This window comes from Kandleria sp., assembly GCF_017934775.1.
GTDB lineage: Bacteria > Bacillota_I > Bacilli_A > Erysipelotrichales > Coprobacillaceae > Kandleria > Kandleria vitulina.
On record NZ_JAGBIX010000001.1, the window covers coordinates 1 to 45717 of the forward strand.

Genomic DNA, 45717 nt, shown 5'->3' on the forward strand with positions numbered 1-45717 from the left:
CCTATATGACAAGGTGAACATACAGTGCGAATGCGCGGGGTGCAGGGATTGCCCGTTCAAGAGCAGATGCACAAAGTCTGCAGGCAACAGGACCATGACATTATGCAGAAAGCTTGAGGATTTTCATGAACACGTCGATGCATCACTTGACACGCCGGTAGGCAGAGAGCTTATGACCGCAAGACAGGTGTTCAGCGAGGGAGCATTCGGAATCATCAAGCAGGACTACGGATATGACAGATTACGACGAAGAGGCAATTCCAATGTATCTTTTGAGATATTCATGGTCGCAATCGGATTCAATATCAGGAAATATCACAATATGATTCGTAAAAGAAAGCCGAGCGAAGAAAGCATGAAGTGCTGCTAGAACAGTTGTTCACATACTGAAAAACGTTATTCACAGCTATATAGGGATATTGCGCCCAAAAATGGGGGCTTTTTTATGTCTAAATGCCCGTAAACAGATTTTATCTGGCTGTAGGGAGTCAAAAAAAGAAAAAAAGAGCTGGTCCAGCTCAGTGATTATCCATAAATCTCTTTACTGGGTCAGCCCCTTTTAAAAAAAACTAGAGGTAGAACGCTGTTCCACCTCTCCCAAAAAACAAAAATGTTTTTCAATTGTATAATTATAGTACTTTTTTGAAGAAAGATTGTCAATAATATCTATAAAAAAATAATCTTTGAGTCTGATTACAGGATTATGGATGAACTCAGATATTCTTCATTGCTTTTTTCTTTGCATTAAGCGGTACATAGTGATTGAATAAAAAGAAGTGATATATATTAGAAAAGTATTTAATTATTTTTTGTAATGTTGAAATAGGGATTTCTTTTATTCATGAATTATTACTTTCTATGTATGTATTCAATAATAAGTAGAAAATAGTTGAACTTAATTTTTAATCATTAAAACTATAAAAACTCCAATAACCATTGACCATAACGTAACGTCATGGTTTACTTTTTATATAGTTCAATATAAAGGAGAGACTATTATGAAAGGTATTATTCTCGCAGGGGGGAGTGGAACTAGACTCTACCCATTAACAATGGTTACTAGTAAGCAGTTATTGCCTATCTATGATAAACCAATGATTTATTATCCATTAAGCATTATGATGCAGGCAGGTATTAAGGATATCCTTATTATTTCAACTCCAAATGATACACCTCGTTTTGAAGAGTTATTAGGAGATGGGCATCAGTTTGGTATCTCATTACAGTATAAAGTACAGCCTAGTCCTGATGGATTGGCTCAAGCATTCTTGCTTGGAGAAGACTTCATTGACGGAGATTCATGTGCCATGATTTTAGGAGATAATATCTTCCATGGACATGGTCTAGTAAAAAGATTAAAAGCAGCTGCTTCTAGAGAAGAAGGAGCTACAGTCTTTGGTTATTATGTAGATGATCCTGAACGTTTTGGTATTGTAGAATTCAACGATGAAGGTAAAGCTGTTTCTATTGAAGAAAAACCAGCTCAGCCTAAATCAAACTATGCGGTTACTGGGTTATACTTCTATGACAAGAATGTCGTAGAATACGCTAAAACTATTAAACCAAGTGCTAGAGGTGAATTAGAAATCACTGACTTGAATAAGATTTATCTTGAAAAAGGTAAGCTTAATGTAGAACTATTAGGACAAGGATTCACTTGGTTAGATACAGGTACACATGAATCACTAGTTGATGCAACTAACTTTGTAAAGACTGTTGAAACACACCAGCATAGAAAGATTGCTTGTCTTGAAGAGATTGCTTATAATAATGGCTGGATCTCTAAAGATGAATTAATTGAGAGATATGAACTTTTAAAGAAGAACCAGTATGGTGCTTACTTAAAAGATGTTATTGATGGAAAATACATGGATTAAAAGGAGATTAAAATGAATATTATCGTTACTGGCGGAGCTGGGTTTATTGGCTCAAACTTTGTTTTTCATATGTTAAAGAAGTATCCAGATTATAGAATTATCTGTGTTGATGCATTAACATATGCAGGAAACTTATCAACTTTGGAACCTGTTATGGATAATCCAAACTTTAGATTTGTAAAGCTTGATATTACTGATAGAGAAGGTGTCTATAAGTTATTTGAAGAAGAACATCCTGATGTAGTAGTTAACTTTGCGGCTGAATCTCATGTAGATAGATCAATTGAAAATCCAGAGATTTTCTTACAGACAAATATTATTGGTACATCTACATTAATGGATGCATGTAGAAAATATGGTATTAAGAGATATCATCAGGTTTCTACTGATGAAGTTTATGGTGATCTTCCATTAGATAGACCAGATCTATTCTTTACTGAAGAAACACCTATTCATACTTCATCACCTTATTCATCATCTAAGGCTGGTGCTGATTTATTGGTTTTAGCTTATCATAGAACTTATGGTTTACCTGTTACTATTTCTAGATGTAGTAATAACTATGGACCATATCATTTCCCTGAAAAGCTTATCCCATTAATGATTGCCAATGCTTTAAATGATAAGCCATTACCTGTATATGGAGAAGGATTAAACGTAAGAGATTGGCTTTATGTAGAAGATCATTGTAAAGCAATCGATTTAATCATTCACAAAGGTAAAGTTGGAGAAGTCTACAACGTAGGTGGTCATAATGAAAAGAGCAATATTGAAATTGTTAAGATCATCTGTAAAGAATTAGGTAAACCTGAATCATTAATTACTCATGTAGAAGATAGAAAAGGTCACGACATGAGATACGCAATTGATCCTACTAAGATTCATAATGAATTAGGATGGCTTCCTGAAACTAAGTTTGAAGATGGTATCAAGAAGACAATCAAATGGTATCTAGAAAACAAGAAATGGTGGGAAGACATTATTTCAGGTGACTACCAGAACTATTACGATAAAATGTACGGCGATAGAAAAGAGGTTAAGTAATGAAAGTATTCGTTACAGGCGTAGCTGGACAGCTCGGACATGATGTCATGAACGAACTCGCTAAAAGAGGCTACGAAGGAATCGGTACGGATCTAAAGGAAACATACAGTGGTGTACAGGACGGGAGCCCTGTAACCACTATGCCGTATGTTTCTTTAGATATTACTGACGCTAAAGCGGTAGAAGAAACAATCACAAAGGTTAACCCTGATGTGATTGTTCACTGTGCAGCATGGACAGCTGTCGATGCGGCAGAGGATGAGGATAAGAAGGATCTTGTACATAAGATCAATGTGGAAGGGACACAGAATATTGCAAATGTCGCAAAGAAGATTGATGCAAAAATGGTGTACATTTCTACAGATTATGTATTCAATGGACAAGGTGAAACACCTTGGGATCCTGATTGTAAAGATTATGCACCATTATCAGTATATGGTGAAACAAAGCTTGGTGGTGAACAGGCTGTCTCTAATACGTTAGATAAATACTTTATCGTGCGTATTGCATGGGTCTTTGGATTAAATGGAAACAACTTCATTAAGACAATGTTAAGAGTAGGAAAAACACATGATCAGGTTACTGTCGTAAGTGATCAGATTGGTACACCTACATACACATTGGATCTATCAAGATTACTAGTAGATATGATTGAAACTGATAAGTATGGTTACTATCACGCTACAAATGAAGGTGGATTCATTTCATGGTATGAATTTACAAAAGAAATCTATAGACAGGCAGGATACTCAACTAAAGTTCTACCTGTGACAACAGAAGAATATGGTATCTCTAAAGCAGCAAGACCATTCAATTCTAGATTAGATAAATCTAAACTAGTAAAGAATGGATTTACTCCATTGCCAACATGGCAGGATGCTTTATCAAGATACCTTAAAGAACTAAACATGGAGGAACTATAAGATGGGACAGATTCAAGTAGAAAAGAATGTTGGTGGCATTGAAGGTTTACATATTATCACACCAGCAGTACATGGAGATAACAGAGGATATTTCACTGAAACATATAATCAGAGAGATATGCATGAAGCAGGATTAGATATGGTCTTTGTACAGGATAATGAATCATCAAGTACAAAAGGTGTACTAAGAGGGTTACATTTCCAGAAACAGTTCCCACAGGGTAAACTAGTAAGAGTCATCAAAGGTGCTGTTTATGATGTAGCAGTAGACTTAAGAGCAGATTCTAAGACATATGGTAAATGGTATGGTGTAGAATTAACTGAAGACAATCATAAACAGTTCTATATCTCAGAAGGATTTGCACATGGATTCTTAGTATTATCTGATGAAGCTAAGTTCTGTTACAAGGTAACTGACTTCTATCATCCAGGTGATGAAGGTGGACTTGCATGGAATGATCCTGAAATCGGTATTGAATGGCCTCATCTTAAAGGAGAATATAAGGGAACAGCTGATCCTGAAGGTTATACTTTAGAAGACGGTACACCACTTAACTTCTCTGACAAAGATAAGCTTTGGTTACCTTTAAAAGAAACATTTAAGTTTTAATTACTGACATAAATTTATAATTACACGTAAAAATTAATATCGTTTTGTAAGAGCCGTGCGAATAACATGGCTCTAATTTTTATAAAATATTTAACATTATTTAGGGGATTTAAGTATATGAAATTTTTTTCCAGCGATCGGTTCCTTGTTCGATTGTTTCAAGTAGTTTTTTTCTTGTTTTTTTGTTGGGTTTTTGTAATTGTGCTTGAATCGTTTTTTAAGCAACAATTAACGCCATTTATTTTTGTGCTGCCACTTATGTTGTTTCTCTTTTGTCTATATTATTGCATTAATAAGTATTTTGATGAAAATGAAAAGAAACTAAAGTATTTAACAGCTATAATAATTGGATTTTGCATACTTGTTTATTTCTTTCTTGCCAACAAGATGAAATTTTATGCGAATGCCGATTTAGAATGTATTTATAAAATTGCTTTACGTTATGCGAAAACTCACGATTTTACAACTGCATATAAAGCTGTTACTCTTTATGATTACTTAGCAACTTATCCAAATAATCATATGGTATTTTTTATGTTATCGATATTTTATAGAATATTGAATAGTTTAAATCTACTGAAGTATTATCTTACTGCAAGTGTGAATTTATCAGCATTATTTATGAGTCTCTCGCTGATTTTTACATGGCTTTCCTGTAAAGAAATATTTGGATATAAAAAATCTTTGTTCATTGTAATTTTAACGGGGATGTTCTTACCGTTAACTTTGTATGTATCCTATTTTTATACAGATGTACTTGCCTTGCCTTTTTTCACGGGTGCTTTATATTTGTATTTTAAAGCAATCAAAATTGAGAAAACGAAAAAAAGATTATTATTATTTGCACTCTCTACATTAGTTTTCTCTATTGGATATAAAATGAAGGGGAGCCTTGGTATACCATTTTTAGTATGCGTTATATATCTTCTTTTAAAATGGAATTGGCGAAAATCTATTCCTGCTGTGTTGTGTTTGATACTAATATTTACTGTAAATATTAGTATTATTAAAACAGGATTTAATCTATTGGGAATAGTAAATGAAGAAAGATTATATAAACATGAGTTCCCTTCTGAACATTGGATTGCAATGGGATTGTTAGATCCAGGTGGATTTTATTTGCCAGACTTTCAGCATACATTAAGTTTAAAGAACTCAACGATAAAGAAGAAGGAATGTAGGAAAATTATTAGCCAAAGATTAAATGAAATGATTGATAAAGGCAAAGTATATAGTCATTTAAAAAATAAAACAGATTTTATTTGGTCTGAGGCAGATTATCATGTTTCTCTTCAGGTATGGGAATATCCATCAGATCCATATAGATATGGTCTAGAAAATTTTAATCGTTTAGTACATCCAAATTCTAAAATATATAATCTTTTCAAAAAAGGTGAGCCTGCAAATGATTTTTTCATGATATATACAAAATGTTTTCATTTATTATTTTTTGTGATGTTATTTATTGGCACTTTTAAAATGTTTATTAGACCTACAATAAACGCAAGACTTATTTATCAGGGAATTACTTTAGGCATTGCATTATTCTTGCTAATTTGGGAAGCACGTTCTAGATATTTATTATCATTAACTCCAGCAATGTTGATGCTTATGTTCTATGGCTTTGATGATTTGTATTTATTATCTCAAAGAATAGTAGATAGAGTGAAAAATAATAACTGATAGGTTTAAAATGTTTTCGCACTCCGTTAGGGAGTGCGTTTTATTATCTTATAAATTTATGTTGTAATGAATTTATATATTCAACAGGTAGAGTGAGTTTTGGGCATAAAAGATATGACTTTATAAATTATCATTGTTTAAGATTGTCTATCATATGATTGAATTCTATTTAAAATAAATATCTCGTAAAACTTGTGGCATAGAGGTAAACATCATTTCAACTATTGTTTTGGCCGGTGTTATGTTGTCATGGAGCAGCCATTCTTTCGTCATGCCTACACAGCCATAACAATAGAGTTTGATGCTAAACTGGATTTGTGGATCAAGTGTATTAGTATTAAGGATCCTTTTAGCTTCTTGGGTATATCTATTTGTATAATATTCTACGATGTATTTCCAAAGAGCATTTTGAGAAGAATCCTCAAATGCTCTTTTATAAAATAAGAAATCATTTCTCATTTTATTCATATGATGAGCTGCGGATTCGCTAGAGATGATATTGGTATCTATTGCAGAATCATAAAAGATCCATGCAACTAAATCATATTTATCTTTAAAATGATAATAAAAAACAGGTCTACCTATTTGTGCCTCATTACAAATCTCTGTGACTCTTATTTTCTCAATTGACTTTTTATTCATTAGTCTTTTCATAGCTTCAGCTATCCATAGTTTTGTACGATTAGTCATGTCTTATCTCCTTTTATACAAAAATGCGAATCTGTATTAATTCTTAACATTATTATAATTGTGTATATTTCTTTTTCCAATAGAGTTCATAAAATAGAATTAAAGGTATCGTAATGAGGAGGAAGACTATGTCAAAAAGAGTATGTAACATCTTAGAAATTGAAAAACCAATCATTCAAGGACCACTTAACTGGTTGACAGATGCAAAATATGTCGCAGCAGTGAGTAATGCTGGTGGATTAGGAGTTATTGGCTTTAATGCAGGAATAAAAGAGCCAGTGTTCACAATTGAAGAAACAATGGAAAACATAAGAAATGAAATAAGACGTGTAAAAGAATTAACAGATAAGCCATTTGGACTCAATATTGCACCTACTTCTGATGATCCAGAAGTAGATAGATTTACAGGACCGACATTAGAAGTCATGAAAGAAGAAAAAGTTTCAGTTGCAGTAATGGTTGGAGAACTTATGCCAGGATGGATCAAAAAATTCCATGATAATCATATTAAAGTTGTATTCAGAGCTGCTAATCCGAATATAGAAAACACTAAAGAAGCAATCAAGGCGGGGGTTGATATTCTAGTAGCAACTGGGTTTGATGAAGGAGGAACTGTTCCAACAAAAGCAATAGGAACATTTTCAATTGTTCCTATGATTGTTGATGCAACAGAAGGAAAAGTACCTGTTATGGCTGCCGGAGGCATTAGTGATGAAAGAACCGCAAAAGCTGCTTTTGCATTAGGAGCAGAAGGACTCTATGTAGGAACAGCTTTCATGATGGCAGAAGAATCCCCATTGGCAAAAAATATTAAAGAAGAAGGTACTAAGATTAATGCAACTGATTTAATCATGTATAGAACAGTTCCAGCTTATTATCGTTCATTAAAAGGAGAACTTCCTAATAAATTATTAAAAATGAGTAGAGAAGGTGCAAGTGAAGAAGAAATCTATAAAGCACAAAACGCCTACATAGGAATGAGAGATGGAATGTTAATGGGAGATCTTACAAAAGGATATGCCTCATTTGGATTAGGTATATCCATGATCAATAAGATTGAACCCGTTTCAGTTATTATGAACAGATTAATGAAAGGAATAGAAGAATGAAATTTTAGAACTTAGCTATAAAAAATATTCTATCTTATTTGAAGTAATGAGAGATTATCTCAATTAAAAAAGTAATACCATTTATGATTTAGGTTTATTACGACTCAAGAGAGTCTATAAGATTCATATTAACAAAAATACAATTTAGAAGAACATCTGTTACCACAATGATGTACGAAGATTCTATTGAGATAATAAGTTTTGATTCATTGGAAGTAGTAGAAACATTCATTCTGTCTTAATATATTGTACTTGTTATGATGCTAGGTCGTAGTGACCTTAATGATATTAAATGACATTATTAAATAATTATAAGGAGGGTATTATGCATTTTACAGAAACAGTATATAGAAATCCGTATTGGCCAACATTTCCCCTTCTTCAAATTACACAGGGGTGCACACACAATAAATGTAAGTTCTGTAGCATGTATAAGGATGTTGATTTTAGATTACAACCACTTGAATGGGTAGAAGAAGATCTAAAAGAAATAGCAGAAATCTCACCTGATCAACGACAATACAGTTATTATCAGCTAATCCATTAGTGATGAGTTTTGAAAAACTAAAACATATACTAGAACTCATTAATAAGTATCTACCTAATATAGAATATATCTATACTCAAGGAAGAGTTTCAGATTTAAAAAATAAAACTGTAGCACAATTAAAAGAATCAAGAGCATTAGGAATGAAAGAAATCTCACTTGGAATAGAAAGTGGGGATGATTGGACACTTGAAAGAATTAATAAAGGATATACATCAGAAGATATTCTTACACAATGTCATAAACTAGAAGAAGCAGGAATTGATTATTGGATGACATTCTTAAATGGTGTAGCAGGTGCGCAACACAGTCGAGAACACGCTATTGAATCCGCACATATCTTTAGTCAATGTAAACCAAAGGTTGTCGGAACAGGAGGGTTAACGCTATTTCCAGACACACCACTTCTACAAGAAGTACAAAAAGGGGAATTTACTTCTCTTTCAGAGTCTCAAATGTTAGAAGAACTTTTATTATTTGTAGAAAACCTTACATGTGATGCCACATTTATTACGCATCATACAATATCAGGAATAAATCTTACAGGACCTGATTTCTTAAAAAGAAAAGATCAAATCATTTCTTCACTACGACATGAAATAAAATACGGTAATCATGATCAGATGGCAATGATCAGAAACACTAAACAAACACTTTAAATACTTTTAAATAATTAAAGAGCTGATTATCATTAACATGGTTTTACAAAGATTTGAGGGAAGAAATCTATATGAATTGGCTATTGATGCTAAGTCTACTATATGAAATAAAGTGGAAAGCTTAGGTATGATACCTTTGCTTTCCACTTTTTATATGAGCAGTTTAGTAGGAATTACTTACAAATTTTGTTATTGTGTGAATATAGGCAAATATTATTTATAATAATCTTTTACAGCTTTAATGAACTCTTTAGTAAGAGATAAATCTGCCCCATTAAAATAGTAAATACCAAAATCATTTCTTGGTGTTTCCAGCCAAGGAAGAGTTAAGATTCCTTCATCTTCAGCGACTTGAAATTCAGGAACAAGGGCAAAGCCAAATCCCGCTTTGACAAGTCCATATGCCTCATTGACATTTTCACAGATGATATTATTTAACTTATTGTTAACGGGCAATAAAGTCCTTCCTCTAGAAAAATAAGATTTCAGTAGATAAGGTGGAAGAGCGATAACTTGTTCAATAGGAAATAAATCAGATGTATGTACTGCCTTTAAATCTTTAAAAGTATGATAAGCATCATGCTCTTTTGAAATGATAAAAACAAATCCATCATGATGAATAGGTTCAAAACTAATATGAGAATCTTTGAATAATGCATCTTTCATGCATACTACAACATCTAAAAAATGATTGCTTAAGGCCTGTAAATTCGTATTGGTCTGATTATAGACAAGCTTAGGAGAAAGAGTAGCATCTCCAATATACATATCTGAAAGAGCTTGAGTAATCATCTTTATAGACTGGGGATCAGTATATCCAATCTTGAATGAATGATATTCATTGATCTTATAATTATTGATCCATTCTTTAGAATGGTAATAAGTATCAAGCATACTTTTTGCTTCAGGAAGAAATTGATTACCTATTTCACTAAGTTTTACAGAACGCGTTGTTCTATAGAATAGCTCACAGCCAAGCTCTTTTTCAAGAGATTTAATCTGCTTAGAAACTGCAGGTTGAGTAAGATGTAATTCTTCCGCACATCTTGCGTAGTTTAATGTAGAAGATAGAGTGATAAAACATTCCAGTTGATTTGTATTCATTTTATTTATTCCTTTCTGTTATTAAAGATAACATATATTCATTTCTCAATGAAGGTAAATTGAAATATCATGTAAATGAAAGAGAGAAAGAATATGGATAAATTAAAAAGAACAGTTCAGATGTTAAAGAAATATCCTATGCAGTACTTGGGTGTTATTGGACTAGATGGAAAACCAAAAGTAAAGGCTTTTGAATTTAAGTTTGAAGAAAATGGAAAGCTTTATTTTGATGTTATCAGGGGAAGTGAAACCTATAAGGAATTAAGTGTTAATCCCTATTGTGAAATAACTGTCGCATCAAGAAAAGATCTAGAATGGATTCGAATAAGCGGCAAGGTGAGATTTGTGAATGAAGTGTATTTAAGGGATAAATTATTTGATCATAGTGAAATATTATCGCAGAAGTATGGTTATATACGAGAACTTGTGATGCCATTTACTTTAGATGATGTTCATGTCAGTATTAGCAATCTCAATGATCAAAATAATGTAAGTTTTGATTTATAACAGGAGGATAGGTATGAAAGCAGCAGTCATCTATGAAGCAGGGGGACCTGAGAAGTTGTCGATTCAGGAAGTAGCCCGTCCTGATGTAAAAGAAGGGTGGTCACTTATTAAAGTAATAGGACGTGGCATCAATCATTCAGAAATCTTTACAAGAAAAGGAGAATCACCAAGTGTAAAGTTTCCAAGAATATTAGGTATTGAGTGTGTAGGCGTTGTAGAGGAATCTACATCACCTACACTTGTGAAAGGACAAAAAGTTGTATCACTTATGGGCGAAATGGGAAGAGCATTTGATGGCAGCTATGCTGAATACTGTCTTCTTCCTAATGAACAGATTTATCCTATTGAAAGCAATCTTTCCTGGGAAGAGATTGCTGCTGTACCTGAAACGTACTATACGGCTTACCTTTCTTTGATGAATTTGAAAATCAATGAAGTAGATAGTGTACTTGTGAGAGCCGCAACAAGCGGTGTAGGTTTTGCATTTCTCAAGTTGCTTAAAGGGAAGTATCCGCACATTCATGTAACTGGAACAACCAGAAATATTGAGAAGATGGAATTATTGCTTGAATCAGGATTTGATGAGGTTATCATCGATTATCAAAATAAACTTCAGACAAGCAAGAAATATGATAAGATTCTTGATCTTGTCGGACCAGCTGCACTTAAGAATACATTCAAGCATATAAATAAATCAGGAATTATCTGTGTAACTGGATTGCTTGGAAATCAATGGTCATTTGATTTTGAACCATTGGTAGATATGCCCGGATCAGTATATCTTACGACCGCATTAAGTGCTGATCGTAATGAGAAAGAGATGAATGATCTATTTGCTTATATTGAAAACAATCATATCAATGTGAAGCCAGAAAAGATCTTTACACTTGATACGATTGTAGAAGCACATAGGTATTTAGAATCATCAAATAGTTTTGGAAAAGTTGTGGTCATGGGAGGAAATGAATATGAAAATAATTAAGACATTAATGCTTACAGTTTTATCAATAACGTTACTGGTAGGATGTTCTTCATCTAATAAGCCAGTCATCAGAGTTGGCAGTAAGAACTTTACAGAAAATGAAGTATTGGCAGAAATCTATTCTTTAGCATTGGAAGATGCTGGATTTAAGGTGAATCGTCAATTTGATATTTCATCAAGTGCTGTACACACATCTATTGTCAATAATAAGATTGATCTTTATCCTGGATATACAGGAACCGCATATATTTCAATATTGGGGTATACCGAAACAGTATCTGGGGATGAAATTTACAAGATTGTAAAAGAAGAATATAAGAAAAAATATAAATTAGAATGGCTAGAAAAATCCCCGGCACAAGACAGCAATGGTTTAGCTGTATCTAGTAGAGTAAGTAAGAAATATGGTATTAAGACAATTAGTGATTTACAGAAACATGCATCAAAACTAAGAGTTATTTCTCAAGGAGAATTTGATAAAAGAGCAGATGGAATTCCTGGATTAACTAAGGTGTATGGAGAATTTAAATTTAAATCAATCAAGGTTTATGACAATGCATTAAAGTATTCTCTTCTTGATGAAGATAAAGGTGATGTCATTCCAGCATATACATCAGAAGGACAGCTTACAAGTTCTAAATATGTACTACTAGAAGATGATAAGCATTTCTGGCCAGATTATAATGTTGCACCGATTGTAAGAAGTGATATCTTAAAAAAATATCCTAAGATTGCGTCTATATTAGATCCTATCAATAAGAAATTAACGACAAAGGATCTACAGACTCTCAATAAAAAAGTTGATATTGATAAACAGGATTATCAGGATGTCGCAAAAGAATATTATGAATCATTAAAATAGGAGATGGTACTATGGAATATTTTACGCAGTATGGAGGTGAATATATTCGTTTAGTGATTGAGCATCTTCAAATTAGTCTTCTTGCGATTATCGTATCTATTATTATTGGAATCGTACTTGGCATTGTTGCGACAAGATTTAATAAAACTGAAAAAACATTGCTTTTTCTTGCTTCCAATTTACGAATTATTCCCTCATTGGCTGTGCTTATTTTCTTGGTTCCCTACCTTGGAACGGGGCTAATGCCAACTCTTGTTGCACTGGTATTATTAGGAATACCACCGGTGCTTCTTAATACAATCAAAGGGATCAATAATGTTCCAGAATATGTTGTGGAGGCGGCTTTAGGTATGGGATATGATAAGCGTACGTTATTTAGAAAGATTGTTTTTCCTTTGGCTTTACCAGTAATCTTTAATGGGATACAGATTACGACAACTGAAGTCATTGCCAGCACTACCTTAGCTGCCTACATTGGGGCAGGAGGTCTAGGTGAACTGATCATGTCAGGAGTAGGATTAATGAGATTTGATTATCTTTGGATTGGTGGATTAAGTGTTTCTGCAATATCCCTTATGGCCATGTTAATGCTGACGGGGATAAGAAGATTTCTAAGAAAGTATGAGGTATAGACATGATTGAAATAAAAGATGTTTATAAAAAATATGAAAATAGCTCTTATCCGGCATTGGACCATATTAATTTAACAATCAACGATGGAGAACTTATTACTGTTCTAGGTACATCAGGATGTGGCAAGACAACGCTTATTAAGGCAATTAATAAGCTGCATGATATTGATTCAGGAGAAATAATTATTGATCATAAGAACATCAATGATGTAGATGGTGTCGCACTTCGTCGTACCATTGGTTATGTTATTCAACAAGTAGGACTCTTTCCTCATATGACCATTGCTGAAAATATTGCGACAATTCCTGAATTGTTAAAGTGGGAAAAGGATAGAATCAATAAGCGAGTAGATGAGCTTTTAGAAATGATAGATCTTCCTAAAGAATATAAAAACAGATACCCAAGAGAACTTTCTGGTGGCCAGCAACAAAGAGTTGGTCTTGTAAGAGCCTTGGCTGCTGATCCTCATATTGTATTGCTTGATGAACCTTTTGGCGCAATTGATGCTATTACAAGAGAACATCTTCAAGATGAATTGATAAGAATCCATAAAAATGGAAATAAAATATTTATATTTGTAACTCATGATCTCAATGAAGCATTTAAGCTTGGAGATAAAGTGATAATTATGGATAAAGGAAGAGTTGAGCAATTTGATACACCAGATCATATAAAAGCATATCCTGCTACTCCTTTTGTAAAAAAACTATTAGGAGTAGCCTATGATTAAATATTGGATAGAACATTATGATAAGTTTATGGTGGGATTAATAGAACATCTTCAGCTTACTGTTATTACAGTATTCATTTCTATTATTATTTCATTGCTTATTACATTATTAATAAGAAAATACAAACGAGTTCAGATTATCGTTAATGGAATATTTAGTGGACTGTATTCTATTCCAAGTTTAGCATTGTTTGCGATGCTTATTCCTTTTACTGGTCTAGGATTAGAAACAGCGGTTATTGTACTTGTGATATATAATCAGTATATTCTTGTACGTACCAATATCGCTGGATTAGATCAAGTTGATTCTCATATTATTGAAGCCGCAAAAGGAATGGGCATGACAGATTTTCAGATACTCTATAAAGTGCAGTTCCCTTTGGCTTTACCTATTATCTTTGGTGGAATACGTTTAGCCACTATCTCCACAATAAGTATTGGTACCATTGCGGCAGGAATTGGAGCTGGTGGTCTTGGTAGACTACTATTTGAAGGATTAAGACAAATGAACCAGGCAAAAGTTGTAGGTGGAACTATCTTGGTTATTATTTTATCAATAAGTATTGGTCGTATCTTTGAGATTATTGAAAATAATCTCAAGAAGAATTTTGGATTAAAAAGCTAAATTGAGATTTAGCTTTTTTAATTTGACTCTCTTTATTAATTCATATTAATATTATATTGAAATTAGAAAGGAGCACTATGGCTAATAAAAGATCATCAATTTATAAGTATATAAACTTGAAAAATATCAATAACTTTAAAAGCATCCTTGATCATGGTGTATATGCTTGTCCTTGTGAACTATTAAATGATCCATTTGAATGGGAAAGAATAGATGAACATGGGAAAGGAAGATATCGTATTGCCTGTTTTTCCTTTAGTAGAAACTCAAAACTTATGTGGGGACATTACGCAGATGGACATAGAGGATGCATGATTCATTTTGTCCTACCTGATGATTATGATTCATCATTTACATCTTCTAATCTATTAAGAAAAGTCAATTATGAAAACAAGATTGGCTATGACAAAATTTCTTCTGATTATGAAAGACTTTATCATAAAGATAAAAAGTGGCAGTATGAAAATGAAATAAGAGCAGTATTTGATTTAGAAGAACATGACTCTAATCAATGGGAAATAATAGATAATCTAGTTTTCTATAAAATAAAAGTTCAAAGCATCTTCTTTGGATGTGAGACATTCAAAGAAGATAACTATAAACAAGTATTAAAAGTAATCTATGATTATAATCAAAATCATTCAAGAAAGATTAAAGTTGGCAAATTTAAAATTAAAGAGAGTTCTAAATATGCCTTTGAGCAAGATAATGAATTTAGTTTTGAAGATGAGTTAAGAAGATATAAAATTATTTAATATAAGAAGATCAATCACGGTCTTCTTTTTATTTGAAGTAATTGAAGTTTATTTGAAGTGACATTGAAGTTGACTTTGAAGTAATATTGAAGTTGATTTTGAAGTACTTCAATTAAAATGAAGAACATTATAGCATATAAGAATTTCACACCAAATATCTGTTGGATATTTGGTATTTTTTTAAAAATAAATTCATCTATTGACTTGGAGTGAACTCAAAGGAGTATAGTTAAAGTACAGGGAGGAATGCCATGACAATAAAGGAAGTATGTAAACAATTTGATATTAGTGCAGATACTCTTAGATATTATGAACGAGTAGGAGTTATTCCTAAAGTAAAAAGAACTAAGGGTGGTATTCGTGATTATTCAGAAGAAGATATCAGCTGGGTAGAGAATGCAATTTGTATGAGAAGTGCTGGTGTTCCAGTTGAGATGCTTATTGAGTATGTGAAACTTTATCAGGAAGGTGATAATACTCTAGAAGCGAGAAGAGATCTTCTTATTGAAGCACGTGTTGAAGTACAAAATAAGATTGATCAATATGTAGAAACATTAAACAAGCTTAATTTTAAGATTTCACGTTATGAAGAAGCCATTAAAACTGGCGTTCTTTCATGGGAAGAATAGGAGGAATAGAAAATGCAAAATTTTGATTATCACACACCTACAAGACTTATTTTTGGTAAAGATGTCATTAAGGAATTACCTGAAGTCATGAATCAATTTGGTAAAAAGATTCTATTGACTTATGGAGGAGGAAGTATTAAAAAGATTGGTCTTTATGATAAAGTAAAAGAACTATTAAAAGACTTTGATATTTATGAATTATCTGGAATAGAGCCAAATCCAAAGTATGATCCAAGTGTACTTGATGGAGTAAAGATGTGTAAAGATAATGATGTGGATGTCATCTTGGCAGTAGGTGGAGGAAGTGTCCTTGACTGTTCAAAAGCTATTGCGGCTGGTGCTAAGTATGATGGTGATCCATGGGATCTTATTTCTTATCAAGTAAAAGCCAAAGATGCGCTTCCTATTGTAGATATTATTACTTTAGCTGCTACAGGAAGTGAATATGATGCAGGTGGTGTCATTTCAAGAACAGAGACAAATGATAAGATTGGCTATGTGGATCCGTTGCTTTTCCCTGCAGTCTCATTCTTAGATCCTACTTATACATTTACTGTATCTAAGAAACAGACAGCTGCTGGCTGTGCTGATGCTATGAACCATATTATGGAACAGTATTTCTGTGAAGATTCAACTTTACTTAATGATGGTTTCATGGAAGCTGGATTGAAGAGTCTTATGATCAATGCAAAGAAATGTCTAGATAATCCAGAAGACTACAATGCAAGAGCAGAAATGATGCTTACTTGTACATATGGATGTAATGGTATCTATTCACTTGGAAACAGTCAATCTGGATGGCCACTACATGGTATGGAACATGTTTTATCTGCTTATTATGATATTACTCATGGTGAAGGTTTAGCTATTATTACCCCAAGATGGATGAAACATGTCTTAAGTGAAAAAACAGTAGATCGTTTTGTGAAATATGGTGTAAATGTCTTTAATATTGATCCATCATTAGACAAGATGGATATTGCTAATAAGGCCATTGAAGAAACTTACAAGTTCTTTGAATCAATCAATATTCCAATGCACCTTAGAGAAGTTGGTATTGATGAAAGCAAAATTGATGAAATGGCTCATCATGTAGCTATCAATGAAGGATTAGATGAAGCATGGGTTCCACTTCAAGAGAAAGATATCAGCGATATCTTTAGAGCGTCTCTATAATATGAGCAGAAAAAACTTTGGTGCTAAGCCTCTCATGTATCCTCAGCCAGTTCTTATTATTGGAACCTATGATGAGAACGGTGTCCCTAATGCGATGAATGCGGCTTGGGGAATTACGACTGATTTTAAAGAGATTTCTATCAGTCTTTCTGATCATAAGACCACTGATAATTTAAAAGTAAAGAATGCTTTTACAGTAAGTATGGCTACAGAAGATCAGGTCGTAGCTTGTGATTTTGTAGGGGTTGTATCAGGAAGAAAGAATCCAGATAAATTCAAGCAGGCTAACTTCCATGCTACAAAGAGTGAATTTGTGGATGCTCCATTGATTGATGAACTCCCATTAGCTTTAGAATGTAAAGTAAAAAGCTTTGAGGATGGTATTCTTATTGGAGAAATCATCAATGTATCCGCAGATGAAAGTGTATTAACTGATGGACAATTGGATATAAGAAAACTAAAACCAATCAGCTTCAATCCTTTTGACAATAAATACTATGGAGTAGGAGAAGAAGTAGGTCATGCCTTTAAGGATGGTTTAACTCTAAGAGAACGCTAAAAAAGCGTTCTCTTTTTTTATGTTATAATGAGTTCAAGGGGGAAATTTAGATGTTAAAAATAAGACCACATCATTTGATGTGTATGCAGATGTATACCGGTCATGGATATGATTGTAAGTTTGTATTGCATATGAATGAAGTCATAAGTAAATTAGATAAAATTATTATTCAAGAAGGCTGTGATGAAATCTGTACACATTGCCCTCATAAGAAAGGACAATGTGTTAGTTATGAGAAAGTTAAACGATTAGATGAAAGTGTCTTATCGTGCTGTGATTTACATTATGGTGAACATGTGAGATGGAATGAGGTCGCAAAGAAGGTCAGAGAGACTATTTTTGAGACCCCAATGTTTGGAAAGATATGTGGGGACTGTGACTGGTATGAGTTATGTCGTAAAACATATAATGAGTTACGATAATCATAAAATTGTCAAATAACAGTCATATATGTCACATGTAAGTAAAATAATTGGAACTTCAAAAGACATAAGGTTGATAAATATATTTATAGGTATTATAGTTTCTAGTAAACGTTTTTAAATTGTATCGTAAATAAATTGATATTTACCTTACAGTTGTGTTTAGGAAGGAAATGGGAAATTATAATGAAGAAAAAATATTTTTTAAGTATGATGCTAAGCTTTCTTGTAGCTTTAGGATTCATTACACCTATCTCTGCTTCTTCAAAAGAAGTAAAGACAGATATCACTCAGTTTCGTATTCTTAATTGGACAAAGAAAGAAGCGAGTGCGGTTTATGAAACTAACATCTTTTATTTAAGTATGGATTGGGATGCAAGTGCTCATGGTGCTGATCTTCATGAAGGCGATTATTTTGATATCACATTACCTGATCAAATGATCTTTCCAACTGATTCATCACATACTGATTTTCATCTCTATGCGAATGATGGCAAGACAATTATTGGTAATGCACATGTGACTCCATACACAAGTGGTGGTGGAAAAGTCAGAGTGACTTTTACTGATTATGTGAATGATAGATATAATGTAAAAGGTAATATTTATTTAGCTGCTCATTTTGATACTAAAGAAATTAAGGTAGGCGAAGAAAATACTTTTGAAATTACTGTTAATGGGAAGGTTTCTTCTAAGACAATAAAGATTACTGGTCCTACTGAATTAAAGAATGAAGTATTATGTAAATGGGGTTCTAAAGATAAGGATCCTACAAGGGCAAATTGGTCAATGCGTATTAATCATTCTAAACGTACATTAGATGATGCTACATTAACAGATACACTTGGTGATTCAGGAGAAACATATATTAAAGATAGCTTCAAATTATATGAAGTAGAGTTTAATGCAAAAGGTGGAATTGTTTCTAGAAAGACAGTAAGTACTGAAAATAAGCTCTCTTTCTCTGAGGATTGTTCATCATTTACTTTACATCTAGGAAAAATGGAAGGTACATCTTATTATTTAACTTATAAATCTACATATACACCTTCTACTTTGTTACAAAATAAAGCGACATTAAAATCAGAAAAGGGTATCTGGGTTCATAAAGCAGGATATCGTTCTTCTGATGCTGGTGGTAATGGTGATGGAGATCTTACTAATAAGATCAAGATTATCAAAGTAGATGCAAATAATGGAGAAACAAGATTAAAGGATGCTACATTTGTCATTAAAAATGTAAAGACAGGAAAAACATATGAGCTTACTACTGATGAAGATGGCGAAGCAATCTCTCAAAAATTAGTAAGTGGTGAGTATACTATCGAAGAAACAAAAGCACCAACTGGTTATATCAAGAATGATAAAGTTCTTACTGTTAACCTAAATGATGGTTCTGCAGTTATCAAGACAATCACCAATGAAGCGATTAAGACTTCAGTTAAAGTCACTAAGAAGTGGAATGGTGAAAAGAAAGATAGTGTTACAGTAAATCTTCTCGCTGATGGAGAAAAAGTAAAGTCTGTTACACTTAATGAAGAAAACAAGTGGACTTATACTTTTGATGATATTCCAGAATATAAAGATGGAAAGAAGATTGAGTATACTGTAGAAGAAGAACCAGTAGAAGGATATACGACAGAAATATCTGGTAATCAAGAAGAAGGCTATGTCATTACTAACACTGAGAATTTTGAAAATGGTAATGAAAATGGTCCTAATGCTGAAACAGGTAACAATACTGTAGAAGTCACAACTGCTAATGAAACAAATAAAAAAGCTAAACATGGTAAAGTGAGTCAATCAGTAGTAGAAACTGGAGATCATACTGAGATTTTATTTATTGAAATGTTATTTATTGTATCTGCTGGGGTGCTATTATTTATTTATCGCAAGACTAAAAACTAATATGAAAAAAGTCATTAGAAGGTCATTCTAATGGCTTTTTTTCATTCTATAAAAATATATTTTGTAATTGTCATATCTCCGTGAACAACGGGTCTTATGGATTAAAAATTAAGAAATTCTTAATATTTTACCTTGATATAGATAATCTAAGTCTTTATATTGTTAGTAACGTGATTAAAAAAGAGCTGAATAATTCGGTGCTTTTTTGTGAAAAATAATCATGTATCTTAGAAAAGGGGATTTAGTAATGAGAGTGAAATATTTGGTAAGTATGATCTTGAGTTTTTTAGTGACCCTAGGATTGATTGCACCTGTTTATGCAGCGCCTAAACAGGTTGATACGAACGTAACGAAGTTTAGCTTTTTAAATAAGGATAAGGTAGAAGCTAATAAAATTTATCATTCTGATGATTTTTATCTTGATATCGATTGGGATGCAAGTTCTTCCGGTACAAATCTTCAAGAAGGAGATTATTTTGATATCACATTACCAGATAAGATGATCTTCCCATCTGATTCTCCATATACTGATTTTAAATTATATGCGGATGATGGAAAGACAGTAATGGCCAATGCTCATGTAGATCCAAAAGAAAGTGGTGGAGGAAAAGTTAGAATAACTTTTACTGATTATGTTAACGATAAATATGATGTAAAAGGAAATATCTTCCTTACTGCTCGTTTTGTAAGAGAAGAAGTGAATACCAATGAAGATAATTCTTTCTCTATCACTGTTAATGGAGAAGTCACTACTCATAATATTACTGTGGTAGGCCCAACTGATATCACTGATGAAACTTTAGCTAAATGGGGATATAAAGATGATGATCCACAAGTAGCTAATTGGGAAATGCGTATCAATCATAGTAAATATGATTTAGATAATACAGTAATTACTGATAATCTCGGTGATTCAGGAGAAACATATATTGAAGGAAGCATTACTCTTGATGAAGTGACATATGATTCAAAGGGTGGTGTATTAAGTAGAGAAAAGGTAGATATTACTGATAAATTAACATTAAGTGAAGATAAAACTTCATTCACATTAAATATGGGAGATATTACTGGTAAACAGTATTCTATTCGATATAAAACTACATATACACCTGGTACTACTTTAACTAATAGTGCAGTATTAAAATCGGGGGATGTAGTAAAAGATTATAAAGCAACATATCGTTCTACTTCAACAGGAGGAACAGGTAGTGGTAGTCTTGCTAATAAGATAAAGATTATTAAAGTTGATGCAGAAAACAAAGAGACAAAGCTTGAAGGAGCTGAGTTTACTTTAAAGAATGAAGAAACAGGTAAAACTTACACATTAACAACAGATAAAGATGGAGAAGTGACATCTGATAAATTAGTAAGTGGCAAGTATACTATTGAAGAAACAAAAGCACCAACTGGTTATATCAAGAATGGTGAAAAGGTAACTGTAGAAGTCAAAGATGGTGAAGCCGTTGTGAAAACAATTACCAATGAACCACTTAAGACTAATATTAAAGTAGTTAAGAAGTGGATTGGTGAAAAGAAAGATTCTGTTACAGTTAAGCTTTTAGCCAATGGTGAAGTGAAAGATGAAATCACACTTAATAATGAAAATGAGTGGACACATCTATTTGAAAATCTACGAGAATATAAGAATGGCAAGAAGATTTCTTATTCAGTAGAAGAAGTAGAAGTAGAAGGTTATTCTACAAAGATTACTGGTAATGAAAAAGATGGCTTTGAAATTACTAATACTAAAAAACAGGTCACTGGTATTGAAGAAGAAAATCCAATTACAGTCACTGAGAATGAAACACCTTCTATTGTAAATGAAATTGAAAAAACTAAAGTAAGCAAGAATGTTGTTGAGACAGGAGATCAGACAAGAGTATTGATGATTCTTATCTTGTTTATTGTATCCGCAGGTCTACTTGTATTTGTATTACGTAAGATTAAAAAATAAGTAAAAGACATTGCTGGGCAATGTCTTTTTGGTTGGGAGGACGAACATGTATCCAAATATTGAGAAAGAACTATCTTTAATTAAATCTAAATCAAATATCTTTGTGTACTTATTTGCATTGTTGGGATTATATATCATGGTACAGAGTGTTATCTATATTGTAGGAGATAACGCATATAGAATAGGTGAACTGATTATTTCATTTTTATTGGGGCTAACCATCTTTATTATTGGTGTTCTTATGGTTAGGGGATACCGCAATAGTAAAAGATTAAATCCTTATACATGGAATGTGTTGAGTGAAGAAGAAAGAAGAGCAGTCGATCAGGAGCTAACACACGGTGAACGTATAGAAAGCTGTGTACTTCTAGATGAATATATTGTCTTTCAAAGTAGTGAAGGATTAACTATTCTACGCTATAAGGATATTGCCTGGGTCTTTGATTATAGAAGATATCGACGTAGAAGCTTAGGCTTTATGCGTACAATCTACTTTGTGGATGAAGTGATGATCTTTGATGGAGGAGGTTATGAACATACTGCTCTTTCATTAGAAAACGGTGATGTCAAACATATGATGATTCGCCTTCTTGATCGTATGTCCTATTTAAATCTTTATCCACTTATTGGCTATGACGATAAGCTTTATAGTGAGGTAAAGAAAAATGTCAATGTGTTAAGAGATGCCTATTGGAACAATCAGAAAAACCGATAAAGAAAGATGAAATTCATGATGTAATGTATTAGAATAAGGAATATGGAAAAGAAATATTATACAACCGGACAGTTTGCCAAGATGGCCAATGTTTCAAACCGTACAATTCGCTATTACGATAAGCAAGGTTTATTGAAGCCACATCATATCAGTGAGAAAGGATATCGTTATTATTCCGATGATGATTTCGTCAAGCTCCAGCAGATTCTTTCTTTAAAGAATCTTGGCTTTTCTCTTGAAGAAATCTTCTCAATGACACTGCGTAGTGATGTCTCTTCATTAAAAGAATCATTTTCTCTTCAGAAGAAAATGATTTATAAGAAGATCCAGCATTATGAAGCGATTCTTTCTTCGATAGAAGAAGTAGATGAGTATCTTAATGAACATGATCATTTAGAATGGAATAAGCTTGTTCATTTGATTTCTTTATCACAGGCAGGAGACGATATTGTGGAACAATATCGTAATGCCTCTAATGTGGAAATAAGAATTCGTCTACATGAAAAGTATTCTACAAGTAAAGTCTCATGGTTTACTTGGCTCTTTGATCAGTATGATATAATGCATCATAAAAATATTCTAGAATTAGGATGTGGCAATGGACAATTGTGGATTGAAAACAAGGATAAGATTCCTTTGACTTCTAATATCCTTTTAACTGATGTTTCAAAGGGAATGCTAGAAGATGCAAGAAGCAACCTTTTTACTATTGGCAATATTGATTATAAGAAGATGAACTGTGAACATCTTCTACTAGAAGATGAAAGCGTGGATCTGATTATTGCGAACCATATGCTTTTCTATGTTGAAGATGTAAATCAGGCATTAAAGGAAATCAAGAGAGTATTAAGCAAAGGTGGCCTTTTTGTCTGTTCAACATATGGTTCACATCATATGAAGGAGATTACGGATTTAGTAAAGTCTTTTAATCAGAAGATCAACTTATCAAAGAATAAACTATATGAAAAGTTTGGATTAGAAAATGGGAAAGAGATTCTTTCACAATACTTTGATGATGTAGAAATGCATAGACATGAAGATTCACTAGAAGTCACTGACAGTGATGATCTCACTAACTATATTCTTTCCTGTCATGGTAATCAGCTGGAATATATTTCTAAAGATTATGAATCATTCTTAAGAATGATTCATAATAAGATGAAACAGACAGGTAAAATGCATATTACAAAAGAAGCAGGATGCTTCATTTGTAGGAAGTCATTTGACTAAAAAGGGTTGATTTGGTATTATCTATATGTTTTTGAGTACTATAAAGGCGTTACATGGGAAGGTATATCGTTCTTTATGATCAAGTTAGAAGGAAGGAATAGCGGTACATGGATAATCTAGAAAAAACGTCAGAACAAAAAGAAGTTAAACAGGGGCATCCTAAATTAAAAGTTTTAGGTTATGTTCTTCTTGTATTTTTTGCATTCCTAAGTGTTCTTATTGGGTTAAGTGTTAGATGGTGTTTTAGTACTTGGCAGAGATTAACAATGGAAGAACTTGTCTACACTTTAACAGCACCAATTACAGGTACAGGACAAGGAATGATTGGTGAGTACTTATTAAAATGTTTAGCACCTGCAATTGTGGCAGGGCTATTGACAATTGTGTTCTTATATATTGCTAAACGTATTAAGAAAATCAAGCCAGCCATTATCATTATTGTGGTAGCTTGCCTATTTGTAGGTGGCTACAAGGGAGTCTATAATTTCTGGACGACATTAAATGTCGGAGATTATCTTTATAACATGACTCATCCATCTACATTTATTAAAGATAATTATGTAGATCCAAGTAAAGTGGACTTACAGTTCCCACAGAAGAAAAGAAATCTTATTTATGTTTACCTTGAATCAATGGAACAGACATATACTGATCCATCAGTAGGAGGAACACATAAACAGAATCTTATTCCTGAATTAACTAAGATTGCTCAACAGAATGAATCTTTCTCTAATTCTAAAACAAAGATCAATGGTTCACATTCTGTTTCAGGTACAACTTTTACAATGGGTGGAATCTTTGCGGCAACTTCTGGCTTGCCTTTAAAGACTAATATCAAGAATAATGAAATGAGTGACCAGACATCATTCTTTGATGGAGTTACTACATTAGGTGATATTCTTAAAGATCAAGGATATAACCAAACATTCATGATTGGTTCAGATGCATCATTTGGTGGAAGAGATAAATACTTTATTTCACATGGTAATTATCAGATTGATGACTACAACTGGGCTAAGAGAGAAAAGCTTATCGATCAGGATTATAAGGTATTCTGGGGTTATGAAGATGAAAAGCTATTCTCTTTTGCAAAAAGACAGTTATCTTCATTAAGTAAAGATGATAAGCCATTCAACTTTACAATGCTTACAGTAGATACACATTTCATTGATGGATATAAATGTCATTTATGTGAAGACAAGTTCCCATCACAGTATGAGAATGTTATGGCATGTTCAAGCAGACAGGTTTCAGCCTTTATTAAATGGTGTCAGTCTCAAAGCTGGTATAAAGATACTACTATCGTATTATCAGGAGACCATCCTACAATGAACGGTGGTATCAATGGTAATACAGAATGGAAAGATCGTAAGGTCTATACAGCCTATATTAATGCGGATGCTAAAAGAGAAACAACAAACAATCGTAATTATGCTACTTTAGATAACTTCCCAACGACATTAGCTGCTATGGGAGTTAAGATTTCTGGCAATAAGTTAGGACTTGGAGTTAACCTTTTCTCTAAAGAGAAAACGTTACTTGAAAAGTATTCATTAGATCATGTCGATGAAGAAATTAAGAAGAAATCAGCATTTATGGATAAACTTCAGGATGTAAGAGCCAAGAGTGCGCGTCAGCTATTAAAAGAAGGACAGATACCACTTGTCACAATTAAAGCTGATCCGTATAAGCGTAATAGTGAAACAATTAATACATACGTTACTAAGATCAAGAATCCTAAGAATCTTCATATTACTGAAGTTCTAGTCAATGCCAGCTACCGTCAAGATGGAGCTTATGGTATGAATAACGTAATGGAGAAACAAAGTGATGGTACTTATAAGTCTACAGTTAATGTTTCTTCAATCTTAAATAAGTTCACAAACAAAGTTTATGTCACTGTGTATGTAACAACACAGGAAAATGGTAAATATAAATCTGCAGAGATTGAAGTACCAATCAAATAGTTAAAACGTCTGAGCTAAAGCTCAGGCGTTTTTCTTTATGAACATAAATTACGTTTATTTATTTTATTAAATCTTAAGTTTATGGTTTAATGATATATTTAAACGTATATTACGTTTAAATATATTGAAAAAGATTACTATTAGTGTTATTGTATTATTGAAGAGGTGGATAAAATGAAGATAATTAGGGTTAGTGTAGAGGGCATAAATCTATTTAAAAATAAAGTGGATATAGATTTTTACGCAGAAAAAAGAGTATTAAGTGATAATGCAGAGATGGTTTCAAATTTATTTGGTAAATTCTATACAAATAATGTGTTATCAGTTGTGGGAATTAATGCATCTGGTAAGACAAGTTTATTAAAGCTTCTTTCTTTTGTTTTTCATTATTTAAATGGCAAGTCAATTAATGATATTGAAGAAAGAGAAGTTTTTACAGATTCAAAAGAAGTATTAATTGAAGCAGTTTTTTATAGTAAAGAAAAAGGTATTTGTAAACTTTCTTCAAAAATTGTGAGAAAAAGAGTCAATATGATTGAAGAGAAGTATGAGGTGGAAGAAGAGAAACTTTATATTAAGAATATAAATAAAGTTAAAAGTAAGAAAGATCTAATTACTTTTAATGAAGGTGATTTAATAAAAATAAGAGATGAAGATAATGAATATCTTCAAGACGATGTAAGTATTGTAAGTTCAATTAGTAAGAATGATAATTTACATGTTAGATCTTTATTAAGACTTACTAATATTAATTTCTTAGTTACTTTTGGTGATTTCCCACAGGAATTACTAAAGTTTTTAGATCCATCAATTGAATATCTATCTTTTAATAAAGAAACAGAAGAGTTGGAACTTAAATTCTATAATCGTAAACCAATTAAATTAGTTAATCCATTACTATTAGAGAAATACTTATCTTCAGGAACAATTAAGGGTATTAATGTGTTTATTAATGCGATGATTGCTTTTAAAGAAGGTGGATACTTGATTATTGATGAAATAGAAAATCATTTTAATACAGAGATTGTAGCTGTCTTATTAAGATTCTTTATGAATCAATCTGTTAATAAAAAAGGAGCAACATTAGTATTCTCTACACATTACTCAGAATTATTAGATGAGATTGATAGAAATGATAATATCTATATAGCTCGTAATCATGGTGGAATTACCCTACAGAAGTTATGTGAAGCTTTAAAACGTAATGATATTAAGAAAAGTGATGCTTTTAAAAGTGATTTTCTTAATGGTACTGCTCCTTCATATGATTCTTATATGGGTTTAATGAAAGTAATTAAAAATCATATGTAAGAAGGTGGTTTATTGTGGATTCTGATTTTTATGCATGTATTTGTGAGGGTGCAGCAGAAGAAGAGATTATGAATATTCTTTTAGATGCAAATAAATTAAAATTTTCGAGAGAACAATTACTTGAAGAAAAAATAATAAGATGTAGAATGGCGCGTAACTTTCAAAAACGTTATCTTGGAAAAGGTTTTAAGAAGAGTCTCACTATTTTACGTATTTTAGATTCTCCTAATGAGAAATTTAAATTAGATAAAGCTTATAAAGATAAAGTGAATGTTATAGATGTTATTACTTCACCGGAAATAGAGATGTTAATAATAATAAATGAAGATAAATATACAGATTTTCAGAAGTATAAAAGTAAATTAAAGCCAAGTGAATACTGCATAGAAAAATTGGGATTACAAAATGTAAAAAATAAAAAGTTTATTAGAGAGTATTTTAGTGATGTTGAATTACTTGTAAAAGCGATTAAAAAACATAAAAGTCTGCATAAACAAATTAAAGATAAAAAATGTTTAGCAGATCTTCTTAATGAATAAATAACAATGTAATATTTAAAACGTCTGAGCTATGTGTACCGACCTCCCAATCGTTAGATTTTGGCTCAATTTCAAGAGAATACTACAAAGGAATTGATGCCTATATTTAAAGCACATAATAAAGATTTCACACTTACTTTATATAATTCGAATTATTTTAAAATGAATAAGAAAGAAATAGAAAAGAAGTTTGGTGAAAGCTCTGAAAAGTTCGGTGATAGAGTACTGAACGATACGCAAATTGAAATATTAAGATTAATAAAAGGTGATGAAAAAATATCTGCAGCTACTATTGCAAAGAGAATGAATATAACTAAGCGTGCGGTTGAAAAGAGTATTAAAGATCTTAAAGTTAAGGGAATTCTTATTAAGTTTGGATCAGCACGGGGGATCGTGGAAAGTAAAGGAATAATTATATATAAAGGATGGATCAATTTTCATCCTTTTTTACTAATAGTATAATAAATGTGTTTATTGTATACTAATTGGTGATGGGAAGGAGCCAATTATGAAAAAGCAATTAGAAAAACTAAGAGAAGTTCTTAGTCATTGTTCATATAAAATGATAATGGGACTATTTATAGTCTTTACGTTTTCAATGTCATTTATGACACTTGTATTCAAGACAACAGTAAAAGGAAGAAACGAGCATGCGATTTTATCGCTTCAACCTTTATATATCCTAGTAGGAGTTGTTTTTGTATTCTTAGTGTTATATGTACTAAGAAATGTATTAGAGAAGATTTCTATTAAGCATATGAGTATTATCTTATCATTAATCTATCTGATATTAGGTTCAATACTCATTTTCACTATTGATGCACCAGTAAGAGCTGATGCTGGAGCTGTTTTTAAGGCAATGAATGAGTTTAGCGTAGGGAATTATAGTGCACTTCAACACGGAAAGTATTTGAGCTATTATCCACATCAGCTCGGACTTGTTCTTTATGAAAGTCTGTTAGGAATCATCAGTAAGAATCCCACTTTCTTTTATTACATCAATCTTATTCAAGTTATTCTTACTAATATCTTCTTAGCTAAAAGCGTGGAACTCTATACGGAAAAGAACAGCCTTCAGGCAAAATATGCTTTATTATTAGGATTCATGTTCCTGCCACAGCTGTTCTTTATCCGTTTCCTATATGGAGAAATACCTGGTCAGTTCTTCTTGGTATTAGCTTTATATTTAATTAGTCTCTATATAAAAAAGACTAAATGGGCTTATGCCCTAGCCGGTGCTCTCGCACTCTCGGTGGGCATTCTTCTTAGAAGCAATTATTTAATTGCCCTTATTGCCTGCGTACTTTCTTTATTGATTTTGTCTCTTCGAGAAAAAAACTTCCGTCATCTTATCGCTATCGCGATGATTGTCATTGCTTACGTGATAGGAGGAAAAGGAGTCAATGCTTATTATAGACATGTCTCAGGTATCAATTATGGCAAGGGTATTCCAAAAATTATGTGGATCACGATGGGAATGCAGAATGGTAGTAGAGCAGAAGGCTGGTATAATTCTTACTCTTTAAAAACATATCTTTCATTAAATCAAGATGAAGAAAAATCAAAAGAAGCTGCTAAAAAAGATATGAAAATAAGATTAGAAAAATTCAAGAACGATCCAGCTTATGCACTGAACTTCTATGGAAATAAAATCGCAACGACATGGACAGATCCAACATTTATGTCATTATGGAGTGGTGCTCATGGTGGAATGAAAAATACTTATCATAGCAGTTTTATTAAATCACTCTATCAAGATAAAGTGACAAGAAACTATCGTATTCTAGAATTTATTATGTCAAGCTTTAACATCTTTATCGCTTTGATGGCATTTATTTATTCTATTATCATGATTAAAAAGAAAGACATCTCATTTATGGCACTATTTGCGATGCTATTTATGATCGGTGGTTTCTTCTTCCACATCTTGTGGGAAACAAAAGCACAGTATGTTGCAACATATTATTACTTCTTTATTCTATTTGCATATCCACTCACATTATCAAAAAGTAAATAATTTGAAATTCACAACAGTATATTATATAATCAAAAAGGAATGTTTCATTTAAAATATTCCTTTTTGATTATAGGAGAAAAAGATGCAAAAAAGAAAAATGATCAGCTATGCTGGAAAAATATTGGATTTTGTCTTAATGTTAGCGGTAGGATGGGTTAGTGGAATAATAATTGGAAAAAATATGACAAGCATATCATCATCTTTACCGTTTGAGAGATTAATTATTGAACTGATCTTCTTAGCTGTATTTGGCATAATTGGTTTTATTTTACATATTATCATTCATGAAGCAGGACATATGGTCTTTGGTTTACTGACAGGATATTCATTTGTCTCATTTCGTATCTTCAGTTTCATGTGGGTCAACGATAATGGACACATTCGTTTTACAAGATATAAAGTAAACTTTGCGCCAGGTCAGTGCATCATGTTGCCACCGTCATTAGATGAAAACAATCAGATACCATATCTTCTTTATAATTTCGGAGGCGTTATTTTCAACATTCTCGCAAGTATCATTTCATTATTGATTCTTTTAGTTGTTGGACTTAACTCAATATTTGGACTTATATGTTTTATCTTTTTGATTATGGGTATACTTCTTGCCTTTTCTAATGGCTGGCCTATGATCACTAATTCCATTAATAACGATGGCATGAATGCCTTTGATATTATGCATTATCCAGAAGCAGCACGTGCCTTTTGGATAACGCTTCATATTAGTAATCGCCAGCAACAAGGTGAAAGACTAAAAGAGATGCCATCTTCTTGGTTCACTCTTCCTTCAGAAGAATCAATGAAAAATGGATTGGTGTCTTCTATCGCTGTCTATAAATGTAATAGATTTGTAGATGAACGTCGCTTTGAAGAAGCAGCGCAATTGATCGATCATCTTCTTTCCATTGATACAGGCATTGTTTCAATTCATCGCAGTATTCTTATTGCAGAAAGAACATATATAGAACTTATTACAAGCAATAGAGAAGAACTGATTGAGAATCAGTTCATTAATGAAGTTTTTAAGATTATGAAATATCTTAAAAATGAACCATCTATTATCCGTGTTCTATATGCCTATAATGTACTAAGAAGAAAGAATAAAAATAAAGCAGAACAATTAAAAAAGAAATTTGAAAAGGTTGTTTCCTCTTATCCTTATCCACAAGAAGCAGCAGCTGAAAGAGAGCTTATGCAGCTTGTAGATAAGATTGCTTCACAGAAATCTTAAAGGGTATAGTCCATTCTTGATGGACTATACCCTTTTTTTTATGTCCTCATTTTGGTAGAATGGAAATAATTTAGGAGGTAACGTATGGAAGAAACAAAGGAAAAGCAACATTCTCTATTAAAGATTATAGGGTATATAGCAGTTGTTTTAATTACGTTTATCAGTTTATTAATATTCTTTAGTGTAAGATGGTGCTTAAAGACATGGCAACATCTTTCGGTAGATGAACTCATTTATACAATGACAGCTCCTATTAAAGGAACTGGAAATGGCATGATTAATGAATATATGCTTAAAGCATTATTGCCATCCATCATATTGACGCTATTAACAATTGTATTCTTATATATTGCTAAGCGCATCAGGAAAGTAAAGCCTGCCATCTGTTTAGTATTAGCAGCCTGTGTCGCATTAGGAGGATATAAGGGTGTCTATAAGTTCTATAAGACATTAGAAATTGGTGATTATATTTATAATCAGCTTCATCCATCTTCATTTATTGAAGATAACTACGCTGACCCACATAAAACAGAAGTCAGCTTTACTAAGAAAAGAAATTTGATCTACATCTTCTTGGAATCAATGGAAATGACATATACCGATGAAAAAAGCGGTGGTGCTTTTAAGCAGAATATCATTCCTGAATTGACAAAGGTGGCACAGGAAAATGAAGACTTCTCAGGAAATGAAAGTAAGTTAAATGGTGGTGTATCATTGACAGGTGCTACTTGGACGATGGGAGCGATGTTTGGACAGTCTTCAGGTTTGCCATTAAGACCAACAGCTGGTACTTCTTCATTGGATACTCAGACTTCATTCTTCCCAAGTATTAGAAGCTTAGGGGATATTCTTAAAGATGAAGGATACAATCAATCATTATTGATTGGTTCAGATGCGACATTTGGTGGAAGAAGACTTTATTATAAAGATCATGGCAACTATAACATTGAAGATTATTCTTATGCCAAGCAGCAGGGCTGGATTCCACAGGACTATAATGTGTTCTGGGGATATGAAGATCACAAGCTGTTCAATTTTGCAAGAAGCGAAATTACCAAGATGAGCAAGAAGAGTCAGCCTTTCAATATGACAATGTTAACAGTAGATACTCATTTTGAAGATGGCTACAAATGCAAATACTGCGATAACCAGTTTGGTGATCAGTATGCGGATGCGATGCATTGTTCATCAAGACATGTCGCTGCATTTGTAAAATGGGCACAAAAACAATCTTGGTATAAAGATACAACTATCGTTATTTCAGGTGATCATCCAACGATGGCTAGTCATTTCTGTGATGATGTCCCTTCTTCATATCAAAGAAAAGTCTATTCAGTCTATATTAATGCGGCAGTTAAGCCAAAGCAGAATAGCTATCGTCTATATTCTACCTTTGATCATTTCCCAACGACATTAGCGGCGATGGGAGCTACAATCAAAGGGGATAGATTAGCTTTAGGTACAAATCTTTTCTCAGATAAGAAGACCTTGCTTGAAAAATACGGTATCAACTATGTACAAAAAGAACTTAAGCGAAGATCGTCGCTGCTTCAGAAACTTGAAAAAGTAGAAGTCACGGCACAGACACAAAAGCGAAATGCTAATGTGCCGTATGCTTCTTTCTCAGTTACTAATGATGATAAGAAGCTTTATGCTTATGTGTCTACAATAGAAAATATCGCATTAAATGATATTGATCATCTAGAAATGGAAATTTCTAGTGATGAAAAGGGATCAAATAAGTCATCAATCAAGATGACACATAAAGAAAAAAGAAGATATGATGCATCCATTGATTATACAAGTCTAAAAGGTAAGACAAAAACTGTTTATGTAAAAGTTTACGTTGTATCTAAGAACAATAAGAAGTATGATAGTGGTACGCAAAAAATCAATATTTAAGGAGAAGAATTATGTATACAATTAATGATCTTTATGATTTAGAACATACTTTAGCGAAAGATTATTTATCTCAGTTTACTTATCCATGGGAAGCGTTAGCTGGGATCAAGGATTTTATTTATAAATTAGGTGAAACATTAGATAAGGAAGAATACACAGAAGTAAAACCACATGTATGGGTACATAAGAGTGCTACAGTGTTTGATTCAGCTTATCTTGGAGAACCATGTATTATTGGTCCTCGCAGTGAAGTAAGACAGTGTGCCTTTGTACGTGGTTCAGCGCTTGTAGGTGCTGATTGTGTAGTAGGGAACTCTACTGAATTAAAGAATGTCATTTTATTTGATCATGTACAGACACCTCATTATAACTATGTAGGAGATTCTATCTTAGGATATTATTCTCATACAGGCGCTGGTGCCATCACTTCTAATGTGAAATCTGATAAGAAATTGATCGTTGTTAAAAATGGTGAAGAAGCTATTGAAACAGGATTAAAGAAGATGGGGGCAATGCTTGGTGATTATGTAGAAGTTGGCTGCAATTCAGTATTGAATCCAGGAACAGTTATTGGAAGACATTCTAATATCTATCCTACTTCCTGTGTAAGAGGCGTTGTGCCTGAAAATTCTATTCATAAAAATGATGGAACAGTCATCGAAAAAAGATAGGGATCATTATGGAAACAAGATTATGTATGGTTATTCCTTGTTATAATGAAGAAGAAGTTCTTCCTACAACATCAAAGATGTTTTTGGATGAACTTCATCTTCTTGTAAAAAAAGGAAAAATTAGTGATGAGAGTCGTATCATGTTTGTCAATGATGGAAGCAAGGATACCACTTGGGAAATTATTAAATCTCTTTCAAAAGAAGATGAACATTTCATTGGCATTACACAAAGTAGAAACAGAGGACATCAGAATGCGGTGTTAGCAGGTTTAATGGAAGCCAAGGATATGTTTGATATTACGATTTCAATTGATTGTGATGGACAGGATGATATTACAGCCATGGAAGGTATGGTAGATGCCTACCATGATGGCTGTGAAGTTGTTTATGGTGTAAGAAGTTCAAGAGATACTGATACATTCTTTAAAAGAACAACAGCTCAGGGCTTCTATAAGTTCTTGAATATGATGGGGGCAGAAGTTGTCTATAATCATGCGGATTATCGTTTGATCTCAGCTCGTGTTCTAGAAGAATTTGCGAACTTCAAGGAAGTTAATCTCTTCTTAAGAGGAATGATTCCTCTTGTAGGATTCAAAAGTACATCTGTCTACTATGAAAGACATGAACGTATTGCCGGTGAATCACATTACCCATTGTCTAAGATGCTTTCTTTGGCTTTTGATGGCATCACAAGCTTGAGTGTTAAGCCAATCCGCATTATTACATGGTTTGGTCTTCTCGTCTCTCTATTGAGCTTTATTGGCGTTATTTGGGCAGTGATTTCTAATCTTACTGGTCATACTGTTACAGGATGGAGCAGTACACTTGCTATTATGTGTTTCTTAGGTGGTGTACAGCTTGTGTCATTGGGTGTTATTGGTGAATACATTGGTAAGATCTATATGGAAGTAAAACATCGTCCACGTTATATTATTAGTGAAAGAACTTGGAATAAAGAAAAGTGATGTGAATAGCATCGCTTTTTTCTTGTCATTAATATTATTTTGTACTATAGTATAGTTAGTGTTAGCTAACCAAAGAAATGTTCATGCATTTCTTTTCTTTAAAACCATTAGTTAGTGTCAACTAACTAATGCAAAAGGGGATGAACTTGTGAAGAAACAAAATGATTTAGGTATTTTACTTGACTATGCAGGAAAGTATAAGATTTTAACCTTTATTGGTCTTATTCTTTCTGCCATAGCAATGATTTTAGGAATGTTTCCTTATATCTGTGTTTGGCTAGTAGCTAAGAATCTTATAGATGTGGCTCCGTTCTATTCAAAAGCCAAAGATGTAGCAGTATATGGATGGTGGGCTTTCTTGTTTGCATTTGGTGGAATTATTGCGTATTTCTTAGCATTGATGTGTACGCATCTGGCAGCGTTTCGTACTGCTTCGAATATACGTAAGCGTGGACTAGAGCACCTGCTTAAGGCACCGATTGGCTTTTTTGATAGCCATGCGTCAGGATTGCTTAGAAACCGTCTTGATAGTGCGGCATCTGAAACGGAAACGCTGCTTGCTCATAACTTAGCGGATATTGTGGGAACATTGGCAATGTTTATTGTGATGATTATTTTAATGTTTGTATTTGATTGGCGAATGGGTGCAGCCTGTCTTTTATCGGCAGTGATTTCTATTGTGGCGTTATCTTCTATGATGTCTGGCAAGAATGCAAAAGTTTTAAAAGAGTATCAGGTTGTCCAGGATTATATCAGCAAGGCTGGTACTGAATATGTTCGCGGTATTCCGGTAGTAAAAGTATTTCAGCAGACAGTGTATTCTTTTAAGACTTTTAAGAAAGCTATCAAAGAATACAGTCAGAAGGCTGAATACTTTCAGGGGGATGTCTGTCGTAAGCCTCAATCCATCAATTTGACATTTTGTGAAGGAGCTTTTGTTTTTCTTGTTCCGGTTGCATTATTTCTTGCGCCTTCAGCTTTAGCTAATGGACACTATGCACACTTTGTGACAAACTTTGCGTTCTATGCAGTATTTTCAGCGATTATTTCTACAGCGTTGGCAAGAATCATGTTTGCGGCCAATGGTATGATGATTGCAAGTTCAGCTCTTTCACGACTTGATACCATCATGAATGCACCAGTATTAAAAGTAGCTGACAACCCTAAGATCCCTACCAGCAACAAGATTGAATTCAAGGATGTCTCGTTTACATATGAGGGAGCGGTAGCTCCAGCTTTGACTCATCTGTCCTTTACGGCAGAGCCGGGACAGACAGTCGCCCTCGTAGGGCCTTCTGGTAGCGGCAAGACGACAGCAGCGAATTTGATTCCGCGATTTTTTGATGTGGATGATGGTCGTGTTGAGATTGGTGGGATTGATGTGAGAGAGATGGATCCTCATGTCCTGATGAATAGAATAGCGTTTGTTTTTCAAGATAGTCATCTTTTCAAGGGAACAATCAGAGATAATCTTAAGATTGCATCTGAAAAGGTGACTGATGAGGATATTCATCATGCTATTGCATTAGCAAGATGCGAAGATATCATCGAAAAGCTTCCTAAAGGTCTGGATACTGTGATTGGTGAGGGCACTTATCTGTCCGGTGGCGAGCAGCAGCGAATCGCAATTGCACGTGCGATCTTGAAGAATGCGCCAATCGTTGTATTGGATGAAGCAACAGCCTTTGCGGATCCAGAAAATGAAGCGTTGATTCATCAGGGTTTAAAGGCTCTTGCTAAAGATCGCACTGTCATTATGATTGCTCATCGTCTTTCTACTGTTGTAGGAGCTAATAAAATCATTGTTCTTGAAGAAGGACAAGTCAAAGAAGAAGGAACACACGAGCAGCTTGTCGCTAATGGTGGACTCTATTCACAGATGTGGAATGATTATCATCAATCTGTACAGTGGAAAATTTCAAAGGAGAAGGTGGCAGGATAAATGTTTGGGGAAAAGTTTAAACGTAAATACGCATTATCAGATGCAGGTGTCGAAAATATTAAAAAAGGTACATTATGGACTGTAGTTGTAAACTTTGTGGTCATGGGATCAATGGGTATTCTTTATTTCTTGATGGAGGGATACATGAAAACATACATCAGCCATTCTCCATTGCCAAGCGCACTTCCTTTTATCATATTGGTTATTGCCTACCTTGTTTTATCTTACCTTATTCATCTTAAACAATATAAGGCAACTTATGGACTTGTTTACAGGGAAGTCGAAAATACGCGATTGAGTTTGGCTGAAAGATTAAGAAAACTGCCACTTGGCTATTTTGGAAAACGTGATCTTGCGGACCTTACTGAGACATTAATGGGAGATGTCAATCGTATGGAACATGTCTGGTCACATGTCATTGGCTATTTATATGGGACATATATTTCTACCACTGTTATTGCGATTATGATGTTTGTTTATGATTGGCGAATGATGATTGCCTGTCTGTGGGGCGTACCAGTAGCTTTCGCCTTGCTTTTTGGCAGTCGTAAGTTTGCCAAACGCAAATCGGAACGTACAAAAAAAGCCGCGCTGGAAGTATCGGATGGATTGCAGGAAACATTTCAGAATATTAGAGAGATTCACGCTTTCAATAGAGGGGAAGCAACACTAAAAGAACTGTATAGAAAAATTGATCAAAGTGAAGCAACCATGATCAAAGGTGAATTTACTACTGGTGTATTTGTCAATGCAGCAAGTGTTATCATGCGTTTAGGTGTAGCCACTACAATTCTTGTAGGCGCTAAATTGATTCTTTCTGGAGAAATCAGTTTCATGTTGCTATTTATGTTTTTATTGGCAATCACAAGAGTCTATGCACCTTTTGATCAAAGCTTAGCACTTATTGCAGAAGTCTTCTTATCAGAAGTATCAGCAGCTCGTATCAATGAAATCTATGATACACCGATCGCTAAAGGCAAGAAGGAATTCACACCTGATGGACATGATATCGGCTTTTATCAGGTCAGCTTTTCCTATGATGAAGCCGAAGTCCTTCATAATGTAAGCTTCGTCGCAAAGCAAGGCGAAGTCACTGCCTTGGTTGGACCTTCCGGCAGCGGCAAGAGCACTTGTGCGCGCCTGGCTGCACGTCTATGGGATGTGGACAAAGGTGTTATTACCGTAGGTGGTGTTGATATCTCCACTATTGATCCAGAAGTGCTGTTGAGTCATTTCTCCATGGTTTTTCAGGATGTCATGTTGTTTGATGACACCATCATGGAAAATATCCGTTTAGGAAAGCATGATGCAACAGATGCTGAAGTGTTAGCTGCAGCGCATGCTGCTAACTGTGATGAATTTGTAGGCAAGCTACCTGAAGGCTATCAGACATCCATCGGAGAAAACGGTGCAAAACTTTCAGGAGGAGAACGTCAACGTATTTCTATTGCCCGTGCATTACTTAAGAATGCACCAATTGTCTTATTAGATGAAGCCACTGCATCCTTGGATGTAGAAAATGAAACGAAAGTACAGAGTGCTTTATCACGCTTGCTTAAAAATAAGACGGTCTTGGTTATTGCTCATCGTATGCGTACAGTAGAAGCAGCTGATAAGATTGTCGTTCTATCTGATGGTGAAGTTAAAGAACAGGGAACACCTGCTGAATTAATGAGCAGAGATGGAATCTTTAAGAAGATGAGCAAGCTTCAAAAAGAAAGTCTGAACTGGAAAATAAATGAAAATAAGGCATAGCTCATTTAAGCTATGCCTTATTCATCTCTTGTAAGTAAGTTAACTGCTTTAGGTAAACAGTTGATTTCAAGAGGGAAGGAACTTCCTTCTTCACCATCTACATCATAGAGAATATCCTTATCGCATTCGATACGAAGATGTTTTGCCTGCACATATTTGATATTTGGATTATTGAGATGTGCATTGAATGCTAAATCCTTCATTAAAGCGATAAGTTCTGCAACATTTGATTTCTTGATAATAAGTAAGTCAAGCTTGCCATCCTGTACACTTGCTTTAGGAGTAATACCCTTAAAGCCACCAACTGACTGAGAGTTGGCTACTAAGAATAATGAAGCTTCTTCTTCAAACTCATGTTCATCAGCAGTGACTTTCAATTTAAGATTTAAAGAAAGCTGCTGAGGCAACTGAGATAAGCCTGTAATATAGTAAGCTAATGGACCCCATGTGTTCTTATCCTTGCTTGTGACCTGGAAAGCAATATCACTGAACATGCCTCCGGCAACTACGTTGGCGAAGACTTGTCCCTGGACTTCTCCAACATCAATCTTTTCTGTATGGAAATGATTGATCATTTCTACGAAATCACTAACTTTAACAGGAAGGTTAAGATAGTTCGCGAAATCATTGACAGTACCTGCTGGAATCAAGGCAATAGGAATATCACTGCCAGATTTGATCAGTCCACCTAGACATTCATTGACAGTTCCATCTCCACCTACTGATACAATGAAATCATAGTCGCCTTTTTTAAGTGACTTGCATTTCTTATAGGCATCATCTTTACCTTTAGTAAAGAATGTATCAATAGTATTGACATCTGTTTTCATTATTAAAGTTCCTACAAAAGTATTAAGCTTTCTATGGAAAGCTTGTGTTCCTGAAACAGGGTTAATGACAAATAAACACTTCATTTCACGACCTCCAATTACATAGTTTAAGTTTACTAGATTTTTTTTGAAATACAAGTCTATACAAAACAAAAAAAACACATTATGAAAAAGCTTACACAAATGTGATGTTCTCAAGATTTTTTGATTGATGAAAAGAAAAAATTTTGTTATAGTACATATAGCTCTAGTAACAAATTGAAAATAGAAAGAAGGATTTACGTGAATCTACCTAATAGGTTAACAGTGGTACGTTTAATCATGGTGCCATTTTTTATTGTTGTGTACTTATTCCCTTATAAAATGTGTGGTATCCAGGTACCTGTCTTTGATATCCTATGGACACATATTTCATTGGTAGACCTGATTGCATTTGGTGTTTTTGCAATCGCATCTATTACAGATTTCCTTGATGGAAAGATTGCAAGAGCCAATAATCTTGTTACAACTTTCGGTAAGTTTGTCGATCCGGTTGCAGATAAGATGCTTGTCAATTCAGCATTGATCTTATTAACAGTTGATCAAAAGATGCCTGCAGCACTTTTGATTATCATGATTCTAAGAGATACAATCGTAGATGCAGTAAGATTCTTAGCAGCATCTAATAATGTCGTTATTGCAGCTAGTATCTGGGGTAAGTCAAAAACAATGACACAGATGATTGCTATCTGTTTAATGTTATTGAACAATCCAATCTTTTCCGTATGCCACATTCCGGTAGACTTGATTCTAATGTACTTGGCAACAGCCTTTTCAGTCTTCTCTGGAATTGATTATCTTCGCGGTAGTAAAGATTTCATTATGGAAAGTATGTAAACAGTTCATATGAACTGTTTTTCATTAATAGGAGAAAAGTATGAATAAATTTTTTGATAAGACATTCTTAAAATTCATTATTGTCGGTGTAGCCAATACACTCTTTGGTACAGCAGTTATGTTTATTGCTTATAACTTGTTACACTTCTCATATTGGGTGTCTTCAGCTTCTAACTATGTATTTGGTAGTATCTTAAGTTATTTCTTGAATAAGTATTTTACTTTTGAGAATAAGTCTAAGGATGTAAAGAATGTTTTACGTTTTATTGTTAATATTACAATCTGTTATTTAGTTGCCTACGGTGTAGCTAAACCATTAGTAAGAACTGTTCTTTCATCTATGTCTACTAAGTTGCAGGATAATTTATCTATGCTTGTAGGTATGGGATTGTTTGTGATCTTGAATTATTTTGGTCAAAGATATTTTGTGTTTAAAGCTGATAAATAATTTCTTGTTTATTAGAAAGTTTTATGAGGTCATTTTATAATTTGTGAAGCATCTGTATGATGACTAGTGATGGTTATGAAGAGGAATCTATATGATAGATTTCTCTTTTTTATGGTTTATTTTAGTCTTTTACGTTATAATGGCTATTAATGAGGTGAGAGAGATGAATAAGAAACTTACGTCTATTTATATATCAGCGACAGTTCTTTCAGGGGTGATTAGTGTTCCTTCTGCTTCTACAGTAGTGAAACGCTATCCACGTCTTGATTTTAGTAACTTGATTAATAATATGGGAGAGATTCGTTTTTCTAATGAGAAGTCATATTCTATTAAGAAGACGATGATGGATAATGAGCAGGATAATGATTTAAATAATAATGAAGAAACTTCAGATGAAGATACAACTCAGAATGATACTTCTAATAATGATACTGCAGAGGAGGATTCTTCTAAGAAGACTGTTCAGGGTGAAGTTTCTAATGAAGATGTTAAACAGGAAGATTCTACTAATAAGAATACAAAACAAGATGTATCTTCTGAAAATAGTGTGAATCAAGAAGATACAGTTAAGAGAAAGGGACTTTTGAAAAGTGATGTAGAATCTCCTTCTGAAGATGATCCTACAACTACTGTTAATAGTGTATCTGATGAAGAAGTCCATATCGCAAATCAAAAAGAAGAGGATGCCAAGAAAAAATATAAGGACCTTGAACGTTTTGATCAGGATGATAAAGATATAACTGTTCCAAGAGTAAACAAAGAAGTTAAAGCTGATGAAATTGTGGATGTACCACAAGGGTTAGCTATGGATGATAACTATGTCTATATTTCTTCATATGATGGAATAAAGGCTTATCTTAGTGACTTAGGGAAGAGTAATGAACAGATTCAGGTACATAATTCTGTAATCTATGTGTTAAGGCTTAATGATGAGTTAAGAAAGTATAAGACTATTGTTCTTCCTGATACTAATCATGTAGGTGGATTGACTTGCTTGAATGGTCAGTTGTGGATATCACTAGATACTGGTAATTCTAGTGGGCAGAAGCTTGTGTATCTTAATACGCAGACTATTCATGATCAGCTTAATTGGGATAATGATGATGAATATGTAGTGGATCATTATGATGGAGAGAACAAGATTAATGGTGTTACGTCTGCTTCTTTTGTGACTAGTTTTAATGATGATTTGTATGTTGGTACATTCAATAGTTCATCAAATAGTGTTATTAAGGGATTTCATCCTGGTAGTGAGGATGCTTTTGTAAGTTATTCAGTCATAAAGAAGGCGCAGGGAGCGGCCTTCATGACTGTCGATGATATAACTTATCTGATGGTGTCTTCTTCTTATGGAAGGGTGAATTCGTCTGGTTTATATGCTTATTCAGTAACTAATGTGGGGCAGAGTAATTCTAAGATCAGTGCTGTTTCTTCAATCGTATTGCCTGGCATGTCAGAAGGTATTGTGGAAAAGGATGGCACATTATATGTCTTGTTTGAATCAGGTTCACATCGCTACAATGCTAATCCTATGAATAGTGCAGTAACATCTATGGGAAAGGTGATTGCTGGTAAATCATCTAATATGGTGAATATGAAGCGAACTTTAAGTGATAGTGATATTAATGTTAGTGTGAATGCTACATCATTTAGTTACAATGGAAAGATTCGCTATCCAAGTGTTACCAGTGTTAAGTATAAGAACATGAACCTCCCTTACAGCATCAAATACACAGCGTCAAAGACGCCAGGAACATATGTGATGACAATCACCATCAATACACCGACATATAGTGGAGTGAAAAATATCCGTTATACCATCAACAAGGCGAACGCCAATACTCATGGAAGTGTAAGCTTGTCTCGTACTTCCTTCACTTATAACAAGAAAGTACAAAAACCAAGTGTAAAAAGTGTTGTCATTCTTGGACATAAGATCAATGTTAAAAAAGTAGAATACCTCTCACCAAAATCCAAGAAAGTAGGCATCTACACAATCAAGATCACCTTACAAGACAACCCATACGCTACAGGTGTGATTTATAGAACTTATAAGATTGTGCCAAAGACCACAAAGATCAAGTCTCATAAAGCAAAGAAGGGTGCTATCACACTTAAGTGGAAGAAACAGGATGCGCGTTATGAAATACAGTATTCAACCCATAAGAATATGAAAAATGCGGTAAGCAAGAAGTTCAAAACGGCCACTTCCACAACATTAAAACATCTCTCTCGTAAGAAATACTACTATGTAAGAATACGTACATATAAGATTGTAAATGGAAAATACATTTACTCTGCTTATTCTTCAATAAGAAAAATGCGTACTAAATAAGGAATCACGCCAGTGATTCCTTATTTTTCTTCATATTTAGTTCATAAAGGTGAATTAAGTTATATATTTGTCAATAAAATGTCAAATTTGACAACTACACATTTTTAATAAGTATTAAATTATGAAAATAGTAGATTTCATTGCCATAAACGGTATTGAAGTGTTAAGCTTATGGTGTTATTATTGCAATACTTATAAAGGAGTTTTGGGAAAAATGGATAAAATATCATTGGTTGTACCTTGTTACAACGAAGAAGAAACTATTCGTATCTTCTATAACGAAGTATTAAAATATGAATCACAGTTAGATGCAGAATTAGAATTTTGTTTTGTTGATGATGGTAGTCATGATCATACTTTAGATATATTAAAAGCATTGCATGAAGAAGATGAACGTGTACACTATGTATCGTTCTCTAGAAACTTTGGAAAAGAAGCAGGTTTATATGCTGGGTTAGAATTAGCGACAGGTGATTATGTCGTTACTATGGATGTGGATTTGCAGGATCCACCTCATCTTCTACCTGAAATGTATAATATCGTAAAAAATGAAGATTATGATTGTGTCGCTACGAAAAGATCAACACGAAAAGGTGAACCACCTATTCGTTCATTCTTTGCGAGAATGTTCTATAAGCTTATTAACAAGATGTCTTCAACAGAGATAGTTGATGGGGCCAGAGACTATCGCTTTATGAGTAGACAGATGGTTGATGCGATTATTGAAGATCAGGAATATAACAGATTCTCAAAAGGAATCTTTAGCTGGGTAGGATTCAAGACGAAATGGTTGGCTTATGAGAATGTAGAAAGAAGTGCCGGTAATACAAAATGGTCATTCTTTAGTTTATTTAAATATTCAATTGAAGGTATTCTTGCTTATTCTGTAGTACCATTGTTTATTTCATCTATTTTGGGATTGATTTTCTTTGTCATTTCTGTCATTGCCTTATTTGGTATTGTCATTAGAGCGATGCTATTTGGTGATCCAGTATCAGGATGGCCATCAATGGTAAGTATCATGTTGCTTTTAGGAAGTATGATCCTATTATGTCTTGGGATTGTGGGATTATATATTTCTAAGATTTACCTAGAAACAAAGAAGAGACAAATCTATATTGTTAAAGAAAAAGCATAATGTGCTTTTTTTCGGGAGGGTTCTATGAAACTATTTACACCCGCGATAAGTGAGAAGGGAAAGAGAAAGCAGCTATTTGCGGCTTATACTTTCCTGTTTATCGTTATTGCACTTGTTGTTTATATGGCTTTCTATCTTGGAGGACGTTCATTTATTTGGAGTACTGGTGTCAATACGGATGGTATTGATCAGCATGTTAATGCTTTTACTTACTATGGACGTTATCTAAGACACCTTTTTTATACTATCTTTGTAGATCATAGTCTTAACCTTAAGACATTCGATTTAAGTATTGGCTATGGTCAAGATATCATCTCTACCATTCATTACTATGCGGTGGGTGATATCTTTGCCTTAGTTTCAGGATTGGTTCCTACAAGATATGCTGAAATCGCATTTAATGCATTGGTACCAGTTCGTCTTTATTGTGCAGGGATTGCCTTTATTGTTTACAATCTCTATCACAATCGTAGCAAGAAGGGGATCCTTCTTGGTACGATGGTTTATTGCTTTTCAGGTTTTTCCATCTATTGTATTAAGCATCCCTATTTCTTAAATACGCTTGTCTATTTCCCGTTATATTGTTTAGGAGTAGATCGTATTCTAGATCGTAAGTCTCCTTGGTTTTTCTGTGTGGTTGTTGCGTTGTCATTATTAAGCAACTTCTACTTCTTCTACATGTTGGTCATCTTTACAATCCTCTATGCGATTGTATCGATACTAGGACATGAGAACTTAACTGTAAAATATGTATTCTACAGTGTAGCGAAATGTGTGTGGTATGCCCTTATTGGTGTGGGAATTTCATGTATTATCTTCTTGCCAGTAGTCTATCTCTTCTTCTCTTCAGCGAGAGCTGCAGAGAAGTCGTTCGTGCCACTTGTCTACACTTGGAACTACTATCGTGATCTGTTCTTATCGTTTGGTTCCTCTTATCTGGCACCAGATTGGGTAAGACTGTCACTTTCCGCTATTGCGATTATTGTCATTAATGTCATTGTCGTATCAGGGAAGAAGTATATTAGAGAGAAAGTAACGCTTATACTTATGTTGCTATTCTTGCTTTTCCCATTCTTTGGATCATTCTTCAATGGATTATCTTATGTAGCTAATCGCTGGACGTTCGTCTGCGCATTGGCCATTGGGACAATGTTAGCGAAGATCTATCCAGATCTTGAGAATCTCTTAGAAGATAAGAAGAGAGCGATAGGTGTCTTTGTCTTATCTTCCTGTTATGTGCTTTTCTCATTTATGTTTGTATTCTTCACCAAGGATGCCAGCAAGCTGTGGGCAATAATCATTACTATTGTCTGTATGTGTTCATTATTGATAGTGCTTTATGTAAAACCAATAAAGAAGTATATGTTCCCGTTGATGACACTTATTGTCGCTGTCAATGTGGCACTTAATGGATCCTTCTTCTACAATAAGAATTTTGGTGGATATTCCAAAGAATATCTTAAATATGGACATGTGGAAAAGGATCTAATCCTTAATGAAAACTTCAAGTTATTGCCACATAATCAAAACTACCGTTTTGATTATGTAAACTTCACAAAGAAATATAATCGTACAATGAATACGAATCAGTCATCAATTATGACTTATCTTTCATTGTTGCCAGGAGATTCTTATCTTTTCCTAGATTCACTTGGTTATACTAACAATGTTACGCACCGTATTAACTTCTTAGAAGGACGTAGTGCTGTGGCTAATCTGTTTGGTGTAAAGTATCTTATTGGGAAGAAGAATTCCGTGACGATACCACCATATGGCTATGAACGTTCGGATAAGCTTTCATCATCTCGATATGATGTCTATGTCAACAAGTATGCATTGCCACTTGGGTTTACTTATTCA

43 protein-coding genes are annotated in these 45717 nt (G+C 33.6%); 40 read left to right on the plus strand and 3 right to left on the minus strand.

The genetic code is table 11. The features are described from left to right. The 6 genes from J6L95_RS00005 to J6L95_RS00030 all read left to right on the plus strand — a co-directional run. On the plus strand, positions 1 to 370 hold a 370-nt coding region (locus J6L95_RS00005; protein WP_287457604.1), incomplete at its 5' end, for a transposase. Positions 371 to 998: 628 nt separating this feature from the next. Continuing rightward, positions 999 to 1877, plus strand: coding sequence for a glucose-1-phosphate thymidylyltransferase RfbA (rfbA, locus tag J6L95_RS00010; protein WP_287457605.1), 879 nt, complete (start codon positions 999 to 1001; stop codon positions 1875 to 1877). Positions 1878 to 1889: 12 nt separating this feature from the next. Then, complete coding sequence (rfbB, locus tag J6L95_RS00015; RefSeq protein ID WP_029072526.1) at positions 1890 to 2921, plus strand: dTDP-glucose 4,6-dehydratase; 1032 nt, start codon at positions 1890 to 1892, stop codon at positions 2919 to 2921. Next, positions 2921 to 3844 carry a dTDP-4-dehydrorhamnose reductase gene (gene rfbD / locus J6L95_RS00020; protein ID WP_287457608.1) on the plus strand — a complete coding sequence of 308 codons (924 nt, stop codon included), beginning with the start codon at positions 2921 to 2923 and terminating at the stop codon, positions 3842 to 3844. The genes rfbB and rfbD overlap by 1 nt, the downstream gene beginning before the upstream one ends. Before the next feature lies 1 nt (position 3845). Next, complete coding sequence (gene rfbC / locus J6L95_RS00025; protein ID WP_029072528.1) at positions 3846 to 4454, plus strand: dTDP-4-dehydrorhamnose 3,5-epimerase; 609 nt, start codon at positions 3846 to 3848, stop codon at positions 4452 to 4454. Between the two features lie 117 nt (positions 4455 to 4571). After that, a complete protein-coding gene (locus J6L95_RS00030) occupies positions 4572 to 6137 on the plus strand; it encodes a glycosyltransferase family 39 protein (protein ID WP_287457609.1) in 1566 nt (521 codons plus the stop codon). Between the two features lie 165 nt (positions 6138 to 6302). On the opposite strand, the gene J6L95_RS00035 is transcribed toward J6L95_RS00030, so the two are convergent. Continuing rightward, complete coding sequence (locus J6L95_RS00035) at positions 6303 to 6827, minus strand: TetR/AcrR family transcriptional regulator C-terminal domain-containing protein (RefSeq protein WP_287457610.1); 525 nt, start codon at positions 6825 to 6827, stop codon at positions 6303 to 6305. Positions 6828 to 6955: 128 nt separating this feature from the next. Between J6L95_RS00035 and J6L95_RS00040 the strand changes: the two genes are divergently transcribed. From J6L95_RS00040 to J6L95_RS00050, 3 genes are all read left to right on the plus strand, one after another. Next, complete coding sequence (locus tag J6L95_RS00040; RefSeq protein WP_287457611.1) at positions 6956 to 7936, plus strand: NAD(P)H-dependent flavin oxidoreductase; 981 nt, start codon at positions 6956 to 6958, stop codon at positions 7934 to 7936. A 325-nt stretch (positions 7937 to 8261) separates the two neighbouring features. After that, a complete protein-coding gene (locus tag J6L95_RS00045; RefSeq protein ID WP_287457613.1) occupies positions 8262 to 8483 on the plus strand; it encodes a radical SAM family protein in 222 nt (73 codons plus the stop codon). 143 nt (positions 8484 to 8626) lie between these two features. Next, entirely contained in the window at positions 8627 to 9142 is a 516-nt protein-coding gene (locus tag J6L95_RS00050; protein ID WP_287457614.1) for a radical SAM protein, read from the plus strand. Positions 9143 to 9355: 213 nt separating this feature from the next. Here J6L95_RS00050 and J6L95_RS00055 read toward each other — a convergent pair whose 3' ends face one another. Continuing rightward, positions 9356 to 10246, minus strand: coding sequence for a LysR family transcriptional regulator (locus J6L95_RS00055; protein ID WP_287457615.1), 891 nt, complete (start codon positions 10244 to 10246; stop codon positions 9356 to 9358). 93 nt (positions 10247 to 10339) lie between these two features. Here J6L95_RS00055 and J6L95_RS00060 point away from each other — a divergent pair, with 93 nt between their 5' ends. The 26 genes from J6L95_RS00060 to J6L95_RS00185 all read left to right on the plus strand — a co-directional run bounded on the left by J6L95_RS00060 (position 10340) and on the right by J6L95_RS00185 (position 38230). Beyond that, the gene (locus tag J6L95_RS00060; protein WP_287457616.1) at positions 10340 to 10753 is read left to right on the plus strand and encodes a pyridoxamine 5'-phosphate oxidase family protein; all 414 of its coding nucleotides are present in this window, start codon (positions 10340 to 10342) and stop codon (positions 10751 to 10753) included. 13 nt (positions 10754 to 10766) lie between these two features. Further along, positions 10767 to 11735 (plus strand): zinc-binding dehydrogenase, encoded by a 969-nt coding sequence (locus J6L95_RS00065; protein WP_287457617.1) that lies wholly within the window; start codon positions 10767 to 10769, stop codon positions 11733 to 11735. Further along, the gene (locus J6L95_RS00070) at positions 11722 to 12597 is read left to right on the plus strand and encodes a glycine betaine ABC transporter substrate-binding protein (RefSeq protein ID WP_287457618.1); all 876 of its coding nucleotides are present in this window, start codon (positions 11722 to 11724) and stop codon (positions 12595 to 12597) included. The genes J6L95_RS00065 and J6L95_RS00070 overlap by 14 nt, the downstream gene beginning before the upstream one ends. 11 nt (positions 12598 to 12608) lie before the next feature. Beyond that, complete coding sequence (locus J6L95_RS00075) at positions 12609 to 13229, plus strand: ABC transporter permease (protein WP_287457619.1); 621 nt, start codon at positions 12609 to 12611, stop codon at positions 13227 to 13229. Between the two features lie 2 nt (positions 13230 to 13231). Continuing rightward, positions 13232 to 13960, plus strand: coding sequence for an ABC transporter ATP-binding protein (locus tag J6L95_RS00080; RefSeq protein WP_287457620.1), 729 nt, complete (start codon positions 13232 to 13234; stop codon positions 13958 to 13960). Beyond that, on the plus strand, positions 13953 to 14585 hold the full coding sequence (locus J6L95_RS00085) for an ABC transporter permease (protein ID WP_029071116.1): 633 nt from the start codon (positions 13953 to 13955) through the stop codon (positions 14583 to 14585). The genes J6L95_RS00080 and J6L95_RS00085 overlap by 8 nt, the downstream gene beginning before the upstream one ends. A gap of 77 nt (positions 14586 to 14662) precedes the next feature. Next, positions 14663 to 15340 carry a DUF2971 domain-containing protein gene (locus tag J6L95_RS00090; RefSeq protein WP_287457622.1) on the plus strand — a complete coding sequence of 226 codons (678 nt, stop codon included), beginning with the start codon at positions 14663 to 14665 and terminating at the stop codon, positions 15338 to 15340. Between the two features lie 251 nt (positions 15341 to 15591). Further along, a complete protein-coding gene (locus tag J6L95_RS00095) occupies positions 15592 to 15969 on the plus strand; it encodes a MerR family transcriptional regulator (protein ID WP_287457623.1) in 378 nt (125 codons plus the stop codon). A gap of 12 nt (positions 15970 to 15981) precedes the next feature. Next, a complete protein-coding gene (locus J6L95_RS00100; protein WP_287457624.1) occupies positions 15982 to 17145 on the plus strand; it encodes an iron-containing alcohol dehydrogenase in 1164 nt (387 codons plus the stop codon). A gap of 1 nt (position 17146) precedes the next feature. Continuing rightward, entirely contained in the window at positions 17147 to 17704 is a 558-nt protein-coding gene (locus J6L95_RS00105; protein ID WP_287457625.1) for a flavin reductase family protein, read from the plus strand. 50 nt (positions 17705 to 17754) lie between these two features. After that, positions 17755 to 18126, plus strand: a complete 372-nt coding sequence (locus J6L95_RS00110) for a DUF1284 domain-containing protein (protein WP_287457626.1) — start codon at positions 17755 to 17757, stop codon at positions 18124 to 18126. A gap of 186 nt (positions 18127 to 18312) precedes the next feature. Beyond that, positions 18313 to 20034, plus strand: coding sequence for an Ig-like domain-containing protein (locus J6L95_RS00115; RefSeq protein WP_287457627.1), 1722 nt, complete (start codon positions 18313 to 18315; stop codon positions 20032 to 20034). 247 nt (positions 20035 to 20281) lie between these two features. After that, a complete protein-coding gene (locus J6L95_RS00120; protein WP_287457628.1) occupies positions 20282 to 21988 on the plus strand; it encodes an Ig-like domain-containing protein in 1707 nt (568 codons plus the stop codon). A gap of 46 nt (positions 21989 to 22034) precedes the next feature. Continuing rightward, a complete protein-coding gene (locus J6L95_RS00125) occupies positions 22035 to 22703 on the plus strand; it encodes a DUF6709 family protein (RefSeq protein ID WP_287457630.1) in 669 nt (222 codons plus the stop codon). 42 nt (positions 22704 to 22745) lie between these two features. Beyond that, entirely contained in the window at positions 22746 to 23933 is a 1188-nt protein-coding gene (locus tag J6L95_RS00130; RefSeq protein ID WP_287457631.1) for a MerR family transcriptional regulator, read from the plus strand. 107 nt (positions 23934 to 24040) lie between these two features. Continuing rightward, the gene (locus J6L95_RS00135) at positions 24041 to 25900 is read left to right on the plus strand and encodes an LTA synthase family protein (protein ID WP_287457633.1); all 1860 of its coding nucleotides are present in this window, start codon (positions 24041 to 24043) and stop codon (positions 25898 to 25900) included. Positions 25901 to 26074: 174 nt separating this feature from the next. After that, on the plus strand, positions 26075 to 27211 hold the full coding sequence (locus J6L95_RS00140; protein ID WP_287457634.1) for an AAA family ATPase: 1137 nt from the start codon (positions 26075 to 26077) through the stop codon (positions 27209 to 27211). 14 nt (positions 27212 to 27225) lie between these two features. Next, on the plus strand, positions 27226 to 27750 hold the full coding sequence (locus J6L95_RS00145) for a hypothetical protein (RefSeq protein ID WP_287457635.1): 525 nt from the start codon (positions 27226 to 27228) through the stop codon (positions 27748 to 27750). A 162-nt stretch (positions 27751 to 27912) separates the two neighbouring features. After that, positions 27913 to 28212, plus strand: coding sequence for a MarR family transcriptional regulator (locus J6L95_RS00150; RefSeq protein WP_287457636.1), 300 nt, complete (start codon positions 27913 to 27915; stop codon positions 28210 to 28212). 46 nt (positions 28213 to 28258) lie between these two features. Next, positions 28259 to 29767 (plus strand): hypothetical protein, encoded by a 1509-nt coding sequence (locus tag J6L95_RS00155; protein WP_287457637.1) that lies wholly within the window; start codon positions 28259 to 28261, stop codon positions 29765 to 29767. Positions 29768 to 29849: 82 nt separating this feature from the next. After that, positions 29850 to 30995 (plus strand): site-2 protease family protein, encoded by a 1146-nt coding sequence (locus J6L95_RS00160; RefSeq protein WP_287457638.1) that lies wholly within the window; start codon positions 29850 to 29852, stop codon positions 30993 to 30995. A gap of 84 nt (positions 30996 to 31079) precedes the next feature. Continuing rightward, a complete protein-coding gene (locus tag J6L95_RS00165) occupies positions 31080 to 32897 on the plus strand; it encodes an LTA synthase family protein (RefSeq protein WP_287457639.1) in 1818 nt (605 codons plus the stop codon). Positions 32898 to 32908: 11 nt separating this feature from the next. After that, positions 32909 to 33568: an LbetaH domain-containing protein gene (locus J6L95_RS00170; RefSeq protein ID WP_029071252.1), complete on the plus strand. Its 660-nt coding sequence runs from the start codon at positions 32909 to 32911 to the stop codon at positions 33566 to 33568. Positions 33569 to 33576: 8 nt separating this feature from the next. After that, positions 33577 to 34533 (plus strand): glycosyltransferase family 2 protein, encoded by a 957-nt coding sequence (locus tag J6L95_RS00175; protein ID WP_029071253.1) that lies wholly within the window; start codon positions 33577 to 33579, stop codon positions 34531 to 34533. Positions 34534 to 34681: 148 nt separating this feature from the next. Beyond that, complete coding sequence (locus tag J6L95_RS00180) at positions 34682 to 36475, plus strand: ABC transporter ATP-binding protein (protein WP_287457641.1); 1794 nt, start codon at positions 34682 to 34684, stop codon at positions 36473 to 36475. Continuing rightward, entirely contained in the window at positions 36476 to 38230 is a 1755-nt protein-coding gene (locus J6L95_RS00185; RefSeq protein WP_287457642.1) for an ABC transporter ATP-binding protein, read from the plus strand. A gap of 17 nt (positions 38231 to 38247) precedes the next feature. On the opposite strand, the gene J6L95_RS00190 is transcribed toward J6L95_RS00185, so the two are convergent. Next, entirely contained in the window at positions 38248 to 39144 is an 897-nt protein-coding gene (locus J6L95_RS00190; RefSeq protein WP_287457644.1) for a diacylglycerol/lipid kinase family protein, read from the minus strand. A 198-nt stretch (positions 39145 to 39342) separates the two neighbouring features. Between J6L95_RS00190 and pgsA the strand changes: the two genes are divergently transcribed. From pgsA to J6L95_RS00215, 5 genes are all read left to right on the plus strand, one after another. After that, a complete protein-coding gene (gene pgsA, locus J6L95_RS00195) occupies positions 39343 to 39936 on the plus strand; it encodes a CDP-diacylglycerol--glycerol-3-phosphate 3-phosphatidyltransferase (RefSeq protein WP_029071255.1) in 594 nt (197 codons plus the stop codon). A gap of 40 nt (positions 39937 to 39976) precedes the next feature. After that, complete coding sequence (locus J6L95_RS00200) at positions 39977 to 40384, plus strand: GtrA family protein (protein ID WP_029071256.1); 408 nt, start codon at positions 39977 to 39979, stop codon at positions 40382 to 40384. 163 nt (positions 40385 to 40547) lie between these two features. Then, positions 40548 to 42719: a hypothetical protein gene (locus J6L95_RS00205; protein ID WP_287457645.1), complete on the plus strand. Its 2172-nt coding sequence runs from the start codon at positions 40548 to 40550 to the stop codon at positions 42717 to 42719. A 214-nt stretch (positions 42720 to 42933) separates the two neighbouring features. Continuing rightward, positions 42934 to 43857, plus strand: coding sequence for a glycosyltransferase family 2 protein (locus tag J6L95_RS00210; protein WP_287457647.1), 924 nt, complete (start codon positions 42934 to 42936; stop codon positions 43855 to 43857). Between the two features lie 24 nt (positions 43858 to 43881). Then, the coding region (locus J6L95_RS00215) for a YfhO family protein (protein WP_287457648.1) at positions 43882 to 45717 on the plus strand (1836 nt) is incomplete at its 3' end.

Bases quoted from the DNA above. Each gene is read 5' to 3' on its own strand.
- rfbB (WP_029072526.1), top strand. From the start codon at position 1,890: ATGAATATTATCGTTACTGGCGGAGCTGGGTTTATTGGCTCAAACTTT.
- J6L95_RS00160 (WP_287457638.1), top strand. From the start codon at position 29,850: ATGCAAAAAAGAAAAATGATCAGCTATGCTGGAAAAATATTGGATTTT.
- J6L95_RS00205 (WP_287457645.1), top strand. From the start codon at position 40,548: ATGAATAAGAAACTTACGTCTATTTATATATCAGCGACAGTTCTTTCA.
- J6L95_RS00135 (WP_287457633.1), top strand. From the start codon at position 24,041: ATGGATAATCTAGAAAAAACGTCAGAACAAAAAGAAGTTAAACAGGGG.
- J6L95_RS00085 (WP_029071116.1), top strand. From the start codon at position 13,953: ATGATTAAATATTGGATAGAACATTATGATAAGTTTATGGTGGGATTA.
- J6L95_RS00115 (WP_287457627.1), top strand. From the start codon at position 18,313: ATGAAGAAAAAATATTTTTTAAGTATGATGCTAAGCTTTCTTGTAGCT.
- J6L95_RS00075 (WP_287457619.1), top strand. From the start codon at position 12,609: ATGGAATATTTTACGCAGTATGGAGGTGAATATATTCGTTTAGTGATT.
- J6L95_RS00030 (WP_287457609.1), top strand. From the start codon at position 4,572: ATGAAATTTTTTTCCAGCGATCGGTTCCTTGTTCGATTGTTTCAAGTA.
- J6L95_RS00150 (WP_287457636.1), top strand. From the start codon at position 27,913: ATGAATAAGAAAGAAATAGAAAAGAAGTTTGGTGAAAGCTCTGAAAAG.
- rfbA (WP_287457605.1), top strand. From the start codon at position 999: ATGAAAGGTATTATTCTCGCAGGGGGGAGTGGAACTAGACTCTACCCA.
- J6L95_RS00165 (WP_287457639.1), top strand. From the start codon at position 31,080: ATGGAAGAAACAAAGGAAAAGCAACATTCTCTATTAAAGATTATAGGG.
- J6L95_RS00095 (WP_287457623.1), top strand. From the start codon at position 15,592: ATGACAATAAAGGAAGTATGTAAACAATTTGATATTAGTGCAGATACT.
- J6L95_RS00200 (WP_029071256.1), top strand. From the start codon at position 39,977: ATGAATAAATTTTTTGATAAGACATTCTTAAAATTCATTATTGTCGGT.
- J6L95_RS00055 (WP_287457615.1), bottom strand. From the start codon at position 10,246: ATGAATACAAATCAACTGGAATGTTTTATCACTCTATCTTCTACATTA.
- J6L95_RS00080 (WP_287457620.1), top strand. From the start codon at position 13,232: ATGATTGAAATAAAAGATGTTTATAAAAAATATGAAAATAGCTCTTAT.
- J6L95_RS00155 (WP_287457637.1), top strand. From the start codon at position 28,259: ATGAAAAAGCAATTAGAAAAACTAAGAGAAGTTCTTAGTCATTGTTCA.
- J6L95_RS00185 (WP_287457642.1), top strand. From the start codon at position 36,476: ATGTTTGGGGAAAAGTTTAAACGTAAATACGCATTATCAGATGCAGGT.
- J6L95_RS00175 (WP_029071253.1), top strand. From the start codon at position 33,577: ATGGAAACAAGATTATGTATGGTTATTCCTTGTTATAATGAAGAAGAA.
- J6L95_RS00050 (WP_287457614.1), top strand. From the start codon at position 8,627: ATGAAAGAAATCTCACTTGGAATAGAAAGTGGGGATGATTGGACACTT.
- J6L95_RS00125 (WP_287457630.1), top strand. From the start codon at position 22,035: ATGTATCCAAATATTGAGAAAGAACTATCTTTAATTAAATCTAAATCA.
- J6L95_RS00045 (WP_287457613.1), top strand. From the start codon at position 8,262: ATGCATTTTACAGAAACAGTATATAGAAATCCGTATTGGCCAACATTT.
- rfbC (WP_029072528.1), top strand. From the start codon at position 3,846: ATGGGACAGATTCAAGTAGAAAAGAATGTTGGTGGCATTGAAGGTTTA.
- J6L95_RS00040 (WP_287457611.1), top strand. From the start codon at position 6,956: ATGTCAAAAAGAGTATGTAACATCTTAGAAATTGAAAAACCAATCATT.
- rfbD (WP_287457608.1), top strand. From the start codon at position 2,921: ATGAAAGTATTCGTTACAGGCGTAGCTGGACAGCTCGGACATGATGTC.
- J6L95_RS00130 (WP_287457631.1), top strand. From the start codon at position 22,746: ATGGAAAAGAAATATTATACAACCGGACAGTTTGCCAAGATGGCCAAT.
- J6L95_RS00035 (WP_287457610.1), bottom strand. From the start codon at position 6,827: ATGACTAATCGTACAAAACTATGGATAGCTGAAGCTATGAAAAGACTA.
- J6L95_RS00120 (WP_287457628.1), top strand. From the start codon at position 20,282: ATGAGAGTGAAATATTTGGTAAGTATGATCTTGAGTTTTTTAGTGACC.
- J6L95_RS00105 (WP_287457625.1), top strand. From the start codon at position 17,147: ATGAGCAGAAAAAACTTTGGTGCTAAGCCTCTCATGTATCCTCAGCCA.
- J6L95_RS00210 (WP_287457647.1), top strand. From the start codon at position 42,934: ATGGATAAAATATCATTGGTTGTACCTTGTTACAACGAAGAAGAAACT.
- J6L95_RS00065 (WP_287457617.1), top strand. From the start codon at position 10,767: ATGAAAGCAGCAGTCATCTATGAAGCAGGGGGACCTGAGAAGTTGTCG.
- J6L95_RS00090 (WP_287457622.1), top strand. From the start codon at position 14,663: ATGGCTAATAAAAGATCATCAATTTATAAGTATATAAACTTGAAAAAT.
- J6L95_RS00100 (WP_287457624.1), top strand. From the start codon at position 15,982: ATGCAAAATTTTGATTATCACACACCTACAAGACTTATTTTTGGTAAA.
- J6L95_RS00140 (WP_287457634.1), top strand. From the start codon at position 26,075: ATGAAGATAATTAGGGTTAGTGTAGAGGGCATAAATCTATTTAAAAAT.
- J6L95_RS00110 (WP_287457626.1), top strand. From the start codon at position 17,755: ATGTTAAAAATAAGACCACATCATTTGATGTGTATGCAGATGTATACC.
- J6L95_RS00190 (WP_287457644.1), bottom strand. From the start codon at position 39,144: ATGAAGTGTTTATTTGTCATTAACCCTGTTTCAGGAACACAAGCTTTC.
- J6L95_RS00060 (WP_287457616.1), top strand. From the start codon at position 10,340: ATGGATAAATTAAAAAGAACAGTTCAGATGTTAAAGAAATATCCTATG.
- J6L95_RS00070 (WP_287457618.1), top strand. From the start codon at position 11,722: ATGAAAATAATTAAGACATTAATGCTTACAGTTTTATCAATAACGTTA.
- J6L95_RS00170 (WP_029071252.1), top strand. From the start codon at position 32,909: ATGTATACAATTAATGATCTTTATGATTTAGAACATACTTTAGCGAAA.